This window comes from Listeria grayi DSM 20601, from assembly GCF_000148995.1.
GTDB lineage: Bacteria > Bacillota > Bacilli > Lactobacillales > Listeriaceae > Listeria > Listeria grayi.
The window spans coordinates 1,421,016-1,476,573 of record NZ_GL538352.1 but is presented as its reverse complement, the minus strand read 5'-3'; the positions used below and the strand labels follow the sequence as shown (position 1 = coordinate 1,476,573).

Annotated in this window: 69 protein-coding genes and 1 pseudogene (1 of these 70 running past the window's edge); 20 read left to right on the top strand and 50 right to left on the bottom strand. The window is 39.2% G+C overall.

The annotated features are described in order from the left end of the window. Positions 1-130: 130 nt before the first annotated feature. From HMPREF0556_RS07450 to HMPREF0556_RS07430, 5 genes are all read left to right on the top strand, one after another. Positions 131-331, top strand: coding sequence for a hypothetical protein (locus HMPREF0556_RS07450; protein ID WP_003757104.1), 201 nt, complete (start codon positions 131-133; stop codon positions 329-331). A gap of 75 nt (positions 332-406) precedes the next feature. Then, on the top strand, positions 407-1,123 hold the full coding sequence (locus HMPREF0556_RS07445; RefSeq protein WP_003757103.1) for an endonuclease/exonuclease/phosphatase family protein: 717 nt from the start codon (positions 407-409) through the stop codon (positions 1,121-1,123). 273 nt (positions 1,124-1,396) lie between these two features. Next, the gene (locus HMPREF0556_RS07440) at positions 1,397-2,725 is read left to right on the top strand and encodes an FtsK/SpoIIIE domain-containing protein (RefSeq protein ID WP_003757101.1); all 1,329 of its coding nucleotides are present in this window, start codon (positions 1,397-1,399) and stop codon (positions 2,723-2,725) included. A gap of 135 nt (positions 2,726-2,860) precedes the next feature. Then, positions 2,861-3,178, top strand: a complete 318-nt coding sequence (locus HMPREF0556_RS07435; RefSeq protein WP_003757099.1) for a hypothetical protein — start codon at positions 2,861-2,863, stop codon at positions 3,176-3,178. 171 nt (positions 3,179-3,349) lie between these two features. Further along, entirely contained in the window at positions 3,350-3,961 is a 612-nt protein-coding gene (locus tag HMPREF0556_RS07430) for a rolling circle replication-associated protein (protein ID WP_139028063.1), read from the top strand. A gap of 37 nt (positions 3,962-3,998) precedes the next feature. On the opposite strand, the gene istB is transcribed toward HMPREF0556_RS07430, so the two are convergent. After that, the gene (gene istB / locus HMPREF0556_RS07425) at positions 3,999-4,754 is read right to left on the bottom strand and encodes an IS21-like element helper ATPase IstB (protein WP_013315180.1); all 756 of its coding nucleotides are present in this window, start codon (positions 4,752-4,754) and stop codon (positions 3,999-4,001) included. 10 nt (positions 4,755-4,764) lie between these two features. Beyond that, positions 4,765-5,991 carry an IS21 family transposase gene (istA, locus tag HMPREF0556_RS07420; protein WP_003755396.1) on the bottom strand — a complete coding sequence of 409 codons (1,227 nt, stop codon included), beginning with the start codon at positions 5,989-5,991 and terminating at the stop codon, positions 4,765-4,767. A gap of 316 nt (positions 5,992-6,307) precedes the next feature. Between istA and HMPREF0556_RS07410 the strand changes: the two genes are divergently transcribed. Genes HMPREF0556_RS07410 through HMPREF0556_RS07400 form a run of 3 tightly spaced genes read left to right on the top strand, consistent with a single transcriptional unit; the run spans position 6,308 to position 7,956 of the window. Continuing rightward, positions 6,308-6,496, top strand: a complete 189-nt coding sequence (locus HMPREF0556_RS07410) for a MerR family transcriptional regulator (RefSeq protein WP_003757092.1) — start codon at positions 6,308-6,310, stop codon at positions 6,494-6,496. Between the two features lie 16 nt (positions 6,497-6,512). Next, the gene (locus tag HMPREF0556_RS07405) at positions 6,513-7,559 is read left to right on the top strand and encodes a tyrosine-type recombinase/integrase (RefSeq protein WP_003757090.1); all 1,047 of its coding nucleotides are present in this window, start codon (positions 6,513-6,515) and stop codon (positions 7,557-7,559) included. 28 nt (positions 7,560-7,587) lie between these two features. After that, positions 7,588-7,956, top strand: a complete 369-nt coding sequence (locus HMPREF0556_RS07400) for a hypothetical protein (protein ID WP_003757088.1) — start codon at positions 7,588-7,590, stop codon at positions 7,954-7,956. A gap of 201 nt (positions 7,957-8,157) precedes the next feature. Here HMPREF0556_RS07400 and HMPREF0556_RS07395 read toward each other — a convergent pair whose 3' ends face one another. From HMPREF0556_RS07395 to HMPREF0556_RS07360, 8 genes are all read right to left on the bottom strand, one after another. Further along, positions 8,158-9,846, bottom strand: a complete 1,689-nt coding sequence (locus tag HMPREF0556_RS07395) for an AIPR family protein (RefSeq protein ID WP_040486553.1) — start codon at positions 9,844-9,846, stop codon at positions 8,158-8,160. A gap of 159 nt (positions 9,847-10,005) precedes the next feature. Next, a complete protein-coding gene (rpsI, locus tag HMPREF0556_RS07390) occupies positions 10,006-10,398 on the bottom strand; it encodes a 30S ribosomal protein S9 (RefSeq protein ID WP_003757084.1) in 393 nt (130 codons plus the stop codon). Positions 10,399-10,424: 26 nt separating this feature from the next. Then, complete coding sequence (gene rplM, locus HMPREF0556_RS07385) at positions 10,425-10,862, bottom strand: 50S ribosomal protein L13 (protein ID WP_003757082.1); 438 nt, start codon at positions 10,860-10,862, stop codon at positions 10,425-10,427. 181 nt (positions 10,863-11,043) lie between these two features. Next, the gene (locus tag HMPREF0556_RS07380; protein WP_003757080.1) at positions 11,044-12,549 is read right to left on the bottom strand and encodes a polysaccharide pyruvyl transferase family protein; all 1,506 of its coding nucleotides are present in this window, start codon (positions 12,547-12,549) and stop codon (positions 11,044-11,046) included. Positions 12,550-12,566: 17 nt separating this feature from the next. Then, complete coding sequence (gene truA / locus HMPREF0556_RS07375) at positions 12,567-13,310, bottom strand: tRNA pseudouridine(38-40) synthase TruA (protein WP_003757076.1); 744 nt, start codon at positions 13,308-13,310, stop codon at positions 12,567-12,569. Positions 13,311-13,325: 15 nt separating this feature from the next. Beyond that, entirely contained in the window at positions 13,326-14,123 is a 798-nt protein-coding gene (locus HMPREF0556_RS07370) for an energy-coupling factor transporter transmembrane component T family protein (RefSeq protein WP_003757074.1), read from the bottom strand. Beyond that, positions 14,113-14,988, bottom strand: coding sequence for an energy-coupling factor ABC transporter ATP-binding protein (locus HMPREF0556_RS07365; RefSeq protein ID WP_003757072.1), 876 nt, complete (start codon positions 14,986-14,988; stop codon positions 14,113-14,115). The genes HMPREF0556_RS07370 and HMPREF0556_RS07365 overlap by 11 nt, the downstream gene beginning before the upstream one ends. Further along, positions 14,979-15,803: an energy-coupling factor ABC transporter ATP-binding protein gene (locus tag HMPREF0556_RS07360; RefSeq protein ID WP_040486552.1), complete on the bottom strand. Its 825-nt coding sequence runs from the start codon at positions 15,801-15,803 to the stop codon at positions 14,979-14,981. Before HMPREF0556_RS07360 ends, HMPREF0556_RS07365 begins: the two co-directional genes overlap by 10 nt. 154 nt (positions 15,804-15,957) lie before the next feature. Between HMPREF0556_RS07360 and HMPREF0556_RS07355 the strand changes: the two genes are divergently transcribed. Then, a complete protein-coding gene (locus tag HMPREF0556_RS07355; protein ID WP_139028087.1) occupies positions 15,958-16,620 on the top strand; it encodes an MgtC/SapB family protein in 663 nt (220 codons plus the stop codon). Positions 16,621-17,305: 685 nt separating this feature from the next. Here the strand turns inward: HMPREF0556_RS07355 and rplQ are convergent. From rplQ to rpsJ, 29 genes are all read right to left on the bottom strand, one after another. Further along, entirely contained in the window at positions 17,306-17,716 is a 411-nt protein-coding gene (gene rplQ / locus HMPREF0556_RS07350) for a 50S ribosomal protein L17 (RefSeq protein WP_003757065.1), read from the bottom strand. 20 nt (positions 17,717-17,736) lie between these two features. After that, positions 17,737-18,681 (bottom strand): DNA-directed RNA polymerase subunit alpha, encoded by a 945-nt coding sequence (locus tag HMPREF0556_RS07345; protein WP_003757063.1) that lies wholly within the window; start codon positions 18,679-18,681, stop codon positions 17,737-17,739. An 86-nt stretch (positions 18,682-18,767) separates the two neighbouring features. Continuing rightward, positions 18,768-19,157: a 30S ribosomal protein S11 gene (gene rpsK, locus HMPREF0556_RS07340; RefSeq protein WP_003757059.1), complete on the bottom strand. Its 390-nt coding sequence runs from the start codon at positions 19,155-19,157 to the stop codon at positions 18,768-18,770. Positions 19,158-19,179: 22 nt separating this feature from the next. Next, positions 19,180-19,545 (bottom strand): 30S ribosomal protein S13, encoded by a 366-nt coding sequence (rpsM, locus tag HMPREF0556_RS07335; protein WP_003757056.1) that lies wholly within the window; start codon positions 19,543-19,545, stop codon positions 19,180-19,182. Positions 19,546-19,567: 22 nt separating this feature from the next. Further along, on the bottom strand, positions 19,568-19,681 hold the full coding sequence (gene rpmJ / locus HMPREF0556_RS07330) for a 50S ribosomal protein L36 (RefSeq protein WP_003156543.1): 114 nt from the start codon (positions 19,679-19,681) through the stop codon (positions 19,568-19,570). Between the two features lie 100 nt (positions 19,682-19,781). Continuing rightward, positions 19,782-20,000 (bottom strand): translation initiation factor IF-1, encoded by a 219-nt coding sequence (infA, locus tag HMPREF0556_RS07325; RefSeq protein WP_003757054.1) that lies wholly within the window; start codon positions 19,998-20,000, stop codon positions 19,782-19,784. Between the two features lie 358 nt (positions 20,001-20,358). Beyond that, positions 20,359-21,006: an adenylate kinase gene (locus HMPREF0556_RS07320; RefSeq protein ID WP_003757052.1), complete on the bottom strand. Its 648-nt coding sequence runs from the start codon at positions 21,004-21,006 to the stop codon at positions 20,359-20,361. A gap of 58 nt (positions 21,007-21,064) precedes the next feature. Further along, entirely contained in the window at positions 21,065-22,366 is a 1,302-nt protein-coding gene (secY, locus tag HMPREF0556_RS07315; RefSeq protein ID WP_003757050.1) for a preprotein translocase subunit SecY, read from the bottom strand. Beyond that, on the bottom strand, positions 22,366-22,806 hold the full coding sequence (gene rplO / locus HMPREF0556_RS07310; RefSeq protein WP_003757049.1) for a 50S ribosomal protein L15: 441 nt from the start codon (positions 22,804-22,806) through the stop codon (positions 22,366-22,368). The genes secY and rplO overlap by 1 nt, the downstream gene beginning before the upstream one ends. Before the next feature lie 57 nt (positions 22,807-22,863). Beyond that, on the bottom strand, positions 22,864-23,043 hold the full coding sequence (gene rpmD / locus HMPREF0556_RS07305) for a 50S ribosomal protein L30 (RefSeq protein ID WP_003757047.1): 180 nt from the start codon (positions 23,041-23,043) through the stop codon (positions 22,864-22,866). Between the two features lie 13 nt (positions 23,044-23,056). Then, entirely contained in the window at positions 23,057-23,560 is a 504-nt protein-coding gene (gene rpsE / locus HMPREF0556_RS07300) for a 30S ribosomal protein S5 (protein WP_003757045.1), read from the bottom strand. Between the two features lie 21 nt (positions 23,561-23,581). Continuing rightward, on the bottom strand, positions 23,582-23,941 hold the full coding sequence (gene rplR / locus HMPREF0556_RS07295; protein WP_003757043.1) for a 50S ribosomal protein L18: 360 nt from the start codon (positions 23,939-23,941) through the stop codon (positions 23,582-23,584). 35 nt (positions 23,942-23,976) lie between these two features. Next, positions 23,977-24,513 (bottom strand): 50S ribosomal protein L6, encoded by a 537-nt coding sequence (gene rplF, locus HMPREF0556_RS07290; protein WP_003757041.1) that lies wholly within the window; start codon positions 24,511-24,513, stop codon positions 23,977-23,979. A gap of 29 nt (positions 24,514-24,542) precedes the next feature. After that, on the bottom strand, positions 24,543-24,941 hold the full coding sequence (gene rpsH, locus HMPREF0556_RS07285) for a 30S ribosomal protein S8 (RefSeq protein WP_003757039.1): 399 nt from the start codon (positions 24,939-24,941) through the stop codon (positions 24,543-24,545). A gap of 31 nt (positions 24,942-24,972) precedes the next feature. Beyond that, positions 24,973-25,158: a type Z 30S ribosomal protein S14 gene (locus HMPREF0556_RS07280; protein WP_003757036.1), complete on the bottom strand. Its 186-nt coding sequence runs from the start codon at positions 25,156-25,158 to the stop codon at positions 24,973-24,975. Between the two features lie 28 nt (positions 25,159-25,186). Further along, complete coding sequence (gene rplE, locus HMPREF0556_RS07275) at positions 25,187-25,726, bottom strand: 50S ribosomal protein L5 (RefSeq protein ID WP_003757034.1); 540 nt, start codon at positions 25,724-25,726, stop codon at positions 25,187-25,189. 29 nt (positions 25,727-25,755) lie between these two features. Continuing rightward, entirely contained in the window at positions 25,756-26,067 is a 312-nt protein-coding gene (gene rplX / locus HMPREF0556_RS07270; protein WP_003757033.1) for a 50S ribosomal protein L24, read from the bottom strand. 35 nt (positions 26,068-26,102) lie between these two features. Continuing rightward, positions 26,103-26,471, bottom strand: a complete 369-nt coding sequence (rplN, locus tag HMPREF0556_RS07265; protein WP_003757029.1) for a 50S ribosomal protein L14 — start codon at positions 26,469-26,471, stop codon at positions 26,103-26,105. Positions 26,472-26,539: 68 nt separating this feature from the next. Beyond that, a complete protein-coding gene (gene rpsQ / locus HMPREF0556_RS07260; protein WP_003757027.1) occupies positions 26,540-26,803 on the bottom strand; it encodes a 30S ribosomal protein S17 in 264 nt (87 codons plus the stop codon). A 27-nt stretch (positions 26,804-26,830) separates the two neighbouring features. Then, entirely contained in the window at positions 26,831-27,022 is a 192-nt protein-coding gene (rpmC, locus tag HMPREF0556_RS07255; RefSeq protein WP_003757025.1) for a 50S ribosomal protein L29, read from the bottom strand. Beyond that, the gene (rplP, locus tag HMPREF0556_RS07250) at positions 27,009-27,446 is read right to left on the bottom strand and encodes a 50S ribosomal protein L16 (protein ID WP_003757024.1); all 438 of its coding nucleotides are present in this window, start codon (positions 27,444-27,446) and stop codon (positions 27,009-27,011) included. The genes rpmC and rplP overlap by 14 nt, the downstream gene beginning before the upstream one ends. Before the next feature lie 2 nt (positions 27,447-27,448). Then, the gene (rpsC, locus tag HMPREF0556_RS07245) at positions 27,449-28,105 is read right to left on the bottom strand and encodes a 30S ribosomal protein S3 (protein WP_003757022.1); all 657 of its coding nucleotides are present in this window, start codon (positions 28,103-28,105) and stop codon (positions 27,449-27,451) included. A gap of 2 nt (positions 28,106-28,107) precedes the next feature. Beyond that, a complete protein-coding gene (gene rplV / locus HMPREF0556_RS07240; RefSeq protein WP_003757020.1) occupies positions 28,108-28,464 on the bottom strand; it encodes a 50S ribosomal protein L22 in 357 nt (118 codons plus the stop codon). A gap of 21 nt (positions 28,465-28,485) precedes the next feature. Beyond that, the gene (rpsS, locus tag HMPREF0556_RS07235) at positions 28,486-28,764 is read right to left on the bottom strand and encodes a 30S ribosomal protein S19 (RefSeq protein WP_003757018.1); all 279 of its coding nucleotides are present in this window, start codon (positions 28,762-28,764) and stop codon (positions 28,486-28,488) included. A gap of 87 nt (positions 28,765-28,851) precedes the next feature. Continuing rightward, entirely contained in the window at positions 28,852-29,685 is an 834-nt protein-coding gene (rplB, locus tag HMPREF0556_RS07230; RefSeq protein ID WP_003757017.1) for a 50S ribosomal protein L2, read from the bottom strand. A gap of 34 nt (positions 29,686-29,719) precedes the next feature. Beyond that, positions 29,720-30,004: a 50S ribosomal protein L23 gene (gene rplW, locus HMPREF0556_RS07225; protein WP_003757015.1), complete on the bottom strand. Its 285-nt coding sequence runs from the start codon at positions 30,002-30,004 to the stop codon at positions 29,720-29,722. Next, positions 30,004-30,627, bottom strand: coding sequence for a 50S ribosomal protein L4 (rplD, locus tag HMPREF0556_RS07220; protein WP_003757013.1), 624 nt, complete (start codon positions 30,625-30,627; stop codon positions 30,004-30,006). The genes rplW and rplD overlap by 1 nt, the downstream gene beginning before the upstream one ends. Positions 30,628-30,651: 24 nt before the next feature. Beyond that, on the bottom strand, positions 30,652-31,281 hold the full coding sequence (rplC, locus tag HMPREF0556_RS07215; protein ID WP_003757011.1) for a 50S ribosomal protein L3: 630 nt from the start codon (positions 31,279-31,281) through the stop codon (positions 30,652-30,654). 33 nt (positions 31,282-31,314) lie between these two features. Next, the gene (gene rpsJ, locus HMPREF0556_RS07210; protein WP_025729837.1) at positions 31,315-31,623 is read right to left on the bottom strand and encodes a 30S ribosomal protein S10; all 309 of its coding nucleotides are present in this window, start codon (positions 31,621-31,623) and stop codon (positions 31,315-31,317) included. A gap of 408 nt (positions 31,624-32,031) precedes the next feature. Here rpsJ and HMPREF0556_RS13805 point away from each other — a divergent pair. The 5 genes and pseudogenes from HMPREF0556_RS13805 to HMPREF0556_RS07190 all read left to right on the top strand — a co-directional run. Further along, positions 32,032-33,054, top strand: a pseudogene (locus HMPREF0556_RS13805) (HAMP domain-containing protein); the annotation flags it as partial. After that, positions 33,049-34,065 carry a methyl-accepting chemotaxis protein gene (locus HMPREF0556_RS13800; RefSeq protein WP_376701036.1) on the top strand — a complete coding sequence of 339 codons (1,017 nt, stop codon included), beginning with the start codon at positions 33,049-33,051 and terminating at the stop codon, positions 34,063-34,065. The pseudogene HMPREF0556_RS13805 and the gene HMPREF0556_RS13800, both read left to right, overlap by 6 nt. Positions 34,066-34,275: 210 nt before the next feature. After that, the gene (locus tag HMPREF0556_RS07200; protein ID WP_003757008.1) at positions 34,276-35,667 is read left to right on the top strand and encodes a PTS transporter subunit EIIC; all 1,392 of its coding nucleotides are present in this window, start codon (positions 34,276-34,278) and stop codon (positions 35,665-35,667) included. A 24-nt stretch (positions 35,668-35,691) separates the two neighbouring features. Beyond that, on the top strand, positions 35,692-36,741 hold the full coding sequence (locus tag HMPREF0556_RS07195) for an ADP-ribosylglycohydrolase family protein (RefSeq protein ID WP_040486551.1): 1,050 nt from the start codon (positions 35,692-35,694) through the stop codon (positions 36,739-36,741). Next, on the top strand, positions 36,722-37,435 hold the full coding sequence (locus HMPREF0556_RS07190) for a GntR family transcriptional regulator (protein ID WP_003757006.1): 714 nt from the start codon (positions 36,722-36,724) through the stop codon (positions 37,433-37,435). The genes HMPREF0556_RS07195 and HMPREF0556_RS07190 overlap by 20 nt, the downstream gene beginning before the upstream one ends. A gap of 50 nt (positions 37,436-37,485) precedes the next feature. Here the strand turns inward: HMPREF0556_RS07190 and fmnA are convergent, their stop codons facing one another. From fmnA to pplA, 4 genes are all read right to left on the bottom strand, one after another. After that, complete coding sequence (gene fmnA, locus HMPREF0556_RS07185; RefSeq protein WP_003757005.1) at positions 37,486-38,277, bottom strand: FAD export ECF transporter transmembrane subunit FmnA; 792 nt, start codon at positions 38,275-38,277, stop codon at positions 37,486-37,488. 18 nt (positions 38,278-38,295) lie between these two features. Next, entirely contained in the window at positions 38,296-39,255 is a 960-nt protein-coding gene (menA, locus tag HMPREF0556_RS07180) for a 1,4-dihydroxy-2-naphthoate polyprenyltransferase (protein WP_003757004.1), read from the bottom strand. Positions 39,256-39,278: 23 nt separating this feature from the next. Beyond that, on the bottom strand, positions 39,279-40,346 hold the full coding sequence (locus HMPREF0556_RS07175) for an FAD:protein FMN transferase (protein ID WP_040486550.1): 1,068 nt from the start codon (positions 40,344-40,346) through the stop codon (positions 39,279-39,281). 127 nt (positions 40,347-40,473) lie between these two features. Beyond that, complete coding sequence (pplA, locus tag HMPREF0556_RS07170) at positions 40,474-41,370, bottom strand: extracellular electron transfer flavoprotein PplA (RefSeq protein WP_036107670.1); 897 nt, start codon at positions 41,368-41,370, stop codon at positions 40,474-40,476. Between the two features lie 413 nt (positions 41,371-41,783). Between pplA and HMPREF0556_RS07165 the strand changes: the two genes are divergently transcribed. The 3 genes from HMPREF0556_RS07165 to HMPREF0556_RS07155 all read left to right on the top strand — a co-directional run bounded on the left by HMPREF0556_RS07165 (position 41,784) and on the right by HMPREF0556_RS07155 (position 45,343). Further along, positions 41,784-43,667 carry an FAD-dependent oxidoreductase gene (locus HMPREF0556_RS07165; RefSeq protein WP_003757001.1) on the top strand — a complete coding sequence of 628 codons (1,884 nt, stop codon included), beginning with the start codon at positions 41,784-41,786 and terminating at the stop codon, positions 43,665-43,667. Between the two features lie 142 nt (positions 43,668-43,809). After that, entirely contained in the window at positions 43,810-44,346 is a 537-nt protein-coding gene (gene eetB, locus HMPREF0556_RS07160) for a flavinylation system FAD exporter subunit EetB (protein ID WP_003757000.1), read from the top strand. 16 nt (positions 44,347-44,362) lie between these two features. Further along, the gene (locus HMPREF0556_RS07155) at positions 44,363-45,343 is read left to right on the top strand and encodes a polyprenyl synthetase family protein (RefSeq protein ID WP_003756999.1); all 981 of its coding nucleotides are present in this window, start codon (positions 44,363-44,365) and stop codon (positions 45,341-45,343) included. Positions 45,344-45,378: 35 nt separating this feature from the next. Here the strand turns inward: HMPREF0556_RS07155 and HMPREF0556_RS07150 are convergent, their stop codons facing one another. The 7 genes from HMPREF0556_RS07150 to HMPREF0556_RS07120 form a co-directional block, all read right to left on the bottom strand. Continuing rightward, positions 45,379-46,377 carry a DUF4003 family protein gene (locus HMPREF0556_RS07150; RefSeq protein ID WP_003756998.1) on the bottom strand — a complete coding sequence of 333 codons (999 nt, stop codon included), beginning with the start codon at positions 46,375-46,377 and terminating at the stop codon, positions 45,379-45,381. A gap of 120 nt (positions 46,378-46,497) precedes the next feature. Next, positions 46,498-47,685 (bottom strand): elongation factor Tu, encoded by a 1,188-nt coding sequence (gene tuf, locus HMPREF0556_RS07145; RefSeq protein ID WP_003756997.1) that lies wholly within the window; start codon positions 47,683-47,685, stop codon positions 46,498-46,500. 105 nt (positions 47,686-47,790) lie between these two features. Next, positions 47,791-49,878, bottom strand: coding sequence for an elongation factor G (gene fusA / locus HMPREF0556_RS07140; protein WP_003756996.1), 2,088 nt, complete (start codon positions 49,876-49,878; stop codon positions 47,791-47,793). A 61-nt stretch (positions 49,879-49,939) separates the two neighbouring features. Beyond that, complete coding sequence (gene rpsG, locus HMPREF0556_RS07135; RefSeq protein WP_003756995.1) at positions 49,940-50,410, bottom strand: 30S ribosomal protein S7; 471 nt, start codon at positions 50,408-50,410, stop codon at positions 49,940-49,942. Between the two features lie 32 nt (positions 50,411-50,442). Further along, on the bottom strand, positions 50,443-50,856 hold the full coding sequence (gene rpsL / locus HMPREF0556_RS07130) for a 30S ribosomal protein S12 (RefSeq protein WP_003756993.1): 414 nt from the start codon (positions 50,854-50,856) through the stop codon (positions 50,443-50,445). Positions 50,857-51,042: 186 nt separating this feature from the next. Next, positions 51,043-51,870 (bottom strand): glycoside hydrolase family 16 protein, encoded by an 828-nt coding sequence (locus HMPREF0556_RS07125; RefSeq protein ID WP_003756992.1) that lies wholly within the window; start codon positions 51,868-51,870, stop codon positions 51,043-51,045. Between the two features lie 24 nt (positions 51,871-51,894). Beyond that, complete coding sequence (locus HMPREF0556_RS07120) at positions 51,895-53,292, bottom strand: deoxyguanosinetriphosphate triphosphohydrolase (RefSeq protein WP_036105437.1); 1,398 nt, start codon at positions 53,290-53,292, stop codon at positions 51,895-51,897. A 246-nt stretch (positions 53,293-53,538) separates the two neighbouring features. On the opposite strand from HMPREF0556_RS07120, the gene HMPREF0556_RS07115 reads away from it, so the two are divergent. The 3 genes from HMPREF0556_RS07115 to HMPREF0556_RS07105 form a co-directional block, all read left to right on the top strand. After that, positions 53,539-53,808 (top strand): hypothetical protein, encoded by a 270-nt coding sequence (locus HMPREF0556_RS07115; RefSeq protein WP_040486549.1) that lies wholly within the window; start codon positions 53,539-53,541, stop codon positions 53,806-53,808. Positions 53,809-54,113: 305 nt separating this feature from the next. After that, a complete protein-coding gene (locus HMPREF0556_RS07110) occupies positions 54,114-55,427 on the top strand; it encodes a PTS sugar transporter subunit IIC (RefSeq protein WP_003756983.1) in 1,314 nt (437 codons plus the stop codon). Between the two features lie 32 nt (positions 55,428-55,459). Then, positions 55,460-55,558: the 5' portion of a PTS sugar transporter subunit IIA gene (locus HMPREF0556_RS07105; RefSeq protein ID WP_003756981.1), read on the top strand. It continues 210 nt past the right edge of the window; the window shows 99 of its 309 coding nt (coding positions 1-99); it begins with the start codon at positions 55,460-55,462; its stop codon lies beyond the right edge, outside the window.

The following is a 55,558-nucleotide window of genomic DNA, read 5'->3' as shown; positions in this document are numbered from 1 at the left end:
AATAAATGAGACTCATATTCATTATAATTGCACCAATTTACTATTTTTATTGACAAGATAATAAACCACTGATATATTATTCTCATAAGTATTATAAGTAATATAAAGAAGTTTGTAAGGAGGATTTTAAATGCCTAGAGGAAAACCTGTGCCAGTAAATCAACGATTTAAAGACCCTGTAAAATTTAATGGTGTAATTGATCGATCTACTCAACAAGACATTAATATAATAGCAGCATCTTTAGTAAAGGAATTTGATGGTAATATACCTACTCAAGGTCAAACATTAACTCATATTGTAGAGTTCTACAAAAAAAATAATCAGGGTTAACCTGTTATTTTTTTAAGATTATAAACTTCTTTATAATAATTAAAATACTTAAAATAATTAAAAGGAGCATTAGACATGCAAAAACACTCTTTATTAAATTTAAATTTGAACCTTTACAATCCAAATTCACAGATGGAACGAAGTACGAAAGATATTTTTGAATTCATAGTAAAACATACTCCAACAATCATAACCTTACAAGAGTTTGGTAAAAAATCCTTCACTGGTGATATAGATGGTTTGGAATTATTAAATATGTTGAGTTGTTATGGATATTCAGTAGTTGAACCCTTAAAAGATGGAATCAAGCCTATAAATACACGAATACTATATTTAAAAGAAAAAGTGCATTACAAAAAAATGATGCCACCATATTACGAACGTTCCTTTGTCAATAGGCAAACAGGTGGAATTTTTGAGTTAAATGGTAAAACCATCTGCATTTATTCTTTACACTTCCCTCTTTATCAAAGCCAAAATCAAGATAATAGAGAAGACAAAATGAACATGTGGGAATATACAATAAGAATTGGGCAAAATTTCCGAAAATATGATTATTTAATTTTAGCTGGCGATTTTAATGAATCACTAATCGGAAATCAAACAGCTCTTTCTAACAATTTAAATATTTTAGAAAAATATCTCGATTCAGCAACAAATAATATTCCTACTTGGAAGAATCAAAAGTTAGATCATATTTTTGTTTCAAAAACTTTAAAACATAAAAAATCAGATCCATTAGTAAATAACATAAGTGATCATAAAGCTCTATTATTAGAGTTTGAATTGTAGGATAGGTAATCTAATTTGATTACCATTAGAGGCTCTCCCCCATTAAATAGTCACTGCAAATAAAAAATAAAAAGGATGAAATACAATGAATATCAAAATTAAATTTTTAATCTCCTTAGCAATAACTATCCTATTTTGTTACGTATCAGTATCGGTTATTACTAATAATGTATTCATCTATACTGTCACGTCAATATCATTAATAGTAACCCTATATTACTTAATTAAAATCCAATTAATAAAACTTAAAAATCTATTTATCAGGTAATTTTTATGAACAAATTATTATATTTTTTTAAGAAAGATAAAATGCCAACAATCAGTATGTATAATCATGATCTTATATTTTTATCACTACCAAAATACACCAAATATTTCAGGTTAGTTATTTTATATCTCATACTTGGTATATTTATTTTTTCATTCATGCTGGATAACGCTATATTTACATTTATATTATGGATTACAGTGATTATCTTGTTCGTAAAACACTTTAAATTTATTAAGTTTATTAAAAATAAGTATAGAGACAGGTATTTCCTTCACCATGAATTATTAGACTTTATTATAAGTAATAAGCTATTCAATGAGGATTCTAATGGAATTATCACCTCATCAAGGTTTTCTTATTCTATAACAGATGATGAAATAGTTATTTTTGCCTTGATGTCTGGAAACTACTTTGATAGCAAAATACAAAATTTAGATATTGAATTACAGGGTTTATTGGATTTACCTATGGATGAAAAGATAATACGTCATAATACAACTGAATACCACTTTAGAATTAATAAGCCACAAAGATTAAATGTTACTTCTCAAGAGACAGCATACAATAATTCTAATGAAATTAATCTTGGTTATGGTGTGACATATAACCCAGCTAAATCACCTCATATTTTAATTTCGGGTGGCACTGGTAGTGGTAAGAGTATGTTTATGAGTTTCTTGTTAATCGAGTTCCTGAAGCAAGAAAGTATAACTTATTTATGCGATCCGAAGAACAGCGACCTGGGATCTTTATCAAATTATTTTGGCGAAAAATATGTTGCAACTACACCCCATAATATTGCTCGTGTTATACGTCTAGCAGTAGATGAAATGAAAAGTAGATATGCCTACATGAATCAAAACTTCATCTACGGTTCAAATTTTGAAACTCATGGATTTAAACCCGTATGGATATTGTTTGATGAAATCGGTGCATTCCAAGCTTATGGTACAGATAAAAAATCCAAAGAAATTATTAATGAAGTTATGGATGGAATTAAGCAAATCATCCTACTGGGTCGCCAATCTGGATGCTTTATTCTTATAGCTGGGCAACAAATCAATGCCAACAATTTAAGCACTGAATTACGTGATAATTTTTCGCTTAGAGTTTCACTTGGTTTTAACAGTTCCGAAGGTCTACGTATGATGTTCGGATCTGCTACTCCAGATGTTTCTATCCCTATTGAGGTGAAAGGTGCTGGACTCCTGTACTTACATGGCAGTGGCAAGGAACAAGCACAATATTATGAAAGCCCATATATTGATACAATGCAATATGATTTTATCAAGGAATTGAAGAAATATATTCCAGAGGTACAAAACAATTAAATCTACTCTTTTTATTCATTCAACGATTTATCGAATGAATAAAAAAGTAGATCTTCACGGAGTCTGCCGAGTGATAGGGCAGTCAGCTTGAAAAGCTGAAAAATACAAATTGACTAAGAAAAGAGGAATATTATTATGATTAAGCTAAATGACTTTTTAAATGCAGAAATATTAGGTAATAACTTTGTCGCAGTGAAAAGTTACACCGAAGCACTTCATCATGAAACTGGAGAACTTGACGCGTATAAGTTAGATATATCTATCCAAGATGATGATAGTCCGTTCTTTTTGGAAAAAATACAAGTTAAAGTAAAAAACTTAAAACCTACCCTATCTTTTAACGATTTAAAAAATAACAAGACTACACCAGTTGTATTAAAAGATCTTCAAATCGGTCAATTCAATGGAAATTTGTGGTTTAGTTGTACTGATGTATTACCTAAAACAAAATAAATACTTCTTATCATGTAACCCTATGCAAACTGCCGGCGCCAGCCGGCAAGCTGGAAGCGTGTTAGCGGAGCGTTGCATAGGTAAACATGATTTAGAAGTATGGAGGGCTTTGCCCTCCTAGTTTATTTATTATATAGGCAAACGTTTCTAGAAAATTGGAGGGTTATTTTTATGACATCTAATCAAAAAATAATCCGTACAGATTCATATATTGAAGTTTACGAGTATGAATTTCCTATTATTTCAGATTTTGAAATAACTAATCGTGAAAAGAAAGAGCGTGTTAAAGAATTTGATGATTTAGATAAAGATGAAAAAGAATTAAAGTTAAAAAGATTAGCTAGAACACGTGAACAAGCTAAATGGAATCTTATTCGCTTGGTAGACGTAAATTTTGATAATAAAACTAGCTTTTTAACACTTACAACCAGAGAAAATATAAGAGACAGATCATTATTTAATAATATGTTCGATAAATTTGTTACACGCTTAAATTATCATGTATTAGGTACCAAAAAAAGATTAATAAAGTATATTGCTGTATTAGAAAAACAAAAACGAGGTGCATGGCATGTGCATCTGTTATTATTTAGTTTTCCTTATGTTCCTCACAGTAAATTATTAAAAATATGGGGTCATGGAGCTGTTAGAATTAATAAAATTCATGAAATTGATGATGCTTCAAATGCTGGTAGATACGTAGCAAAATATATGAAAAAAGGTATGGCACAAGAGTTATTAGAAAGTATGGTGTCAAGGGCCATATTAAAATGTTGGTTTTAGGCCACTGAAAATGTAGGTGAAAATCGTTTAAACGTTTTTACGATTTCACCTCTTTGTTTTCGCTATAACTCTTCATTCTATAAGAGGGCCCCGTAATTTGGATCAATTTAGAGTGATGGACCAACCGGTCCAGTAGCGCGTTGGTAAGCTTCTTGTTTCCAAATATTTCGGACCACTGGGATAGTGGGATATTGGTTGTAACAATCGTAGATTTTCTTTCATACCGCATATTAATCAGCTGAAAAAGTAAGTTGGAACCTTCTTTGGAGAAAGGTAAATAGCCGACTTCGTCGATAATCAACACCGAATAACCCGAATATTTTTTTAGCATCGTTTCGCTAGTTCCGCGCTTGTGAGCGCGGATCAAACGATTCACTAATTCAGTGCTCGTAATGAACAAACAACTTAAACCACGATCGATACATTCTAATCCAATTGAAACGGCTAAATGGGTCTTTCCAACACCACTATTTCCAATAAAGAGAATATTGTCATATGTGTCTAAAAAGCGTAATGTTAATAAATCCTGCATTTCCTTCTTTTTTATCCTTGGTTGAAAATCAAAATTGAAATCATGGAGTCGTTTGTGGTAGGGGAACATTGCACGCTTTAATACCTTTTTTTGACTTTCTTTTTTACGATAACTAATTTCTTGTTGGGTGAGCTCGAATAAAGAGTCTACAAGCGATTTATCACTTTTGGCAACCTCATCTAAATGGGCAGGTAGATTTTCTTTCATGCAAGATAAATTCAATTCGTTTAGTTGATTTAACAATTGATGGTAATGGGACATCATTTCCTCCTTATAGATCGTCATATGCATGTAAATTATCATCGACAAATCGCTCTAATTCTTCATCTTCTAAATATTTAAATACATCGGAACGCAAAATTTCAAGCGAGTCTTCGCGTTGATAATTAAGCGCTTTTTCACTTATAGGATGGGTTCGAATACATTTATCCCCATACCAAACAAATAGATTGTCCCTACGAATATCTAACGTCACTTCTTTCCCAATATATTTAACAGGAACAGAATATTTAGCATTTTGATATTGAACCATGGACTCCATCGATACCTTTCTCAGTAGACGTTTATTTCTAGAAACATAGCTGAGCAATTCTAAACGATGGATGGGAGCTAGTATGGGAAGCTCTTCCTTTAGTAAAACCGTCGGTTTGTTGTGGATGGCTTGTGAGACGGAGCCATTCAGATCTTGCATCAATTCATATATGATCTGTTTTAACTCTTGTACATCTGTAAATTCATAATTAAAGACCATTAAACGCTCAACTGTTCGGGCTAATGCTTCCACTTTCCCTTTTGTTTGGGGTCTAAAAGGACGACAAGCAATCGGATGGAATCCAGCATCTTTCGCAAATTGCCGGAATTTTTCATTGAAAACAGTTTGTGTGAATTGACTCTTACTACGGTCGACAACGGTTTTCATATTGTCAAACCAAATTTCTTGAGGAATACCGTTTCCGCAATATTCAAAGGCATTGACTAAACACTGAAAAACCGTCGGTTGTGTTCGATCAAAAGTGAGCTCTAAGTACTTCATTCTTGAGTAACCAAGAATATAGAGAAAAATATTGAAATAAAACACTTCACCGTCTCGGCTAACCATTTTAACGTTTTCTTTCCAATCTACTTGAGCAGAAAGACCGGGTGTGGTCTCAATACGAATCGTTGCTTTTTGTACTTTTTCTTCCCGGTATTTACGACAATAACGTTTAATCGTTGTATAACTCCCTTTATAACCTTTTTTACCTAAGAAATAAAAGATAGAAGCTGCCGAACAATTTAATTCTAATTTATCACGAATAATTTCTTCAAAACCATGAAGCAAAGGAGGGACCGAAGGTTTTCTCTCTCTAAGCTTATCTAAATCCCCCGTCAATCCAGCTTCATAATAGCGTTTAACCGTTCGATAATCACAATTATATTGTTTGGCAAGGGCTGCGAAATTAGGATGAATTTCATTCATAATGTGTAGTAACACTCCTTCTAAGACATCTTTTCTCATGATTCACTCTCCTTGGATAGTTTCATGAAAAAGAATATCAGATTTGTCATGTACCTACATTTTCGATGGCCCTTTTCCTACATTTTAATATGGCCCTTTACAAGTATGGAAAAAAAATCATACTATGCTTCTAGAAATTTAAAAAAAGTTGAAGAAATCAAAGTATTATCAGATGAAAAACTTTTTAAAGATCAACAAGTTGTATATGAATCAAGTTACAATTCTAAAGTATATAAAAATGGAAAGCTAGTTAATAACAAAGTTCGATATAAAAAAATCAAATTATAGCATTGAAAAAGTTAAAGGAGTGATTTTTATGGAAGATTTAAAATTACCTTTTTTATTAACAAGAGAGCAAGCATCAAAATTTTTAGGAGTAGATCCAAAGTCATTCGATAAATATATTAGAAGTTCTGATAAACTCAAAAGATTTATGGTTGGTAAACATGAACGTTACACGATAAAAGAATTGGAGAACTTCATTCTTGAACAGTCAATAAATTAAGAATAGAGGTATTATTATGGCGACAATAACCAAACGAGGTAAATCATACAGAGTACAAATATCTAATTATAAGAATGGTGTAAATAACCGTATTTCAAAGACATTTAAAACACTCACAGAAGCTAAACGTTGGGCAATGCAGAATGAAATTGCAAAAGGAAACGGTGTAGATCTAGCTAGTAGAAATGAATCATTCGCTATATTTTTTGAAAACTGGGTTCATTTAGTTAAAAAGAATGACGTTAGACCTGCCACATTTATTAACTATACAAGAACAATACCTATCGTTAAACAGCTATTTGGAGATACAAAACTAAGCGATTTAAATGATATTGTTGTACAAATGAAGATAGATGAATATGGTAAAACTCATTCTAGAAAAACTACTACAGAAGTATTATTAAAAATTAGAACATCCCTACGTTATGCCTATGGTCGTGGATTGCTTTCCTCTGATTTTGCTGGACTTGTTAAAACTAGAGGAAAAGAATTAGATAAAAGAAATAAAGCATTATCTATAACAGATTTCAAAAAGCTAAGATCTTATTTGCTTAACAATCCGAAAAATGATTTTCATATTTTAGTACTTTTAGCATTAGAAACAGGTGCACGTCGAGGCGAATTACTAGGAATTAAGAAAGAGGATATTTACGAGTATGGTATACGTATAAAACGTTCAATAAGTCCTCATAGTGATGATATACTATTAAAAACAAAGCACTCTAAACGTGATGTAAGTATCAATAAAGAAGTCTATGATCTTTTAGTAACAGTTAAAGAGAAAAGTAATGGCTATATATTTGGAAGAGATGGTTTTAAGCAATCTGAAATATTAGCTAAAATGCTGGATGAACTTGAAATTGAACGAACTACCTTTCACGGATTACGCGATACACATGCATCATACTTATTTTCAAATGATAATTTAAGGTTAGATTATATATCAAAGCGTTTAGGTCATAGCTCGATATTAACCACGCAGAATTATTACTTGGAACTAATGCCCGAAAAAAAACACCAGCAAGATGCTGATGCTTTAGATTTACTAAATTCTTTAAAGTAATTATACTACTGGGGAGGTAACCAATGAAATGAACAATACAACATTTGCTTTCGGAATAAATGAAAATATAAATAGATTTGATGCACATACCATGAAATTTGAACAGATACCCATTTCACGAGAAAACTTCAAAATTTTAACCGATGAATATTTATCAAGCGATTTTGATTTTTACTTTCAAGATAATATTTTAATTGTTCCAGCAACTAGACTAGAACCTAATCAGTCTTGGAACAAATCTTTAATTCTTAATGATCAAGTTATTGACTTCAAGGGAAAGTATATTTTTTTCTTTAACTTTAGAGAATTAGAAAATAATATATTGTATATTACACCATTGACCTTACCACAAATTGAATTAGTACGAAACAACTATTATTTAACTAATAAATATTAAAAATCATTATATAGAATAAGTTAATACTCGAGAGGTAATATTTTATGATCCATATTTATTCAGAACTTAGAGAAAAACATTAAGCAAAGATGCATTAACAACAGGAATGCATACTACTATAAGGAATCCAACTATAATAAAATTAGAAGTTTAACCTCAAATAAAACAGTCATCATTGAATTACAGATGACTGCTTTATTTTTACTTACTATAATGTTTTTTGACTTCTGAATAGATTTTTTGATTTTTTGTAAGACCAGCAGGTAACATTTCTTTTAATTCTTCATCATTTTCAATTAATGTTTTTATTGTTTTGATTGCTTCAACTATTAAATCAATATCATTATTAATTTGGGGATTCTTTTCTTTTATGTGACGACAAGTATTCAAAATCAGTATATCGGCGGTGTTAATAAAGAGATATTTAGCTTCATCTCTTTCCATTTCTTTTTTTGATAAATTCATTAAATTAATAAATTCTTCATTTTCTTTATTTCTACGATATCTTCGATAAGCTGTGATTACTTTAGAAACCTCTTGATATAAATTATAAGAATAAATTACCTTATCCTCAGACATTCCAGATAGAATTTCTTCAACATTATCTGCACTAAACAAACTAGATTTACTTCTCTTAGCTGTTGCAGAAAATTTATCTAGATAGTAAGCACTATAGTACTGAATAACATCTTCTAGCTTTATGACTTTTTTATCTTTTTTCATTTTGCTGTCTGTATATTCTTCCTTATAAGAAGCTTCGTTTATTTGTCTTTCTAAAAAGTAACCCTTTTCTACTAATTTGTTTTGTAAGTCTCTTACTATACTATGGTTTGCAATAAAATAGCTATCCTTAATCGGATTTTGTGAATTAAGAAACTGAGTAATTCTAGATCTTTGTTCATAATCTGATATCTTTGTTATTCTAATAAGGATATCTGTATTAGTTTTTAATTTTCCCTCTTTGTAAACTTCAAAGAGAGATGTTACTGTTTGACAACCATTAACAATTGAAGCACCTTCTAATTTTGCTATACGAGAATTGGGACTGTTCTCAATACTGTCACAAATAAAAGTGATACCATTATTATAAAAATAAAACATTTCAGAAGAATTATTCGAAGCAGTTTTTTTGATATTGTCATTGACTCTTGATTTTTTTTCAGCAAGCCTAATATTTTCATCAAATATAACACCTATTTTTTCATCAATACTTTCAATTAAATCTTTACTGTTAATTAAACCAACGTATGATTCAATATCATTTGCAGTATATGCTTGTTGCAAAGTTGTATAAGTTAGATTAATAGAAACAGAATTTTTTCTTTGAAGTTTTTCATAAATATTGGAAATAGTGTGAACATTATAAGTACTAAAAGAAATATCAATTCCAGTTTCTTTTTGATTTTTATTTGTAAAATTCGTTAAAATTTCAGTGTTATCAACTATACCTTGATTGAAACTTACAAAGTTAATTTTAAATTTGAATATTTCAGAGTTCCTTAAATTCTCTTTTAAATTGATAAAATTTTGAGATGCGTTATTTAATTGTAATTCTTCTGACGGATCTAATAGATAATTAAATCCTGTTATAACTTTGTAAATATCATTTTGAGGAATTTCTTTTTTTATTGTTTCTGTTTTGCTTGGAAACTTAAATTGAAATATTTCTAACTCTTTATTATTTTCATCATGAATAAAAGCATCAATTCCATAGTCTCCGTCACCATCAATTAATGACTCCGATATTTCTTGCTCATTTAATCCGTACTGAATATCTAAAAACCAATGAGCAAATGCCAAAGATAAATTATTATAGCTTTCTTTTTCTTGAATCTTTTCTGCTTCTTCTTTTATTTTTAAATAATATGAATCAAATTTACTTATCGCCATATAAAAATCCCCTTTTATATATTTTACTAATTTTAACATAATATACAAAAAAAGTATCAGCAAAATGCTGATACTTTAAAATTTTTCATATAATCTTATGATATTTACTCCAATTAACACCAATTAATACTTTTGAGTAGCAACATATCAATAAAGATATTAACGTTTTGAGAACTGAGGTGCGCGACGAGCCGCTTTAAGACCGTATTTTTTACGTTCTTTCATACGAGGGTCACGAGTTAGCAATCCAGCAGATTTAAGTGCTGGGCGGTACTCAGGTGATACAAGTAATAGTGCACGTGCCACGCCGTGACGGATAGCACCGGCTTGACCAGTGTAGCCTCCACCATGAACGTTTACTAATACGTCATATTTTCCTAAAGCATCTGTTGCTACTAAAGGTTGTTTGATTACTTCGCGTAGTGCTGCGAATGGGATGTAATCTTCCCAGTCTCTATTATTGATAACAACTTTGCCGTCGCCTGGTACTAGACGTACACGAGCTACTGAGCTTTTACGACGACCTGTTCCGTAATATTGTACTTGAGCCACTTAGAATTCCTCCTTATTTAAATGAATTAACCGCGTAATTGATATACTTCTGGTTGTTGAGCTGCATGTTCGTGCTCGGAACCGCCGTATACGTGTAATTTTTTGAATTGTGCGCGTCCTAGTGAGTTTTTTGGAAGCATACCTTTTACAGATAGCTCGATCAATTTTTCTGGGTTGTTTGTACGCATTTCGCCTGCTGTACGGGATTTCAGACCGCCTGGATATTGAGAGTGACGGTAATAGATTTTATCTGTCGCTTTTTTACCAGTAAGACCTACCTTACCAGCATTGATTACAATTACAAAGTCTCCAGTGTCAACATTTGGAGTAAATTGTGGTTTGATTTTGCCACGAAGAATTGAAGCTACTTCGCTGGACAAACGTCCTAAAGAAACACCTTCAGCGTCGATCACGTACCATTTACGTTCTACTTCGCCGGGTTTCGCCATATAAGTTGTACGCATGAGTTACCCTCCTAATATTTTTACAAAATTAGCTCCCGGAAATGTTCCGATTCCCGAAAAAACTATTTATTTTCATTTTTATTGTTTAACACAACAACCTTCCGGGGCTTATTGTGGGGCAAACAATACCATAGTCCATAATACAATTTACAGCGTGAAAAGTCAATATCAATCCGAAAATTTATTTTCTAAATTGATCCGCGATCCGAAGCGCAAGTTTGACGGAGCGCCGGTTCAATGTCACTCGTTGGTTGCGGATTTTTTTATTTTTGGCAGTCAATTTTGCTTTAAGCCGTTGATTTACTTGTTTAGCGCGTAGCAGTTTCGCTTCTAGCTCTACTTTTTCGGATTCCCATTCTGTCTTTTGCGTCTGCAGCTCGTTCTTTGCCTTGCGAAGCTGTTTCGTTGTTTTGGCACTACGGTCCTGGATCGTTTTATTTCGAGCTTTCAAAGCTGGATAATTGGCTTCTAGGCGCTGTAAGATCTCTTGTTTCTCGCAATTCACTAGCGGTTCTACTGGCGGTAAAAGCTGAACGCTTTCCAGCTTTTTGTCTAGTGGTGCTGCTTCTGTGGAATCAAAGTCGATATGTGAAAGTTGATTTTTATCCAGAAAGGCCTCGAAGTTCGCAAAATTCGCTGCTTGTTTGCGTTCCGGGCTATGTATGTCTACTTGTTCCAAGATATCGCTCAGTGTGGTGTTTTCATCGATCGCATCGGCTTGATAAGTCGTTAGACCATGAAATTCCGAAAGTTCGCGCATTCTGGCATCAGCTGGAAAAATGATACCCGGTGTTCCGGCGATTGCTGCGGCCACATTGCCATGCAGCCTTGTTCCGATGCTGAGATCTGCCATTTTCATTGCCTTTATCCAACTCGGTGCGCTCAAAAAGAACCGAACTTTCCCTGACCTGTATTCTGGGCTTTCCAAATTGTTTGGATAATTTCGCAGTTCTTTGCCTAATGAAGGACCGTTTAAATAGGTACCTCCGCTGTACGTGAGCGTCAATTCGTCAATATCTTGTGGGATAAAAGTGACATCAGGATAATTCTGCAGACCATGTCGCATGAAATCGACGACTGGCTGCGGAGCAATCGGGGCAAGGTTGGTAAAGATCTTCGTGTGCTCGTTCAGCGTAATGTCTTTGATCGTCAGGTTTTTCCCAAAGGTATACATGGATGGGCAGCCAATGACTTGATGGTCGACTCCCGCTTGGAAACCTAATTGTGTCAAGTACGCAGAAGTGATCTCGCCGCGTAGACCGATTTGACCAGTTTTTTCTAAAACTGCTTTAACGAAGTTCTTTACGTCTGTATCGAAAGGGAATCCCGCTTTGAGGTCAGGTTCATAGGGTGCACGCAGACCCACACCGATGATGTAAACGGGGATTTTCAGCCGTTTGATTAGTTTAGTATACTGTTTCAGCTGACGGCGGAAGGTTTCCCGAAAGGCATCTGCCAACGGAATAAGATAACCGTCGTAGGTTTCATTGATATGGTCGGCGTCATCTGGATCGATCCGATAATAATCTGGAATGATCTCCGTGTCTTCCGTCCATAAATTACGGTAAATGCTGTAGGCATAAAGTAAGTTCCCTACATTGCTACCGATCGCATCTCTAGCGATGATCGTCGGTGCATCGAATAAGTCTAATGGTGATATTCCTGATCGGATCAAAAATCGTTTCATGTTAATACCCACCTTTTTTATTTATAAGCCACTTCCCATAAATACAATCCCTGCGCTGGTGCAGTCACACTTGGTAGTTTGGTTCTGTCTTTTGCCTGCAGTGCTTTTTCAAGTGTCTCAGCCGTCATGCGCCCTTGTCCGATATCCAATAGTGCGCCTGTCAAGATCCTCACCATGTTATATAAAAAGCCGTCGCCACGATAGCAGATCGTGATCGTTTCTTTTTCCTTGAGAAACTCGATCGAATAGATGGTTCGTACCTTCGAATCTTGCTCGGTGCGGGCGGAGCAGAAACTGGTGAAATCATGCTCGCCGATAAGGATCTGGCTTGCTTCCTGCATTTTCTCTATCGATAGCGGATAGGGATAATGTAGGGCAAAATTGCGTGAAAACGGGTCGTAGTCTGTACTGTTTTTAATAACATAGCGGTATTCTTTCCCCACTGTGCCGTATCTGGCATGAAAGTCATCCGGCACTTGCTCGACAGAATGGATCCCGATATCAAATGGCGTCATCCGCTGTAAGGCCCGCTGGAATTTTTCATTAGGTATCTGGAGCGGCGAATCGAAGTGAATGACTTGGCCTGCTGCATGAACGCCCGTATCCGTCCTTCCTGAGGCCGTCACACGCACAAATTCCCCTTTGTGCATCTTGAGCAGCGCTTCTTCTAATTCGCTTTGTACGGTGCGCTTGTGCGGTTGTACTTGATAGCCGGAAAAACCGCTACCATCATAAGCTAAAATCACTTTATATCTTGGCATTTCCTGCAAACTCTCCTAACTTCTAAAAACTAACAACAGGGCTAGCAATACTCCTAGCGAGATCATCAGCCAAGTATCTCCCCATTGCCAGCGCAACTGCCGATACCTGGTTCTCCCGTGACCACCATGATAACCGCGCGCTTCCATTGCGATGGCCAGGTCTTCCGCCCGTTTAAAAGCACTGATGAACAGGGGAACTAATAACGGGATGATCGCTTTGATGCGTTCTTTGATACTCCCGGAAGTAAAATCGACACCTCTTGCTTTTTGCGCTTTGCTTATTTTTTCTGTTTCATCCATCAATGTCGGAATGAAGCGTAGCGAGATACTAAGCATCAATGCCAGTTCATGGACAGGCAGACGTACGACGCGGAAAGGCGCCAATATTTTTTCCAGTCCGTCAGTAAGCTGGATCGGGTTGGTCGTAAGTGTCAAGATCGTGGTCATGAGTACGATCAAAACAAAGCGACAGAAAATCATGATCCCATTTTTAAGCCCTAATGTCGTGATATGAATAAATCCAAAGGAAACGAGCGTGTGCCCGCCTTGCGTAAAAAATAATTGCAGTAATAAGGTTAGGGTGATCAGAAAGAAAATCGGCTGAAGCCCTTTTAAAAAGAAAATAACTGGTACTTTGGAAAGCACAACTAAGCTTAGTACGAAAAGAAAAAGAAAACCATATGTCAGCCAGTTGTTGGCAAAGAAGACGATAATAATAAACGCCATTACAGATGTTAATTTGGCTCTTGGATCAGCTAAGTGAAGCCAAGAATTACTCGGGATATATCTACCGAGTATCATTTTATCCATCATGTTTCATACCGCCTTCCAGCTGATGCTGGATCGCTGCTGCTAATTCATCGATCGTTAGACAGGTTTTTTCCAGCCGGCATTTGAATTTTCTTTCAAAGTTCACTTGGAATTTGACTACGTCGGGAAGTGGAAGCGCTAATTCAGGATTCTGCATCGCTTCCGTAAACAATTCTCTGGCTGAACCAATTCTTTCTACGGTGCCGTTTTTCATCAAAACCAGGGTTTCCGCATAACGCGCTGCATCTTCCATACTGTGGGTCACTAGGATCGTAGTCAGCCCTTTTTCTTGGTGTAGCCGATAGAACATGTTCATGATCTCTTCGCGGCCCTGGGGATCAAGCCCCGCTGTCGGTTCATCTAAAACGAGTACTTCCGGTTCCATCGCAAGGACCCCGGCGATCGCCACGCGGCGCATTTGCCCGCCTGAGAGTTCAAACGGAGAGCGTTCCAAGATCGATTCTGATAATCCTACTTCTTTGATCGCCGTGCGAGCACGGACCTTTGCTTCTTCTATCGGCACACCAAAATTGACCGGGCCGAAGCAGATATCTTTCTCTACTGTTTCTTCAAAGAGCTGTGCTTCCGGAAATTGGAAAACGATCCCGACTTTTTTCCTGAGATCACGAAGCTTTTTATACTTCCCGCCGGCTTCAATAACTTGTTCCCCGATCGTGATCCGCCCTTCTGTTGGCATCAATAGCGCATTCAGATGTTGTAGCAATGTAGATTTCCCAGATCCGGTATGGCCGACTACTGCCACATAGCTGCCGGATGGAAATGTAACGTTGACGTCTTGAAGCGCTCTTGTTTCAAAAGGGCTGTTTTTTTGGTAGCAATACCCTAATTCTTCTAGTTTTATTTCCATAACTGCTCCATCAACTCTCCCTCTGACAATACGACTTCTTCTTTTTCTACTCCCAATGCCGCTAATTTTTCCTGCAGCTGGATAATAAATGGCACACCAAGCCCGATTTTTTTCATTTCCGCTGTGTCTTGGAAAACTTCTTTTGGCGTCCCGGTTTGATGAATATGTCCATCGTTCATCACGATCACTCGATCTGCAAACAAGACCTCATCCAGATCGTGTGTAATCGAAATAACGGTGATCTGATTGCGTTCTCGTAGCAGTCGGATCGTTTCCATGACTTCTTCTCGCCCTTGCGGATCTAACATCGAAGTTGCTTCATCTAAGATAATAACTGCGGGGCTAAGTGCGATCACACCTGCAATTGCGACACGCTGCTTTTGCCCGCCAGACAGACGCGCCGGTTCATGCGTTGCATACATCTGCATGCCGACTTCGTTCAAGGCACTGTTCACCCGTTCCACCATTTCATCATGAGGTACAGCCTGGTTTTCAAGCCCAAAAGCGACATCATCTTGCACCGTAGCCCCGACAAATTGGTTATCGGGATTTTGGAATACCATACCGATCAGTTTACGGATGCTCCAGATGTTATTTTCGGACAAAACGAAATTCCCGACTTTGATCAGTCCTTTTTCAGGAAAGAGCAGTCCGTTAAGTAGCTTAGCGATACTGGATTTCCCTGAACCATTATGTCCGACTAGCGCCAGCCATTCTCCTTTTTTCACAGAAAAAGAAACATCTTCTACCGCGTAGGCTTCTTCTTCATCATATTTATAATAAACGTTCTCTAAACGCAAAAATTCTTCTGACACGGAGGCGCACCTCTTTCTTTCCATACTTTCTTACATAATGCTTATTATAGTATAAAGCGCAGATTCTAGCAAAAGCTTATTATCAAAGAGCTGTTTAAGAGCAGTGGCTTGAGGGAAAAAGAAAAGGATAAGAATTTGAAAGGGAGCGAAGATGATGTGGCTTGATTTTTTACTTAGAATCACTGTTGCAGGAGTACTCGGAGCTGTTATCGGACTTGATCGGGAAATTCGAGCAAAGGAAGCTGGGTTTCGGACGCATTTCCTTGTTTCGCTCGGAAGCGCCCTGATCATGATCGTTTCCCAATATGGATTCCAACAGATCATGTCCATGGAAAAAGTGGCATTTGATCCTAGCCGGGTAGCCGCGCAAGTCGTAAGCGGAATTGGATTTATCGGCGCCGGTACGATCATTATCCAAAAGCAATTTGTTCGTGGTTTGACAACCGCGGCTGGGTTATGGGCTGCTGCAGGAATCGGACTGGCCGTTGGTTCGGGTATGTATATTTTAGGGATCGGCGCAACTGTTTTGACACTTATTGGGTTGGAAGGATTGGGATATTTATTTAAATCAATTGGTTTTCGGTCCATGCGGTTAGTTTATACGACGACGAAAAAAGATAAACTGACGGATATTATGGAGTATATTCATTTGAGCGGTTATCATTTGGGATCTTATGAGGTGACGCAGGAGAACTTCGAGAATACGGGGTTTTATCGAGCTTCAGTGACACTTAAGGCGAAGATGAATATGGATGAGCATCAATTGATCCATTATATTCAAAATGTGCAGGATGTTTTGTTGGAAAAAATCGAGTGAGAACGCGCTTGCGGGGCAGGCGTGTTTTTTTGTGGATATATGTTGGGGAGTGGTTGGATAGATTTGTTTTGTGGCTATTTCGGAGAGGGATTATATACTCATTTTGTTCGTATATATATTTGGGCTCTAACTCGCTTTGCTTTTTGTGTTCATTTATGATTTTTTCACGCTACACTAAAAAAGCTTCTTCAGCTTTTCTTGTGGGGGATCCGAAGAGCCTTTTAGGGATTATATACTCACTTTGTTCGTATATATATTTGGGCTCTAACTCGCTTTGCTTTTTGTGTTCATTTATGATTTTTTCACGCTACACTAAAAAAGTTTCTTCAGTTTTTCTTGTGGGGGAGCCGAAGAGCCTTTTAGGGATTATATACTCACTTTGTTCGTATATATATTTGGGCTCTAACTCGCTTTGCTTTTTGTGTTCATTTATGATTTTTTCACGCTACACTAAAAAAGCTTCTTCAGCTTTTCTTGTGGGGGATCCGAAGAGCCTTTTGGGGATTATATACTCACTTTGTTCGTATATATATTTGGGCTCTAACTCGCTTTGCTTCGAAGAGCCCAAACAAAAAAGCCTGCGCCCCTCACCCTCTGGAAGAGAGGGAGAGACGCACAGAGCTAGACAGTGCGTTTCGGTTGAAACACATATCATGACACTCCACTTGCTTTAACATGGTATTGCTTATTTAACTAATTCGATGATTACTACAGGTGCACCGTCGCCGCGACGAGGTCCTTTTTTCAAGATACGAGTATATCCGCCTTGACGTTCTGCATAGCGAGGAGCTACGTCATCAAATAATTTTTGTAGTGCGTAAACTGGACGGTTTTTCTTCACAGTAGAACCATCTTTACCTTTCACGTCTACTTGAACAACATCAACTACTTCGTGACGGATAAAAGCTTCAACTTGACGACGAGAATGCAAGTCACCTTTTTTACCAGAAGTAATCATTTTTTCAACAACTTTACGTACTTCTTTCGCACGAGCTTCAGTTGTTTCGATGCGTTCGTGTACGATTAAATCCGTTGCAAGATCACGTAGCAATGCTTTACGTTGTGAGCTAGTACGGCCTAATTTTCTGTAACCCATTGTCTATTTCCCTCCTTCAGTTAGTTTTCGTTTCTAAGAGATAAGCCTAAATCAGCAAGTTTCACTTTTACTTCTTCCAATGATTTACGTCCTAAGTTACGAACTTTCATCATATCATCTTCGGATTTATCAGCTAGTTCTTGAACTGTATTGATTCCAGCACGTTTCAAGCAATTGTAAGAACGAACAGAAAGATCTAATTCTTCAATTGTCATTTCCAGTACTTTTTCTTTGTGGCTTTCTTCTTTTTCAATCATGATTTCTGCTTTTTGGGCTTCATCTGTTAAGTTGACGAAGATACTCAAATGCTCAGAAAGAATTTTTGCTCCTAGAGAAACAGCTTCTTCTGGGCTGATACTTCCATCAGTCAAAACATCAAAGCTTAATTTATCATAATTTGTTGATTGTCCAACACGAGTATTTTCAACTTGATAATTCACGCGAATTACTGGGGAGAAAATGGAGTCAACTGGTAATACACCGATTGGCATGTTTTCGTGTTTATTTAAATCAGCTGGGGTATATCCACGACCACGAGTTGCATTAAGACGAACATGGAATTTTGCATTGTCGCTTAATGTTGCAATGTGTAAGTCTGGATTTAAAATTTCAACATCACTGTCGTAATTAATATCACCAGCAGTTACAACGCCAGGGCCTTGAACATCGATTTCCAATGTTTTTTCATCATCAGAATAGATTTTAAGTGCCAATTTCTTGATATTTAAAATCATCGTTGTTACATCTTCCACTACACCATCAATAACGGAGAATTCATGAAGAGCTCCATCGATTTGTATAGAGGTAACTGCAGCTCCGGGAAGTGAAGATAATAGAATACGACGTAAGGAGTTACCCAAAGTTGTACCATATCCACGCTCAAGTGGTTCTACAACAAATTTTCCGTACTTGGCATCATCGCTGATCTCAATCGTTTCAATTTTTGGTTTTTCAATTTCGATCATTCAAATTAACCTCCTTCAAAACGTCTTTTTCTTGATTCTTTTTACGAACCTTGTATAACTTTTGCAATCCAATACGACTTTGGTTTTTATACACGACGACGTTTTGGAGGGCGACAACCATTGTGAGGAACAGGAGTTACATCTTTAATAGCAGTAACTTCGATACCTGCAGCTTGAAGCGCACGGATAGCAGCCTCGCGACCTGCACCAGGACCTTTTACTGTTACTTCAAGAGTTTTAATGCCATGTTCTTGAGCTGATTTAGCTGCACTTTCAGCTGCCATTTGAGCTGCGAAAGGAGTAGATTTTTTAGAACCTTTAAATCCTAAAGCACCTGCACTAGACCATGCCAAAGCATTACCATGTACATCAGTGATCATTACGATCGTATTGTTAAATGTAGAACGGATGTGAGCAATACCTGCTTCGATATTCTTTTTCACACGACGTTTACGAGTATTCGTTTTACGAGCCATTCTTACTACCTCCTTTACTTAATTATTTCTTCTTGCCTGCAACCGTTTTGGAAGGACCTTTACGAGTACGAGCATTGTTTTTTGTATTTTGTCCACGAACGGGAAGTCCGCGACGGTGACGAATTCCGCGGTAAGAACCGATTTCCATTAGACGTTTGATGTTTAGGTTTACTTCACGACGAAGGTCACCTTCTACTTTGATAGTGTCTAAGATTTCACGAATTTTACCTAATTCCTCTTCAGTTAGATCACGAGTACGAGTTTCTGGGGAAACGCCTGCTTCTGCAAGAACTTTTTCCGCAGTAGTTTTACCGATACCGTAGATGTAAGTCAAAGAGATAACGATACGTTTTTCACGTGGAACGTCCACACCTGCAATACGTGCCATTGGTTAGAGCACCTCCTTCTTATTATCCTTGTTTTTGTTTGTGTTTAGGGTTTTCACAAATTACCATAACTTTACCTTTACGGCGAATAACTTTACATTTTTCGCAGATCGGTTTTACTGATGGTCTTACTTTCATAAAAATATACCTCCTTGTTTAGTAGAGAAAGTGTCTCTATAAACCGATAAATCAAGCTGGCGAACCAGACCGGTATATAAATTCAATTTCGGAGTGCAAATTATTTAAAACGATAGGTAATTCTTCCGCGCGTCAAATCGTATGGAGAAAGCTCGACTGTCACTTTATCCCCGGGCAAGATACGAATGTAATGCATTCTGATTTTACCAGAGACTGTAGCTAGTACTTTGTGACCATTTTCGAGTTCCACTTGAAACATCGCGTTAGGCAGAGTTTCTTGAACAACACCTTCGACTTCAATAACATCCTCTTTAGCCATATGTTTGTTACCTCCTTCGTAAGTTTACTTGGACTCGTTTCTTCAGGCCTTATTAATTCAGTGTAATAATACTCTTACATGAAAAAACGTAAAACACACCAAAAGACATACTCCTAGCGAGTATTTAATTTCGGTTTTTTATAGACAACCTGTGAAGTGAAATCCGTAAATTCGAAAACCTGCTCCTAAAAGCAGTTTAAGGTAATTACCATAGTCATTCGGATGATCATCAAATGGTTCTCTCGTTCATCATGATTTGCTTAGATGCCTTTATTCCACTGCCAATTATCCATTATACTACAAAGTTTTGAAATTTGCACGTACGGAATTTGGTAGTTTCTAACAACACCGCTTCTCCTTAGAAAGAAGTAAGAATCTTATCTACGTCTTGGAAAACAGATTGGATCTCTTGTTCCCCATTTACGCTTGCGAGTTTACCTTTTTCTGTGTAAAAATCAAGCAGCGGTTGTGTTTGTTTTAAATTAACATTCAAGCGATTTTCAACCGTTTCTTTCTTATCATCTTCACGTTGATACAACTTACTGCCGTCATCATCACAAACTCCAGCCGTTTTTGGCGGATTATAAAGTTCGTGGTATGTTCTGCCACAAGTCGGGCAGATCCAGCGGCCGGTAAGCCGTTTGATCAAAACGTCTTTTTCGACTTCAATGTTGATTACCGCATCTAATTCAGTACCTAATTCGCTTAAGATCGCTTCAAGTTCTTCAGCTTGCTCCACTGTGCGCGGAAAGCCGTCAAGCAAGAAACCATCTTTTGCGTCTGGTTCAGCTAGACGTTCACGAACGATACCATTTGTGACTTCATCAGGAACTAAATTACCTTCATCCATAAAAGATTTCGCTTTAAGTCCTAATGCTGTACCATTTTTTATTGCTGCACGGAACATATCTCCTGTAGAAATATGCGGGATATTGTATTTGCTTACGATCTGTTCCGCTTGTGTACCCTTACCTGCTCCGGGCAATCCCATCAATACTAGCTTCAACTGACTCGCCCCTTATTTACGCGCGATACTTGCTAGCAAAGACTAACAAGTATGCGAGTTATTTGATGAATCCTCGATAATTCCTTTTAACTAATTGTCCTTCTAATTGTTTCGTTGTATCTAGTGCTACACCGATAACGATCAGAAGACTTGTACCACCGATGGCAAGTGCTTGTGGAAGACCAAAAGCGACCGAACCGATCGTAGGAAGTACAGCAACAACTGCTAAGAAAATAGCTCCAATAAATGTCAATCTGTAAAGAACAGAAGTCAAGTAGGCTTGTGTTTCTCTGCCAGGACGTTTACTTGGAATGTAACCACCTTGTTTTTTAAGGTTGTCTGCTACTTTTTCCGGATTTACTTGAATAAATGCATAGAAATAAGTGAATGCCACAATAAGGACCACATAAAGAATCATACCGATTGGTTTTGTATAATCAAAAACATCTTTCAATATCTTGATCGTGTTGCTTGTATTATTAGCAGCAAAGAACGAGATGATCGTTTGCGGCGTAATAATAAAGGCACTTGCAAAGATAACTGGAATAACACCAGCAGAGTTCAACTTGAGTGGCAAGTGAGTTGCTTGTGCTCCTCCTTGTTTCGCGCCAGCTACACGTTTAGAATATTGAATCGGGATCTTACGGTTAGCTTGTTGGAAGTAGATTACGACTACAACAATCGCAATGATTGCGACCGCAATACCTGCCAATTCTAAAAGACGTAAGAATAGTTGATCATTTGCTCCTTCGATGCGTTGAACGAACAATTGACGAGCTCCATCAGGGATACGAGAAACGATACCAGCGAAGATGATAATGGAAACCCCATTACCGATACCTTTTACTGTGATCTGTTCCCCTAACCACATTAGGAACATGGTGCCCGCAGTAAGCACTACCGCGATAACAAGATAAGTAGCAAAAGTCGGGTTTTCGATCAGACCTGCTCCTGTAAATTGGTTAAAGCCGAATGCCATACCGAATGCTTCAACTAGTCCTAAAATGATCGTTAGATAGCGAGTAAGCTGATTGAGTTTTTTACGACCCATTTCACCTTGCTTTGCCCACTCTGCAAGTTTTGGAACAACATCCATCTGCAAAAGTTGCACGATGATGGATGAGGTAATGTAGGGCATTACACCCATGGCAAGCACAGAAAAGTTTTTCAGTGCCCCGCCATTAAAGGTATTTAGGAAACCTAGGATGCCGCCTTGCATTTGTTGTTGCAGTGCCGAAGCATTTATCCCAGGAACTGGGATGAATGTTCCGATTCTAAAAATCAATAGCATTGCTAAAGTGAAGAAGATTTTTTTTCTGATGTCTGCTACTCTGAAGAAATTCACTAACGTTTGAAACATTAGATCACCTCAGTTTGTCCACCAGCAGCTTCGATTGCTTCTTTAGCCGCTGCTGAGAATTTGTTAGCCTTAACAGTTAATTTCTTCTCAATTTTTCCTTCTGATAATACTTTGATACCAGATTTTGCATTGCTGATCACACCAGTTTCAATTAACAATTCTGGTGTTACTTCTGTACCATCTTCAAAACGGTTTAAAGTCCCAACATTAACAACTGCATATTCTTTGCGGTTGATATTTGTGAACCCACGTTTTGGAAGACGACGGAAAAGTGGAAGTTGTCCACCTTCAAAGCCTAAACGTACACCACCGCCGGAACGAGCTTTTTGCCCTTTATGTCCGCGACCGGAAGTTTTACCGTTACCAGAGCCTGTACCACGACCAACACGATTGCGTTCCTTACGAGATCCCTCAGAAGGTTTAAGTTCGTGTAGTTTCATGTCAAGCACCTCCTCCTATTACAAAATGAATTACCTGTTTTATCTTTATTCGATAGCTTAAACTTCTTTGACGTCCACTAAGTGACTGACTTTTGTGATCATACCGCGAATTGCAGCATTATCTTCCTTCACTACTACGGAATTAGTTTTGCCAAGACCTAGGGCCTGAACAGTTTTCCGTTGGGATTCGGGGCGTCCAATTAAGCTACGTTTTAGAGTGATTTCTAATTTCGCCATTAATATTGCCTCCTTATCCTAACAATTCTTCAACTGTTTTACCGCGAAGTTTTGCAACGTCAGCAGCATTTTTAAGTTGTTTGATTCCGTCGATTGTAGCACGTACCATGTTGATTGGTGTATTAGATCCAAGCGATTTGGAAGATACATCAGCAACACCAGCAAGTTCTAGGACCGCACGTACTGGACCACCAGCAGTTACTCCAGAACCGGCGCTTGCAGGTTTAAGAAGAATTTCTCCGCCACCAAAATTGCCGACTACAGTATGAGGAATAGTAGTGTTTACAGTAGGAACGAAAATCATGTTTTTCTTAGCATCATCAACTGCTTTACGAATAGCATCTGGAACTTCTTGTGCTTTACCAGTACCAAATCCTACATGACCGTTTTTATCGCCAACAACAACTAGTGCTGTAAAACGGAAACGACGTCCACCTTTTACTACTTTAGCAACACGATTGATTGTTACTACGCGTTCTTCTAAATCTAATTTGTTACCATCAATTTGCTCAGGCATGTAAAATGTCCCTCCTTCTTATTAAAATTCTAAACCATTTTCACGAGCAGCTTCAGCCAAAGCTTTCACTCGGCCATGATATAAATAGCCTCCACGGTCAAAAGTAACAGAAGTAATGCCTTTATCAGCAGCACGTTTCGCAACTAATGCGCCAACTTTGCTAGCTGCGTCAACTTTCGATTCGCTAGAGCCAAATTCTTTATCTAGATTAGATGCACTTGCAAGTGTCACGCCATTTACGTCGTCGATAACTTGCGCGTAAATGTTTTTGTTAGAACGGAATACGTTCAAGCGTGGACGAGATTCTGTTCCAGTAATCTTAGAACGGACACGTGCATGTCTTCTTTTACGGACTTTATTTTTGTCGATTTTGGTAATCACTTAACTCACCTCTTCTCAAGATTGCCTACGCGGCATTATTTACCAGTTTTACCTTCTTTGCGGCGTACATATTCGCCTTCGTAACGGATCCCTTTACCTTTATAAGGTTCAGGAGGACGAGTAGCACGAATATTAGCAGCTAGTTCTCCAACGTGTTCTTTGTTGTATCCTTTAACAATTACTTTCGTATTTGCAGGAACATCAATTTCAACGCCTTCTGGAGCTTCAAATTCTACTGGATGAGAGTAACCTACGTTAAGAACAAGTTTGTTTCCTTGTTTTTGAGCACGGTAACCAACACCGATCAATTCTAATGTTTTTTCGTAACCTTCGGAAACACCTACGACCATGTTATTTAAGATCGCACGAGTCGTTCCGTGAAGAGAACGATGTGTTTTATGATCACTTGGGCGAGAAACGTTGATTTCATTGCCTTCGATATCAATTTTAATGTCAGGGTTAAATTCTTTTACAAGTTGACCTTTAGGGCCTTTTACTGTAGCAGTTGAACCATCAAGTGTAACTGTTACACCTTCAGGAATGACAATTGTCTTTTTACCAATACGGGACATGTCTGCACCTCCTTATGATTTAATTCTTCTTACCAAACGTATGCTAGTACTTCGCCACCGACTTGTTTAGCGCGGGCTTCTTTGTCAGTTAAAACACCTTGGGAAGTAGATACGATCGCAATACCTAAGCCGTTAAGTACTTTAGGAATCTCGCTTGATTTAGCGTATACACGTAGTCCTGGTTTGCTGATTCTCTTTAAACCAGTGATTACACGTTCGCCAGAAGCTCCATATTTCAAGAAAACACGGATAACTCCTTGCTTGTCATCTTCTACATATTCAACATCGCGTACGAAACCTTCACGTTTCAAGATTTCTGCGATTTCTTTTTTGATTTTGGATGCAGGAAGTTCTAATCTATCATGTTTAACCATGTTCGCATTACGAATGCGAGTTAGAAAATCTGCAACTGGATCTGTCATCACCATGTATAATATCCTCCTTCCTTACTCTTATTGTTTACCAGCTTGCTTTTTTCACGCCGGGAATTTGTCCTTTATAGGCAAGTTCACGGAAACAAATACGGCATAATTTAAATTTGCGAATAACGGAATGTGGACGACCACAGCGTTCACAACGAGTGTATGCTTGAACTGCATGCTTCGGTGTGCGTTTTTGTTTCGCAACCATTGATTTTTTAGCCACGTTTTCGCCTCCCTAATTCATTATTAGATTACTTTTGAAATGGTATCCCGATATGAGTCAACAACTCACGAGATTCTTCATCACTGTTGGCAGTTGTAACGATTACTACGTCCATGCCACGTACTTTAGATACTTGATCGTAATCAATTTCAGGGAAAATTAGTTGTTCTCTAACACCTAGAGTGTAGTTACCGCGACCGTCAAATGCTTTTTTAGAAACACCACGGAAGTCACGTACACGTGGAAGTGATACAGAAATTAATTTATCTAAGAAATCATACATACGTTCACCACGAAGAGTTACTTTCGCGCCGATAGGCATTCCCTCACGTAGACGGAATCCTGCGATGGATTTCTTTGCTTTCGTTACGACTGGTTTTTGACCAGTAATAAGAGCTAATTCTTCAACTGCGCTATCAAGCACTTTCGCGTTTGCAGTTGCGTCACCAACACCAGTGTTGATCACGATTTTTTCGATTTTTGGAACCTCCATTACGGAGTTGTAGTTAAATTTGTTCATTAATTCAGGAACAATTTCCTTAAGATATTTATCTTTAAGGCGATTCATGTGATATTCCCTCCTTCCGCTAGACTATTTTATTTATCTAAAACTTCACCGGATTTTTTAGCAACTCGCACTTTCTTGTCATCCTTCACTTGGTAACTCACGCGTGTGGGTTCTCCAGATTTAGGATCGATAAGCATTACGTTAGAAACGTGAATTGGTGCTTCAACGTTTAAGATTCCACCTTGTGGATTCACGTTGGAAGGTTTCGCATGTTTTTTGATCATGTTGATTCCTTCAACAATTACACGGTCTTTCTTTGGAAATGCAGCGAGTACTGCACCGGATTTGCCTTTATCTTTACCAGTAATAACTTGAACTTTATCACCTTTTTTAATATGCATCGGTATTGGCACCTCCTTAGTTTTGGAACTTGATATTAAAGAACTTCTGGAGCTAAAGAAACAATTTTCATAAAGTTGTTTTCACGAAGCTCACGAGCAACAGGTCCAAAAATACGTGTTCCACGAGGACTTTTATCATCACGGATAATGACACAAGCATTTTCATCAAACTTGATGTAAGAACCATCTGTGCGACGCGCTCCACTTTTAGTACGAACGATAACCGCTTTTACAACATCGCCTTTTTTGACAACGCCACCTGGTGTTGCTTGTTTAACAGTACATACAACAACATCACCAATGTTAGCTGTTTTACGACCTGAACCGCCTAGTACTTTAATAGTTAGTACCTCACGCGCGCCAGAGTTGTCAGCGACTTTCATACGAGTTTCTTGTTGGATCATTAGGAATACCCTCCTTCCAGAATAACAGGTAGAAAATCTCTATATGATTTTCAATTTTTTATTTCAACTTAGATAACTACTGCTTCTTCTACTACTTCCAATAGACGGAAATGTTTTGTTGCAGATAACGGACGAGTTTCAGAAATACGAACGATATCGCCGATTTTAGCAGTGTTGTTCTCATCATGTGCTTTGAATTTTTTAGAATATTTCACACGTTTACCGTACAAACCATGCTTTTTGTATGTTTCAACGACAACAGTGATAGTTTTATCCATCTTGTCAGAAACAACACGACCTGTATACACTTTACGTTGGTTACGTTCAGCCATGTATTAAACCTCCTTACGATTTTCTATTTAAGCAAGTTCTCTTTCTCTTACAATAGTCTTCATACGGGCAATTGCTTTTCTCACTTCACGAATCCTCGCAGTGTTCTCTAATTGTCCTGTAGCCAATTGAAAGCGCAAGTTAAAAAGCTCTTCTTTCAAAGCTCTTTCTTGGTCTTGGATTTCGGTAGTGGATAATTCACGAATATCAGTTGCTTTCATTTGCTTCACCACCAATTTCTTCACGTTTAACGATCTTAGTTTTGACCGGCAGTTTATGTGCTGCTAAACGAAGTGCCTCGCGGGCTACATCTTCAGGAACACCTGCAATTTCAAACATAATCTTGCCACGTTTTACTGGGCTTACCCATCCTTCTGGGGCACCTTTACCTTTACCCATCCGAACACCAATTGGTTTAGATGTGTAAGATTTATGAGGGAAAATTTTAATCCAAACTTTACCGCCACGTTTCATGTAACGAGTCATTGCGATACGAGCAGCTTCGATTTGACGGTTAGTGATCCAAGAAGCATCTACTGCTTGAAGACCATATTCACCAAATGCTACTTCAGTACCACCTTTAGCACGTCCACGCATGTTTCCACGGAACTCACGACGGTATTTTACACGTTTAGGAACTAACATTATTATTTTCCTCCTTCCACATTATTTTTCTTCGTAGGAAGGACTTCACCACGGTAGATCCAGACTTTAACACCTAGTTTACCATAAGTTGTGTCAGCTTCTTCCCATGCGTAATCGATGTCGGCACGCAATGTATGAAGAGGAACTGTTCCTTCGCTATAATGTTCAGCACGAGCAATATCAGCTCCGCCAAGACGACCAGATACTTGCGTTTTGATACCTTTAGCACCAGCGCGCATTGTACGTTGAATAGCTTGTTTTTGTGCACGACGGAAAGATACACGACCTTCCAATTGTCTTGCAATGTTTTCTGCTACTAATTTCGCATCAAGATCAGCACGTTTGATTTCAACGATGTTGATGTGGACGCGTTTGCCAGTTAAGTCGTTAAGGTTTTTACGAAGTGCTTCGACTTCAGATCCACCTTTACCAATAACCATTCCTGGTTTAGCAGTATGAATTGTAATATTTACACGGTTAGCAGCACGTTCGATTTCAACACGAGAAACAGAAGCATCAGCTAAGCGTTTAGTAATATGATCACGAATACGTAGATCTTCATGCAGGAAATCTGCATAATCTTTTTCAGCGTACCATTTGGAATCCCAATCGCGGATAATACCAATACGCATACCTATTGGATGTACTTTTTGACCCAACGTTACCCCTCCTTCACTTCTGATACCACAACTGTGATGTGGCTCGTACGTTTGTTAATTGGACTAGCGCTACCTTTAGCACGTGGGCGGAAGCGTTTAAGTGTAGGACCTTCGTCTACAAATGCTTCGGACACGACTAAGCTGTTAACGTCTAAATCATAATTATGCTCTGCGTTAGCAATAGCGGATTTTAAAACTTTTTCAATGATTGGAGAAGCTGCTCTTGGTGTATATTTCAAGATAGCAATTGCTTCGCCGATTTGCTTGCCTCGGATCAAATCGATAACGATTCTAGCTTTACGAGGAGCAATACGTACCGTTTTTGCAACGGATTTTGCGCTTGTAACTTCACTTGCCATTAAAGATATCCTCCTCTCAAATTAGCGTCTTGTTTTCTTATCGTCACCTGCGTGACCGCGATAAGTACGAGTTGGCGCAAATTCACCTAATTTATGTCCTACCATGTCTTCTTGTACATAAACTGGTACATGCTTACGACCATCATATACAGCAATTGTTTGACCAACAAATACTGGGAAAATTGTGGAACGACGAGACCATGTTTTAATTACTTGTTTTTTATCACTTTCATTAGCTGCTTCCACTTTTTTCATCAAGTGGTCATCGACAAATGGTCCTTTTTTCAAGCTACGACCCATGAGAGAGCCTCCCTTCGCATAGTCAGGAAGACAGGAACGAATCGTTCCCACTTTCCTGCTAACATTGTTATTACTTCCAAAAACTGATTATTTATTCTTACGACGACGTACGATAAATTTGTCAGTGTTGTTGTTTTTCTTACGAGTTTTGTAACCAAGAGTTGGTTTGCCCCATGGTGACATTGGAGATTTACGTCCGATAGGAGCTTTACCTTCACCACCACCGTGTGGGTGATCGTTAGGGTTCATAACAGAACCACGTACAGTTGGGCGTTTGCCTAACCAACGGGAACGTCCAGCTTTACCAACGTTGATCAGTTCGTGTTGTTCGTTACCAACTTGACCGATTGTTGCGCGGCAAGTAGCAAGGATCATGCGAACTTCGCCAGAGTTCAAACGGATTAATACATATTTGCCTTCTTTACCAAGTACTTGAGCACTTGTTCCAGCAGAACGTACTAGTTGTCCGCCTTTACCAGGTTTTAATTCGATATTGTGGATAACAGTACCCACTGGAATATCTTTCAATTCTAAAGCATTACCAACTTTAATGTCAGCTTCAGCTCCTGAATAGATTGTTTGGCCAACTTGCAAACCTTTTGCTGCAATGATGTAGCGTTTTTCTCCATCTGCATAGTTGATCAAAGCGATATTAGCAGAACGGTTTGGATCATATTCGATCGTAGCAACGCGTCCTGGAACACCATCTTTATTACGTTTAAAATCAATCACGCGGTATTGGCGTTTATGGCCACCGCCGTGATGACGAACAGTTAACTTACCTTGGTTATTACGTCCAGCTTTCTTTGGCAGGGGACGAAGTAATGATTTTTCTGGAGTACTTGTAGTAATCTCAGCGAAATCAGAACTTGTCATGTGCCGACGTCCGTTGGAGGTAGGTTTATATTTTTTGATCGCCATTGTTTTCCCTCCTCTTTAGATTTCATTTAAGGTATTAAACTTCAAAAAATTGGATTTCTTTGCTGTCAGCTGTAACAGAAACAATTGCTTTACGGCGTTTGTTTGTGTAGCCGGCATGACGACCCATACGTTTGAATTTACCTTTATAGTTCATAATGTTTACTTTAGAAACTTTAACGTCGAAGATTTCTTCAACGGCATATTTGACTTGAGTTTTTGTTGCGCGAGTATCTACTTCAAATGTGTATTTCTTGTCATCAAGAATACTTGTAGATTCCTCAGTAACAACTGGGCGCTTAATGATGTCGCGTGCATCCATTATGCAAGCACCTCCTCTACTTTTTCGACAGCTGCTTTAGTAATGATCAATTTGTCATGACTAGCAACTTCTAGTACCGAGATACTTTCAGCCGGAATAACTGTAATGCCTTGTAAGTTACGTGCGGATAATTCAACATTATCACTTTCGCCAGCAACTACAACAAGTGCTTTTGTATCTACAGAAATGTTTTTAAGAAAAGCTGCAAAATCTTTTGTTTTTGGTGCATCGAAAGCTAAGTTTTCAAGTACCAATAGGTTTTCTTCTTTTACTTTAGAAGAAAGCGCAGATTTGATCGCTAAACGACGAACTTTTCTAGGCAATTTGTAAGCATAGCTACGTGGAGTCGGTCCGAAGACAACACCACCGCCACGCCATTGCGGGGAGCGGATAGACCCTTGACGAGCACGTCCAGTACCTTTTTGACGCCATGGTTTACGTCCACCACCGCGTACTTCTGAACGATTTTTTACTTTATGCGTCCCTTGACGAAGAGAAGCACGTTGGCTCAAAATCACATCAACAACCACTTTTTCATTTGGTTCGATACCAAATACTGCGTCATTTAATGTAATTTCGCCAGCACTTGTTCCATCTTGTTTAAGTAAACTTAATTTTGGCATTCGTTAGTCCTCCTTTCTTATAAATTATTTTGCTTTTACAGCAGTTTTAATTTGAACTAATGATTTTTTCGCACCAGGAACGTTTCCTTTTACTAAAAGGATGTTCTTGTCTACGTCTACTTTTACGATTTCAAGGTTTTGGATAGTAACTTGTTCTCCACCCATACGACCTGGAAGAAGTTTATTTTTGAAAACACGGTTAGGTGCTACAGGACCCATTGAACCAGGACGACGATGGTAACGAGAACCGTGAGCCATAGGCCCGCGGGATTGTCCGTGGCGTTTAATAACACCTTGGAACCCTTTACCTTTCGAAATTCCTGTCGCGTCAACGATGTCTCCTTCAGCGAATACATCTACTTTTACTTCTGCACCAATCTCATACTCGTCTAAGTTAACATCGCGAATTTCGCGAATGAAGCGCTTAGGAGTAGTATTGGCTTTTACTACATGACCTTTTTCGGGTTTGTTAGACAATTTTTCGCGTTTATTCTCAAAACCGATTTGAACAGCTTCATAGCCGTCTGTATCGACAGTTTTCTTTTGAAGTACTACGTTTTCCGCAGCTTCGATCACTGTTACTGGAATAAGTTCGCCGTTTTCTGTGAAAACTTGTGTCATCCCTACTTTTCTACCTAAGATTCCTTTGGTCATGTTGACACCTCCTATTAATTGAATTTTTTAAGATTATAATTTGATTTCGATATCTACACCGCTTGGTAAGTCTAAGCGCATTAGGCTATCAACTGTTTGTGGTGTTGGGTTAACAATATCGATTAAACGTTTGTGAGTACGCATTTCAAACTGCTCACGCGAATCTTTATATTTGTGGACCGCACGTAAGATCGTATAAACAGATTTCTCTGTTGGAAGCGGGATCGGACCGGATACAGAAGCACCAGAACGTTTCGCAGTTTCTACGATTTTCTCAGCAGATTGATCCAAGATACGGTGATCATATGCTTTTAAACGAATACGAATTTTTTGTTTTGCCATTATTTTCCCTCCTTTTCGCCTACTTTTAAAATAGACATTCTCCATGGAAATTACCTGAGTGCCCTTGCCATGGCAAAGCGGCCGGGCGTGTCAGCAACCTTCCACTTCATCACATCCCGTTTCCACATGATAGGGGAACGGGTTTGGCAAAATGGGCAGACTAAACCTGTCCATTTGCACTTTATCTATTATACACGCTTCCCCCTTCGATGACAACCAATTTTTTGAAATTTATTTATCACTGCCCAAATTGTTTTATATATATAGAAGAAACTGGAAATAGGTCTTTAGGATAATTTTTTAATTAAATATATTATTTTTTTAAAAAATATGGTAAAGTAATATTCGGACACCTGATGATGACAGGTTTGCATTTTTTATTTTTCTAAAAAACAGGAGGCATTTTTAATGAAAAAACGGAGAAAATCGATATTACAGATCTTATTACCCTCTTTTATTATCGTTTTAGCGGTAGCACTTGCTGTTGTAGGAGTAATCAACTTCCTAAGCGCCAAGCGAGACCTGGTAAATAACGTAAGCAATAGTGCAACATCTAATGTAAATAGTTTATCTAGTCTAATAGATGAGAGTATTAGCCAAAAAATCGATGTAGTACATTATCTAGCAAACCAAACCAGCGTTTCGGCAAATGCAAAGAAAAGCGAAACAGATGCGGTATTGAGCAATTATACATCGACTATTCCTGATATCCAAAATATCTATTATGGAAAAGAGAACGGTAAATTCATCCAACAACCGGAAACAAAGATGCCAGACGGATATGATCCAACAACAAGAGATTGGTATAAAGAAGCTATTGCAGATAACGGCGACAAACCTATTTTAACTGCGCCTTACATTGCTGCTTCTACAACCGAAATGACTCTTACGATCGCACAAAAAGCCAGCGATGAATCAGGTGTCGTAGGATTAGACATCAACTTATCCCGCCTGATCGATACTGTTAAAGAAGTTAAAATCGGCCAACATGGTTCTGCTGTTGCACTAGCAAAAGACGGCAGCGTGATTGCCAGCAAAAATTGGAAGTCCGGTTCCAAAAACAAGATCACCAAAGCGATCATGGATCAAAAAGAAGCAAATGGTGAATTCACTGTCGGGAACGGTTCGGATAAACAACGCGTCTTCTACCAAACAGACCCAGTAACTGGTTGGAAGATCGCCGGTACATTCAGCGAAAAAGAGATCCTCGATCAAACTTTACCTATTATATGGCGCACATTACTTGTTGCCGTAGTTTCTCTTATTATCGGTAGCGTGATCATCTGGTTCATTACTCGAATGATCATCCGCCGTTTAAAAACGATTGTTGATGCTGCTGAAAAGATCAGCGAAGGCGATTTGACAGAACAAGTAACCGTTCGTCGTAACGATGAGATCGGTGCTCTCGGTCAAGCTTTCAATACGATGACATCTTCCTTGAAAACACTAATCCACTCAATCAATACATCGACTCAAGCCATTTCCACATCATCTGAGGAATTAACGGCCAGCGCGGAAGAAACAAGCAATGCCACAACAGAGATCACTCAGTCATTAGAAGGATTATCTTCCCAATCCAACTCCGCCGTTGTATCCATCAAGGAAAACGCCGATCGTCTAGCCGAAGTCAGCAGCTGGCTGAAAATGGCTTCTGACAGTTCTACGATGCTCCTAGCCACTTCACAGACATCTAATGAAAAAGCACGTGAAGGAAATGTATTAGTAGAACGTACTGTTTCGCAAATGAATAATATCGATGTTTCCGTAAAAGAAGCAGATGCCGTCGTTCACGGGCTGGCTACGAAATCCGAAGAGATCCAAACCATCTTACAGACGATCAACCAAATTTCCGATCAAACGAATTTACTTGCTTTAAACGCAGCGATCGAAGCCGCTAGAGCTGGTGAATCTGGTAAAGGATTCAGCGTTGTTGCTGAAGAAGTACGTAAATTAGCAGAACAATCAAGTGCCTCTTCTAAAAATATCGAAGTGCTGATCAAAGAAATCGTAAAAGAGATCGAGCAATCACTGAAAACTTTCCAAAATATCCAAGTTTCCGTATCTGACGGTTACAGCGCTGTAAATAAAACAGCCGAAAACTTCAAAGAATTGCAGCAGTCCTCTGATTTGATCGCTACTGACCTTACCGGTATGAACAACTTGATCACAGAAGTAAGCGATAATGCTTCTGATGTATCCAGCATTATGCAGCAAATAACAGCTGCAGCTGAAGAATCACAAAAACATAATAAGCAGATCGCTGAATCTGCTGAAGAGCAAGTCGCTTCCACAGAAGAAGTTGCACAAGCGGCTGAAAGCCTTTCTGCCTTAGCAGAAAATCTGCTACAAGAAATCGAACATTTCAAGACAACTAGCACAGAAGAAGAGCCAACCTTAATAGAAGAAAGTGATAAAAATCTGCACGTATCTTTAGAACATTAAAAAACGAAAACCCCTATCTTGTCTCGACAGATAGGGGTTTTTTTCACGTTTGGATCACTCTTGTTTTTGCTTCATACATGTATCCTTTTCCCTAAGAAACAAAATTTTTAAATGTTACCGTTTACATTTTTGAATATGTCCGTTATAATGAACTCATCAAGACGTTATGACGTCTTGATGTCATACCCAATTAAGAAAGGAGAATGTTAGATGCCTTCATTAGAAAATCTATCTCGACAATTACTCGTTTTGATGGGAGGACCCGATAATATTATCTCTGTTACCCATTGCGCTACCAGATTGCGACCGGTTTTAAAAGACCGAGCGTTAGTCAAGACAGCTGAAATCGATGCTTTAGATGGCGTTACAGGTGTCGTGAATAAAGAAGCAGGTCTGCAAATCATTATTGGTACTAATGTGGGAGAAGTGTATGATGCTTTTATGAAAGTGTGGCAAGCAGATGATGCTACTTCTCAAAAAGCAGAAACAGAAACATCGGAAGTCCCGAGTGAAAAGCGCAGCTGGTTTAACGGTTTTGTCGCATTAGTAGTAAGTATATTTTCACCTTTACTCCCTTTACTTGCTGGAGCCGGTCTACTACGAGGTTTTACAATTTTAGCCAATGAGATCGGATGGCTACCTACTGAAAGCTCAACAAATGTGCTATTGACGCTAGCCGCAACATCGGTCTTTTATTTCTTGCCTTTATTGATCGCAGTTACTTCTGCTAAGCGCTTTGCAACCAGTCCTTATATTGCAATGGCCATAATGGGGGCTTTGATCATGCCTGATTTTATTGGATTAGTAAAAGGCGACGGCGGCAATACCATTACGTTTTTAGGTATCGCGATCCCAGTTTTTAATTATACAAGTCAAATAATCCCTGCGATTCTAACTACATGGCTACAGTCTAAAATGGAATTATTTATGAAGAAAAAAATACCAAACAGCTTGCATATGATCGTCATTCCAACCGTCCTGCTCTTTGTCCTTGTACCGGTCGCAGCCGGCATTTTTGGACCTTTAGGCAACTATCTAAGCATCGGTATCGCGAATGGCGTGGGTTGGCTTTCCAATATCAATCAAGTTATCACAGGAGCAGTAGTTGGCGGGATCTGGAATATCCTGATTCTATTCGGCGTCCATTGGGCACCAAATACCATGGTCGTTATTCCCGAAGTTGCTAAAACCGGACACTCTGCCTTCATCGCGTATGCAGCTAATGCTAACTTTGGCATGGCCGGCGCCGCATTTGCGATTTTCCTTAAATCACGTAATCGGAAATTAAAAAACTTTTCTCTAACAGCCATCACATCCGTGTTTCTTTCGGGAATCGTGGAGCCAGCCATTTATGGTTTAGGCGTTAAATTTAAAAGCCCGCTTGTGGCGGGATGTTTAGGTGCAGCTATCGGTGGAGCATTTATGGGTATTTTCCATGTAATTGGAAACGCTTTCGTATTTGGCGGACTTACCACCATCCCTGCTTTTGCCGGTCCGACTCTTTGGGCATATATCGTCGGCCTCGTTATCTCGTTTGCCGGCGGGCTAGCTTTCACTCTCCTTTTCGGAGTCAAAGATCCAGAAGCAGAAATGAATCAATAAATGAATTACGAAAGGATGAAGAAAATGAATTTAGAGACAAAAATAAAAGGAACACTAGGACTAGCTGCCATTGGGGATGCAATGGGAGCCACCACGGAGAACTTATCTTTCGACCAGATCCGCGCACATTTTGGAGGACCATTGACAGAATTAAAAAAACCAGGAAAAACAGCTTTTGCTTTAGGCAACGAAGCCGGACAAGTGACTGATGATTTTTCTCAAATCTATTTCCTTTCGCACGCGATTTTAAAAAATGATGGGAAGATCGATACAGAGACAGTAATCCAAGCGATTTTGGATTGGTCAAATGTTTCTTGGTATTTTGATCGGTTTGCCGGTCCAACCACGAGAAGCGCTGTGGCGATGTATAAAGATCCAGAATCCAAAATGAAGCCGCTACCTGGAGCTGTGACCATTGATTATGCTTCCAAAGCTACGAATGGCGCCGCGATGAAAATTGCTCCCGCCGGAATTTTGCATCCAAACGATATAGAAGCTGCCATCAACGATGCTATTCTCATCACACAAGTCACCCATGATAACTCACTCGCTATTTCAGGAGCATGTGCAGTTGCAGCAGCTACAAGCGCTTCACTAGCAGAAAATTCTACAGTCGATCAGGCGCTGAGTGCTGGACTTTATGGCGCGATCCGCGGTGAGGAAAAAGCGAAAAAGCTCTCTCGAGAAGTTGCCGGTCCCAGTGTTGTGAAACGCATACAATTAGCGTATACTATCATTACAGGTGTTGGCACAAAAGAAGAAAAGCTGAAAAACTTAGCCGAGATCGTCGGTAGCGGTCTGCATATTTCTGAAGCCGTTCCGTGCGCCTTCGGTATTATCGCACTCAATAAAGAAAACCCACTCCAAGCCGTTATCGATGCTGTAAACATCGGGTATGACACAGATACTATCGCAACGATCGTGGGCTCGATGGTTGGCGCATTTACAAATGTAAACGATTCAGCGTTTATTGCTTTATTTGATACGATTCAGCATGCCAACGATTTTCAAATAGAAAAATTAGCAAATTCATTAGCAAATGTGGTGAAAAAACATGAAGGGCAACAACATTAAATACGTAACTGTTTATAATCATCTCAAGCAAGATATCATTTCCGGCAAATATCCCGTCGGATCGTTATTCCCTGCTGAACCTGATCTGCAAAAGCACTACAACGTCAGTCGGATCACGATCCGCCATTCTCTCCAGCTATTAGTCGATGAAGGCTATATCAAGCGTATCCATGGGGTTGGAACCATTGTGCTTAGCCAAAAAGAATCTCTGCAACTGCAGACGCTGCTTAGTTTTTCCGAAGAGAACAACAACCGCTCGCTCCATTCTGCACTGCTCTCCTTCGACAACGATCTGCCTGCAGACACAATGGTTTGTTCAAAGCTCGACCTGCCGAAAGGTGCATTAGTAAGCCGCCATGAGCGTCTGCGGTGGATCGATGATGTTCCCATCAGCTTCCAGCGTGTCTACTGTCCTTCTTTTCTGTCTTTAGCGGCAGAAGAGTTAGCTGCTCCAGATGCTTCTTTGTATAAACTTTTTCAAGAAAAAGGCTATATCGTAACAAAAGCACAAGAAACGATCGAATCAATGGTCGCTGACAAAACACTGGCAGCACATCTACATGTAGATGAGAACAGCCCCTTGTTGCATGTACAGCGTGTTACACGAGATCAAGAAGACCGCCTTATAGAATATACCGAATTTTTCTATCCTGGCAATCGCTACCAGTATAACATCCAACTGCAAGTCCCTTAATAGTCAAAAAAACAGCTGTCCTCCATAAAGGAGCAGCTGTTTTTTGATTGTCACAATAGCCATAAACATACGGTGACCGCAATAAATACCAAGAATGCGATCGCATCAATGCCATGCCAATGGAGCAATCTAAACCGCGTCCGCTTGGCATCGCCCTCATAACCTCTTACTTCCATCGCATTGGCAAGATCCTCGGCTCGGTTGAATGAACTAACGAATAGCGGGATAAAGACCGGCACGATCTTTTTCATCTGCTCAAAGATATTTCCTTCCCCGAAATCCACCCCACGGGCACGCTGAGCTTTCATGATCTTATCTGTTTCCTCCATCAATGTCGGGATAAAACGCATCGAAACCGTAAGCATAAGCGCAATATCCTGCACCGGCATACGCAAATAGGAGAATGGTTTCAACAAGTAAGAGATCGCATCCGCTAAGTCCATCGGTTTCGTTGTCAGCGTCACTACCGTCGACATGACGATCAGCAGTGTGAAACGCAGAAACACTAGCGCTCCGTTCGCGATCCCGAACGAGGAGATCGTAATGGCTCCCCATTGGAAATAGACTTCACCGCCACCGGTAAACAGTAGCTGCATCACAACCGTGAAGAGGATCAGCCAAATCAGCGGACGTATCCCTTTAATAAACACGTTGACTTTTATTCGTGTCAACACAACTACCAAGAAAGTGAAAAAGATAATCAAAAAAGTCGTGATCCAATTATCTACCAAAAACAAGATCCCAATATAAAGCAGTCCCATTACCAGCTTGGCACGCGGGTCGAGTCGATGAAGAAAAGAATCCCCCGGTACATATCTTCCTAAAATCAGCTTATCGATCATGAGACCACTTCCTTTCCATCAATTAAAACTTTGAATAATGACACTCGCAAGCATCAGCACTGTAATCGTTATGTTGACCACCAAAAAATTCTTGATACAAATGGCAAATGTTTTTGCTTTCACTTGCTCCTTATTAAACAATTTTAAGTTTCGATACACAGGATACGCCGCCAATATACTTAGCAACATGATTGGGTGTAAATAGTTTAACAATACTCCTACTATAATAGCAGCAAATGAAGCATAATATAACGTATTAAATAAAATCACGCCTGCTTTTCTTCCTATATAATACGGCAGTGTAAAGCGATTGTTGCGGATATCTTCTTCTAAATCACATAGATTATTCGCCAACATGATATTTGCGATCGTAAATATCAACGGCAACGATACAACGCCGATCCGGATGATTTCCAGCAGATTGACCTCCAGCGTCACCCAAGCACCTTGCCACACTAAACTTGCGATTCCAGCATCGCTCGCATTGACATAAATCGCTAAGAAAAAGATACCGAACCCCATCGTTACTCCGGAGAAAATTTCCCCAAGCGGCATTCTGGAAAGCGGTACAGGACCAAATGTGTATAAGATCCCGATACAAAAACAAATAAAACCAATCAGTAATACCAGTAGATCTGTTTGAAATACAAGCCAAACTCCCAACAATGTTGCAGTTAGAAACAGGCCAAAAATGGTAATAATAACCGTTTTTTCCGGAATTTCCCTTTGGCCGATCACATTTTTCGACTTCCGATAGTCAAACTCATGCTTGTCGGTAGCCTTTCGATAGTCCATATAATTATTGATCGCGGTCGTTGTTAAATCAAAAATGAACATCGACGCAAAAAAAGTGATCGTTTGCAGCGGTTCAAAGACGTGATAATGGAAGATAACATATAATATCCCAATCATAAAAGGAAACACACTGGCAATTTTTGTTCTGATCTCGACTAGATCAAGGAACGTTAGTAACGACATACGCCCTTTCCTCCCCTACATTCTTAATTTCCCATTTTAAAATCGTCTGTATTGACCAATTCAAACTTGCCTTTCAATCCTGGAGTGATGTATACCTTCTTGTCGCGGCTGACAAAGACTGCTTCCACTCCTTTGAATTGTTTCAAATATGCCAGTCCGCCTTGGATCCCTTTAGAAAAAGTCGCGGTGGACAAGCCGTCTCCATCGATCGATTTTTTCGAGATGATCGAAACACCGGCAATATTGTTGTCAAACGGATAACCCGTTTTCGGATCTAATAAATGATGGTAGTCTTTTCCATCCACTTCTAAATGACGTTCATAGATGCCAGAAGTAACGATCGACATTTCTTCCGTCTCCAGCTTGCCGATAATACTTCCACGCGGCGAAAATGGATCTTGGATACCGACGTTCCATTTTTTTTCGTCAGGATTGTGACCGATAACGAAAATATTACCACCGAGGTCTACGATCGCTGAATTGACGCCGTGAGCTTTCATCACTTTCGCTACTTCATCCGCGATATACCCCTTAGCGATGGCTCCCAGATCAAGCGCCATACCTTTTCGCTTCAAATAAACGGTTTGGTTCGCTTCATTCAGCTGCACATCTTTATAATTTACCAATGGCAAACGATTATCGATCTCTGCTTGGCTTGGTTTGCGTGCATCTGGAAAGCCGATCCGCCACAAATTAGTAAGTGGTCCGATCGCCAAATCAAAGCCGCCATCAGAATTTTTGCTGTAGAAAATAGCTCTTTCAATCAAGAAGAACATATTTTTTGTTACTTTGACAGGTTTTTTCCCGGAATTAGCATTGATTTTATCGATCTCAGTATTTTTACCGTCATCATTTGTAGTGATCTCCGCCGCTAATTCTCGAATTTTCTTGTAAGACGCATCCATCGCATCTTGTTTTCCAGCATTATAGATCTTCAGAGAAACTACTGTGCCCATAAGAAAATCTTTTTTGCTAAGCGGCAATGTTTCCTTTTGATCCTGTTTTTTAGAAACTTCTTTTTTTGGTCCGCCGCATGCAGCTAAACTGCCGATCAGCAGAATAAAAACAAGCAGCCATGTCCATTTTTTCATTATCATTGCACCTTTCAATATGACCTCACTAGAAATACTATACCATATAACCCTATAATTGCTCATAAAAATAGCGACTAATCTTGCAATGCAGGATTAGTCGCTTACTTGCTAATAATGGTAATTCTTATTCTGCTTCTACGAAATTATAAACTTCGATTTTCTTTGTGTCGCCTTTTTGAGCTGCATTGATCAATTGATCTGCATATAATTGGAAAGCTTTAGAAGATTCTGTTGCACCAGATACAGTATCTACGTCAGCAGATTGTTTCTTTTCAAGTTCTTTGTTTAAAGTAGGGATGTATTCTTTCGGACCCACACCTGTTTTAGATTTCATTGCTTTTTCATAGTCAGCATCTTCGGATTTTTTCTTGCCGTCTTTTGTTACATAATTATAATCAGAAGTTGCGATTTTGCCATCTTTTACTTCGATGTTGAAGACTACGCGATAGTTATGTGCGTAATTTTTTTCTTCCAAGCTGTATTTACCGTCTTTCAATTTAGCACCATTGTCGATTTCGATTGTTGAAGTATCGCCACGTTGTGCTGCTTGGATCAATTGGTTTGCATAATTAGCGAAAGCGTCAGAAGAATGAGTTGCTCCACTTACTGCTTCTACTTTGCTTGCTGCTTGTTCTTTTACTAAAGAGTCATTTAATTGTTTGATATATTCTTTTGGACCAACACCGGATTTAGCTTTCATTGCTTTTTCATAACCAGCATCTTCGGATTTTTTCTTGCCATCTTTATTTAAGTAATCGTAGTTGGATTCTGTGATCTTACCATCTTTTACTTTAATATCGAAGGAAACACGATAATCATGATCATAATTTTTTTCTTCTAATTTATAAGTGCCGTCTGTAAGTGTACCGTCTTTCTTAGCATCTTTGCTAACTGTTGCAGTTTGTTTTGAATCTGATTTGCTTTTATCTTTGCTACCGCTATCATTGTTTCCACAAGCTACTAATAACATACTGGAAGCTAACACAGCAGTTACACCCATTGCAATTTTTTTCACTTTCATAAAAGTTCCCACCTTTAATTTTTTATTATGTGACGTTATGCACATTAATTTTTAGAACCCAACACTCTTTCACAACCAAATAATAGCACCCTTTAGGCGGTTTGTCTATACTAAATCAAAAAACGGAATTGAATAAATTTTCTAAAAAATGAATAGTATTTCGGGAAATATGTAGTTAAATGTTAAAAATGATACAAAAACAGCTTTATAACTTGGTAAAAACTGATACTTTTGGTCTATGAATTTTGCCACTTTTCATACAAAGAACTATTTTTTTATAAAATGCACTATTTGCCCTCAAATTGACTAGACATAAGCGCTCTCAATCTGTTACACTATGGTAGATTAATAGTCTTATTTATATTTTTCATAATAGCTTTTGTGAAAAAAAATACAAGGAGTTGAGAGAGCATATGCCTGAAAAGAATATCGTTTTAATAGGGGCGGGATATGCAGGTGTTCATGCAGCTAAGAAATTAGCAAAGAAATACAAAAAAGATAAAGATGTAACGATTACATTGATCGATAGACATTCTTATCACACCATGATGACCGAATTACATGAAGTAGCGGCTGCACGGGTGGAACCAACTGCAGTTCAATACGACCTGCGCCGATTATTCAATCGTACAAAAGTAAATTTAGTTACTGATAATGTAACTAATGTCGATCACGACAAAAAAATCGTCACTACCGAACACGGCACTTATCCATTTGATTATCTTATTTTAGGTATGGGTGGCGAGCCAAATGACTTTGGTACTCCCGGCGTTGCAGAACACGGCTTTACATTATGGTCTTGGGAAGACGCTGTTAAACTACGCAAACATATAGAAGATACTGTTACTGCAGCTTCTCGCATCCAAGATGTTGCTAAGCGAAAAGCAATGCTTAGCTTTGTAGTCTGTGGTTCCGGCTTTACTGGAATCGAAATGGTCGGCGAATTGCTGGAATGGAAAACTCGTTTAGCAAAAGATAACAAGATCGATCCAAACGAAATCGAATTGTCTGTTGTCGAAGCTGTACCAACGATCCTAAACATGCTAGACCGTCGTGATGCTGATAAAGCAGAACGCTACATGGTCAAAAAAGGAATCAAAATTCTTAAAAGCGCTCCGATCGTTGAAGTTAAATCGGACCGCATCATCTTGAAATCCGGACAAGAGCTTCCAACTCATACATTGATTTGGACTGCCGGCGTAAAAGCTAACTCCGATACAGAAGAATACGGCATGGAATCTGCTCGTGCTGGTCGTTTGAAAGTAAACGAATTTATGGAAGCAGATGGTTTGAAAGACGTTTATGTAGTTGGTGACTTAGCTTACTTTGAAGAAAATGAAGGCAAACCAACTCCACAAATCGTTGAAGCTGCTGAACAAACTGGGATGACTGCTGCGAAAAGCATCATTTCCGAAATCAGCGGAACAGAAAAAGAACCTTACAATGGTAAATATCATGGTGTTATGGTCTCGATCGGTGCTAAATATGGTGTTGCCCACTTAGGCAGCATGCATTTATCTGGCTGGTTCGCGATTTTCATGAAACACATGGTCAATCTATATTACTTCTTTGGCATTCGCAGTGGCTACTACATGTGGCAATATATCATGCACGAATTCTTCCACATCAAAGATGGCCGCAATATTTTCCGCGGTTGGACTTCTCGCTATGGAAACGTTATCTGGGTATTACCACTACGTGTTTACCTTGGCTGGTTCTGGATCGATGAAGCATTGTCGAAAATTTATGGTGAAAGTACTTGGGATAAAGTCAACTTCTCTCACTTAGGACGTCTTTTCAACGGTATTGGTAAGGATTCTTGGCTGACAGCAACAACTTCTAAGATGCCATTTGACTGGTTGCAAACTGCAGCTACTTCTGGTGCAAGTCAAGCAGCTGGTGATAAAGCCGGAGAAGCTGCTCAAAATGTTACTGTTCCGATCTTACAACATATGCCTGGCTGGTTTAAATGGATCATGCAATTATTGATGCCAAACCTTGACGTTGCATTGTTCATGCAAAAAGTAGTTCCATTCATCGAACTTGCGATCGGTCTTGCGATCTTAGCTGGTCTATTCACTTGGTTAGCAAGTATCGGAAGTGCTGGCTTCCTAGTAATGTTTACTTTCAGCGCAATGCTTGGCTGGGATAAATTCTGGGCATTACCTGCTTCCATCGCAATGTTGAACGGTGCCGGACGTACATTCGGCTTTGACTTCTGGGTTGTTCCTTGGATCCAAAAAGGTCTCGGCAAATGGTGGTACGGTAAACCTAAATCGATTTATCGAGATAAATAACCTATCAAATAAAGCTGGAGCAGTCCATTTGTCTATTCATAAACGAATGGGACTGCTCCCTTTTTTTACTTAAATACTGTCTATTTAGCGAAATATCATTTACAATAAAGGAAATGAACGAATAAGATGGGTTGGATCACAGATGACGAAGAATAAACGACTCGTTTACATTGCCTTGCTAGCTGCTCAAGCGGTGGTTATCGGCCTCTTAGAACGAGCAATTCCTTTCCCCTTTGCCTTTGCTCCTGGAGCGAAGTTGGGGTTATCGAATATTATCACCTGCATTTCTTTATATACATTATCCTTCAAAGATACATTTATCATAGTGGCGATCCGATTAGTACTGGCAACCCTGCTTGGCGGCACGATCTCCACATTCTTATACAGTGCCAGTGGAGCAATCATCAGTCTGCTCGGAATGTTTCTCGTGAAACAATTGGGGCCAAAACGCATCAGTATTATTGGTGTCAGCACAACCGGGGGCATACTTCATAACGTCGGGCAGCTTTTAGTAGCTAGCTTTTTAGCTAAATCTTGGAATGTGATGCTTTATTTACCAGTTTTGTCTTTCATCGGCATTCTTTCTGGGATCGCTGTTGGGATCGCTGCTAATTATTTATTAAAAAACGTAAAAACATTGCAAGTTTTTTTCCTTGCGAAAGAAAATAGAGAACACTAATCAAAGGAGTTTCGCTATGCAAATCAATGCCATGTGGAATAACTATCCTGAACTTCAGAAAGATTTAAAAGAAGTTTTAGTTACGATCGAAAAAAATATCAAGATCCGCGATAAAAATGTCGCTGAAAATATCAATGCTATGATCCACTCCGGCGGAAAACTTTTACGCCCTGCCTTTGTATTGCTGACTGCTCAAGCCGGGCCAGAATATAATGTGGATCGATCGATTGCCGTTGCAAGCGCCCTCGAGGTTCTGCACATGGCGACGCTTATCCACGATGATGTGATTGATGATGCAGACATGCGCCGCGGTGTGCCGACGATCCATTCCAAATTCGGACGGAAATACGCTGTTTATACCGGTGACTATCTATTCTGCGTCTGTTTCAAGATTCTCTCCGCACATGCCGATTCTGTTGAAAATATTGATTTTAACAGCAAGAATATCGAAAAAATATTAATGGGCGAACTGAATCAGATGAAAGATCTTTATCATATGAATGTGACGGTCAAAGATTATCTCACACGCATTTCCGGTAAAACCGCGCAATTATTCGCTCTAAGCTGTTATTCCGGTGCTGTTTCCAGCAAAGCTCCGCGAAAAACACTTTATACAGCGAAAAATGCCGGCCATTTTATTGGCATGGCTTTCCAGATTATCGATGATATCTTGGATTACACCAGCACAGATGATGGTCTCGGCAAACCTGTATTGAATGATGTAAAACAAGGAAATTATTCACTACCGTTGATTTATGCGATGCAGAAACATCAGGATGAGTTTTTACCGCTGCTTGAGAAGAGAGAAGAGATGACTGATACAGACTTACAAGCATTAGCTGTGTTGGTCAAAAAACACAATGGTGTAGAACAAGCTTTTGAACTTGCAGATAAATATACCAAAAAGGCAATCAAAGAAATTCATAAACTTCCATCTGGGAAATATCGTGATCACATGTTGTCGATCACTTTGAGTGTTTTAAATAGAAAGAATTAGTAAAAGGTAGCAGCTCTTAGAGCCGCTACCTTTTACTAATTCCCACCACTCGAAGCTGCGACTGTGCTCGCCGCCGCTACGCTTGCTAGAGCAGCTTGTTCGATCGCGATCAGCAGATTCATGCTGATCATTAGTCCCTCGACTTGTTGCTGATCCATATGGCCAATCTCATTTTCTATATAAAGGCTGATTGCGATTGCTGTTTGAAACTTTCGATCGAATCTCAGCACAGGCAGTCTTTTTAATTCTTCGATCAATTTGGCAAGAAACTTGCCATCAAGTTTTTGTTCTCCTAATGCAAAAGCCATGATGCCAACACCAGAATAATGCAGTTCTGTGATCTTGATGCGTTCTTTATCTAATATTGCCAATACTTTTTTGACTTGTTCGATATATGCTTTCTGCTTCTCGCCATAGAGCAATGTCCCCGTCGCCGCTAGAAACTGAAGGCCGTTACTCTTTCGAAGCTTTAGGTCTGCGAAAGCTTGATAGTAATATTCCGTTATTTCAGCAATTTCATGTACTGTCATGTCGGTACCCATTTGGGCCAGCATGACGCTGGAAGTGATATCTTCAGCACCAGTCAGAAATGGATGATCTGCTTTTAATTCTAGGTATATCTCACGCGCTTTACTAATAACAGCTCTGGTTCCTTCCTTGTTTTCCAACAATAAGTATGCCGCAAAATAGGTATATTCTGTGCGTTGAAACTTAGCATCGATGAGCTGTTTGTAAAAGCTTACTAAGCGTTGAGCAGCTATCGGACTTTCTTCTCCACTTGCAACCAACAACCCAGCTAAAGATGCTCTTATATTCGTTGTCAAGGTCGTAAACACACCGGTCTCTTCTTTTAAGTATTGGCTCATCGCCATGAATTTCTCTATATCCAATTCGGCTTCTTCCTTCATAAATAAACGCGCGATCAGATATCTGATACGCTTATCTACAAATGTTACTTTCGCCTTATTCAAGGTTTCGTAATTATCACGCAATCTTTCTACGAGCTGTATTTCTTGCAAATTAAAATCTGTCATTTCCACTGCTCCTTTTGCGAATATGTTTTCTTTATTATAAAGGAAATAGGTATCCGAATGCTAATGATAATAAAAAAAGACCGATGAGGGAATGCCTCATCGGTCTTTATATTTAAGAGATTATTTGTTGATTGTAGTTACAACGCCTGAACCTACAGTACGTCCACCTTCACGGATGGAGAAACGAGTACCGTCTTCGATAGCGATTGGAGCGATCAATTCAACAGCTAATTCAATGTTATCACCAGGCATAACCATTTCAGTACCTTCTGGCAAAGTAACAATACCTGTTACGTCAGTTGTACGGAAATAGAATTGTGGACGATAGTTGTTGAAGAATGGAGTGTGACGTCCACCTTCTTCTTTAGTTAAAACATAAGTTTCAGCTTTGAAAGTAGTGTGTGGAGTGATCGAACCTGGTTTAGCAAGTACTTGTCCACGTTGGATGTCTTCACGTGCAACACCACGTAAAAGTGCACCGATGTTATCGCCTGCTTCAGCATAGTCAAGTAACTTACGGAACATTTCTACTCCAGTTACAACAACTTTTTTGCTTTCTTCAGAGATACCGATAACGTCTACTTCGTCACCAACTTTGATTGTTCCACGTTCAACACGACCAGTTGCAACTGTTCCACGACCAGTGATTGAGAATACATCCTCAACTGGCATCATGAATGGTTTGTCGTGGTCACGTTCTGGAGTTGGGATGTAAGAATCAACAGCGTCCATCAATTCGTTGATTTTTTCTTCCCATTCTGCTTCGCCTTCAAGAGCTTTAAGTGCAGAACCTTTAACTACAGGAATGTCATCACCAGGGAATTCGTATTCAGAAAGTAAGTCACGAACTTCCATTTCAACTAATTCAAGTAATTCTTCGTCATCCACCATGTCGCATTTGTTTAAGAATACAACGATGTATGGAACACCTACGTTACGAGAAAGCAAGATGTGTTCACGAGTTTGTGGCATTGGGCCATCAGCAGCAGATACTACTAAGATAGCTCCGTCCATTTGTGCAGCACCAGTGATCATGTTTTTAACATAGTCAGCGTGTCCTGGGCAGTCTACGTGTGCGTAGTGACGGTTTTCAGTTTCGTACTCAACGTGAGCTGTAGAGATTGTAATACCACGTTCACGTTCTTCTGGAGCACCATCGATTTGGTCATATGCAGAAGCTTCTGCAAAACCTTTCTTAGATAGTACAGTTGTGATTGCAGCTGTTAAAGTAGTTTTACCATGGTCAACGTGTCCGATTGTACCAACGTTAACATGGGGTTTAGAACGGTCATATTTTGCTTTTGCCATTTTAAATGAATCCTCCTTAAGGGTTTATAATTATATTTCAAACAAGTAATCTTGTCCGAAAGACCTTTATATTGTAGTTATACTGCATCTGGGGAAAAAAAGCAATTAATCTTCTTTATTTCCGCCGCCATTTGCTTTGATAATTTCTTCTGAGATAGACTTAGGTGTTTCTTCATAGTGGTCAAATTGCATTGTATAAGTGCCTCGACCTTGTGTAGAAGAACGTAAGTCTGTTGCATAACCGAACATGTTTGCAAGTGGAACAAAAGCGTGAACAACTTGAGCGTTGCCGCGAGCTTCCATACCTTCTACGCGTCCACGACGGCTAGTGATGTTACCCATGATATCTCCTAGATATTCTTCTGGGATAACGACTTCAACAGTCATGATCGGTTCTAATAGAACTGGATCACATTTTTTAGCAGCATTACGCAAGGCCATGCTCGCAGCAACTTTAAATGCCATTTCGTTGGAGTCGACATCATGGTAAGAACCATCATAAAGTTTTGCTTTGATGTCAATAAGTGGGAATCCTGCAAGCACACCGTTATCCAATGCACCTTCAAGGCCCGCTTGAACTGCTGGGATGTATTCACGTGGAACAACACCACCGACAATCGCGTTTTCAAATTCAAAACCTTTACCTTCTTCGTTAGGGCTGAATTCAATCCAAACGTGACCGTATTGTCCACGACCACCAGATTGACGTACAAATTTACCTTCTACTTGAGCAGATTTACGGAACGTTTCACGGTAAGAAACTTGTGGGTTACCAACATTAGCTTCTACGCGGAATTCACGTTTCATACGGTCTACCAAGATATCAAGGTGAAGTTCACCCATACCAGAAATGATAGTTTGTCCAGTTTCTGTGTTTGTTTCGGTACGGAACGTTGGATCTTCTTCTGCAAGTTTAGCAAGCGCTTGGCTCATCTTATCTTGGTCAGCTTTAGATTTTGGTTCGATCGCAACAGAGATAACTGGTTCTGGGAATTCCATGGATTCTAAGATGATTTGATCTTTTTCATCACAAAGCGTGTCCCCAGTAGTTGTGTCTTTCAAGCCAACAGCTGCAGCGATATCACCGGAATAAACAATATCGATTTCCTCACGGTGGTTAGCATGCATTTGTAGGATACGTCCGACACGTTCGCGTTTACCTTTTGTAGAGTTTTGTACGTAAGAACCGGAGTTCAAAGTACCGGAATAAACGCGGAAGAAAGTTAGACGGCCAACATAAGGGTCAGTCATAACTTTAAATGCTAACGAAGAGAATGGTTCGCTATCGTCAGCGTGACGTGCTGCTTCTTCACCATCAGGTAAAACACCTTTAATCGAAGGTACGTCAGTTGGAGCTGGAAGATAATCTAGAACAGCATCAAGCATTGGTTGTACACCTTTGTTTTTGAATGCTGTACCACATACTACTGGATAGAATTCAACTGCAAGTGTTCCTTTACGGATCGCTGCTTTGAGCTCATCTTTCGTAATTTCTTCGCCTTCCAGATATTTCATCATTAGTTCTTCATCAAGTTCTGCAACAGCCTCGATTAGTTTACCATGATATTCATCTGCAAGATCTTTAAGATCCTCAGGAATCTCTTTGATATGCGGATCATTACCTAGATCATCTTCATAATATAATGCGTTCATTTCGATTAAGTCGATGATACCTTGAAAATCATCTTCGGCACCGATCGGCAATTGAATTGGATGCGCATTAGCATCAAGACGGTCATGCAATGTTTTAACAGAGTACAAGAAATCTGCACCGATTTTGTCCATTTTGTTGACAAATACTACGCGGGGAACCCCGTAAGTAGTAGCTTGGCGCCAAACTGTTTCTGTTTGTGGTTCCACGCCCGATTGTGCATCAAGTACTGCGACTGCACCATCAAGTACACGAAGGGAACGTTCTACTTCAACTGTGAAGTCTACGTGTCCTGGAGTATCGATGATATTTACGCGGTACCCTTTCCATTGGGCTGTTGTCGCAGCAGAAGTGATTGTGATACCACGTTCTTGCTCTTGCTCCATCCAGTCCATTTGAGAAGCACCTTCATGGGTTTCACCAATTTTGTGAATACGCCCTGTATAGAAAAGGATACGTTCCGTAGTAGTAGTTTTACCCGCATCGATGTGCGCCATAATACCAATATTACGAGTCTTTTCTAAGGAGAACTCTCTAGCCATGTTGTCTTTCTCCTTCCATCAAACTTATTAGGCAACGAATTGCCCTTGTTTACGAATAATCTTACCAGCGGTAGTGAGCGAATGCTTTGTTCGCTTCTGCCATTTTGTGTGTATCTTCGCGTTTCTTCACAGAAGCACCAGTATTGTTAGCTGCATCCATGATCTCACGAGCTAGGCGAAGTTCCATTGTTTTTTCACCACGAAGACGAGAGTAGTTAACTAACCAACGCAATCCAAGTGTAGTACGACGATCCGCACGAACTTCGATCGGAACTTGATAGTTTGCACCACCAACACGACGAGCTTTTACTTCAAGAACTGGCATGATGTTTTTAAGTGCTTGTTCATACACTTCCATAGGATCATTTCCAGTTTCTTCTTTAATGATATCAAACGCAGCATACAAGATAGCTTGTGATTTTCCACGTTTTCCATCTACCATCATTTTATTGATCAAACGAGTTACCAATTTGGAATTATAAATCGGATCTGGTAACACGTCACGTTTAGCAACAGGACCTTTACGAGGCATTAGATATCCTCCTTTCTTTAATTAGATAATTATTATTTTTTTGGTTTTTTAGTACCGTATTTAGAACGGCCTTGTCCTCTATTTTCAACACCAGCTGTATCAAGAGCACCACGAACGATGTGATAACGTACCCCTGGTAAATCTTTTACACGTCCGCCACGAATAAGAACAACACTGTGTTCTTGCAAGTTGTGTCCGATCCCAGGAATGTAAGCTGTTACTTCGATACCATTACTCAAACGAACACGAGCATACTTACGTAATGCGGAGTTCGGTTTTTTAGGAGTCATAGTACCTACACGAGTACATACACCACGTTTTTGTGGAGAATTAACAGTAGTCAATTCTTTTTTGAAGCTGTTAAAGCCTCTGTTCAATGCAGGTGATGTAGATTTTTTTCCTTTAGATTGACGCGGTTTGCGAACTAATTGGTTAATTGTAGGCATTAGTCAGTTTCCTCCTCTCTTCATTTAGTAGTCCCACACATCCAGGTGGTTCATTTTTTAGAAAAAGAAAATTGCTGTAAGAAATAGCGTCCTTACAACATGTTTTGTTTTTCGTCCTCTTTTAGTAGAGGCACCTTGAATATCGTAACACCACTGCATTAAAATGTCAAGGCGCCTTCTGAAATTTTATTGTTTATATGTGCTAGTTACTTTTACATAGTCGATCAGCATTTGTCCTGATTTTTTCGTGGGCAGTTGATCATCGACGTAATCCCCACCGACTGTGAGATTCATGATCACATAGAATTTTTGATCGAATGGTGCCGGTGATGGATATTTTTTGCCATTTGGTTTTGCACTGTACCACTTGGTTTGTGTGTGGTAGACCTTACCATCTACTAACCATTTGATTGCTTTTGGCGACCATTCAACGCTATAAGTGTGCCATTTCCCAAATGTCGTCTTCAATCTTTTGTTAGCCTCTACAAATGTGGAAGCATTCTCACTCTCCAAATCTGGTTTGCCAAAATGCAGCGTTCCTGTGATGAGGTTATTATCTTGCCCTCTTGCTTCCATGATATCTATCTCACCAGATGCTGGCCAAGTGCCGTACGTATCTTTTTTCGGCAACAACCAAAATGCTGGCCAGTAACCTTGTCCTACCGGAAGTTTCATTCTTGCCACGACCCTACCATATCGAAAAGCTTTTTTACTTTGAACAGCGCCACTGATAAATGGTTTTTTATCGGGATTGTTTTTATTTCGTTCTGCTGTAAAAATCAAGTGACCCTCTTTCTCTTTCACATTTTTAGGTGAATAATAAGCTTTTTCATGATTGTAATAGGTCGACTCTAGATAACTCCAATTCTTCTTATCCAATTTCCCGTCATTAAAACGATCTTTGAAAACTACTTTTGGCTGGTTACTTTTGGAATAAACGGCTTCTGTATGAAATGTCATGCTGATTATTACTAAAGAAAGCACGATTATTCCCCACTTACTACTTTTCCCCATTTTTCGCTCCCTCTTTCACTTCTTTTAATCAAGTCCATTAATCGATTGATAGACCGCCTTTGCGTAACTATCGGTCATCCCGCAAATAAAATCGGTCACTAGCAATAAGCGAAGATACAGTTTCATTCTTTCATCTTGCCCTTTCGCATGTTTTCGATAACAGCCTTTGTAATTATCGGATATCAATGATAATAATCGGTTATTCTTCACCGATTGAAGATGGGCCACAGGACTATCATAATATAAAACAGCAGGAACGAAATTATCTAATAATGACGTAATGATCGCATTTCCGGCTAATTCAGATTCGACCACGCCTTGGTCGCGGTAAATATAATTGATCGATAATGCTTGAAGGACCTGCACTAATTGCTGCGCCTCTGAACTGTCGAGCAGTGAATCATTAAAATCGCCAGCCATGATTGCTTTGTAATTTTCATAAAAGACTTCTAATGAGCGATTGATCAACTGGCCACGAACATTAGACGCCAGCCATTGTCCGACGATAAAGCTTTCTTCTTGTCCTTGATAGCGATCATTTTTCTTTTTCAACTCACTGTAGCACGCTGCTGTGACTTTATTATGTTCCGGGAACGCCTCAAACGAGCGCAAGATCTGATTGATCGATACAATCCCTTTTTTGACACCGTCTTCCAGATCTGCATTCAAATAGGCGATATCGTCGGCTACTTCTAATAGGAAAGTAAGCGGATGGCGGTTATCTCCTGCACCAGTCGCCTTAGATACTTCTTGGAAAATATTTTCGTCCGCATAGAAATAACCCAACTTTTTGCTCTTTGTCCGGCGCTTGTCGATATTTAAAGAAGAAACCGGGTATTTGATGATCGCATTTAAAGTTGCATGCGTCAGATTCAAACCATATTCGTCAAATAGATAATGTAGTTTCGAGATCACGCGTAAAACTTGGGCATTCCCTTCGAAATGATAAAAATCCTGTTGCATTTGTTGCGTCAGCATCTCGCTTAGCGGTTTGCCGTTATATTCCAAATTAGCTAGATTGTCTTTAAACCATTCGCGGATACTTTCTTCACCGAAATGACCGAATGGCGGATTCCCCATGTCATGGAGCAAACCGGCACACGCTAATACATCAGCAATTTTTTCCCCTTGTTCTTTCGTGAAATCCGGATCTAGTTCGTCTTCTTTTATTTTATGCGCCACCATGTTCCCCATCGATTTCGCAATTGTCGCCACTTCCATGGAGTGTGTCAGTCTTGTCCGTACGAAATCGCTTTTTTCCAGTGGGAAAATTTGCGCTTTATCTTGTAGCCTCCGAAACGAAGCACTCATTACGATCCTTTGGTAATCATTTTCAAAGGCATTACGGATATCCGTTGTTTTTGAGCGTGTTACGGTAGACTCTCTTCTTCGTTTATCATTTAGTAATTCTTGCCATTCCATCATGGACACATCCTTTCTCTCTATCTTTGACGCACTCTCTTTCTATTATACTAGATGCAGCTGGGAATACAAATTTGCCTATATTTTTAACAATTTACAATGTTAAATTGTATACTATTTTATCTTGAAACACCGTTTAAGACAAAAAAACCACCTTTCACGATATTTCTCTTTTTTCCGATTTTTGATATGCTATACTTTTTTCTACAAGATAAAGCTATCATCACTCTACAAAGGGGGAGAACAATGTTATCGAAAAATGAATGGTTCCAGTTATTGATCTGCTTCAATAATGATGACTTGCTTCATATTTCTACTAACGTATCATCTTTAGGTTCCCAACTACACTATCCGGAAGAGATCTTGAACGAAACACTAATATTATTGAAGAAATACGGTTATATCTGGGAAATCTATGAAGAAAACAGCCATTATTATTTACTTACTACTAAAGGGAAGTCTTTGATCTACCGGGTAAAAGAAAAATATCATACGCAAATACCATATACTGTCTAAAAAATCGTAACTGCCACTCCTTAATTGGGGTGGCAGTTTTTATTTTATTACACCTGTTCCCCTATCAGTGTAATAAAATACACAGTAAAGGCGCCGATTTGTGTAAATATAAAGCGCTTTAAACAGCCGTTTAGAGTTGGCACGGTACTTGCATATATTAATAATGAAAGCGCAATATCGCTTTGATGTTGGGCGATCACCAATCCAGCAGCAGTTGCTGTATAAATAATAACTAGAGGCAAATGAAATCATTTTAAAAAGGGAATGTCGTTCATTTCACCTCTTGGGAAAAAGGAGTTTTATAAATGAATGGTTTTATCGCATTTATGGAAAAATATTTTATTCCGTATGCATCCAAAATCGGTGGTCAACGCCACTTAGTAGCAGTTCGTGATGGTTTCATCGCAACAATGCCGCTAATGATTTTAGGGTCTTTCGCTACACTTATCAATAACCTGCCAATCACTTTCTATCAAAATTTCATGAACAACTTATTTGGGGAAGCGAATTGGAAATCTTTCGGCGGGAATCTTTGGAACGGAACTTTTGCTATCTTAGCATTATTCGTTGCTTTCACAGTAGCGTATAACTTAGCAAAATCGTATGACAAAGATCCATTGTCTGCTGCTGTCGTTTCTGTTTCTTCATTCTTTGCGATCGGTGCTCTTGTACCAAACAAAGATGGTTTCATGAACTCAGCTGGACTAGGTTCAAGCGGTCTATTCTTAGCACTTATTATCGCTCTTATTTCTACAGAAATCTTTACTCGTTTAAGTGGCAATCCTAAATTGATCATTAAAATGCCTGACGGTGTTCCACCAGCAGTTGCTCGTTCATTCGCAGCATTATTCCCTGCAATGATCACTGTTTCGATTTTCGCATTGATCACAACATTCTTCTTCGCAGCTGGTATTACTGACCTTGTTGGCGAATTCTACAAATTAGTTCAAGAACCATTCATGGGACTTGCAAACACATATCCAGCAGCTTTACTATTAGCATTTATCTCTGCATTCTTATGGTTCTTCGGTCTTCACGGAGCAAACATCATCGATCCATTCATGCAAACGATCAATGCTCCTGCGATCACTGCCAATGCAGCAGCAATCGCAGCTGGTAAAGAAGCACCTTATATCGTAAACAAACCTTTCTTCGATGCTTTCGTAAACATCGGCGGAACTGGGGCTACTCTTGGATTGATCTTAGCTATCTTCATCGTAGCTCGTCGTCACAAAGCTTACCGTACTGTATCCAACTTGAGTGCAGCACCTGGTATTTTCAACATTAACGAACCAATGATGTTCGGTCTGCCGATCGTATTGAACCCGATCATGTTCATTCCTTACATCTTAGCTCCACTTGTGATCGTTTCGATCGCATATGTTGCCACTGCGATCCACTTAGTTCCAGTAGCAACGATCCTTGTTCCATGGACAACTCCGCCAATCATCGGTGGCGTACTTGCTACACAAAGCTGGGCAGGCGGTATCTTAGCTGCAGTCAACCTAGTAGTCGCAACACTGATTTATATTCCATTTGCAAAAGTAGCAGAACTTCAAGAAATTCGTCGCGAAAAAGAAGCTGTTTTAGCAGAAGCACAAGCGGAAACTGTGGAATAAATTTGATTTAACTTTGTAAGGAAGTGTCTGGAATGAATACAGAATTAGAACAAACGATCATGAGTCTGATTGTTTTTGGCGGAAATGCAAAAAGCGATGCCATGCTTGCTATCGAAGCAGCTAAAAAAGGC

Bases quoted from the DNA above. Each gene is read 5' to 3' on its own strand.
- HMPREF0556_RS07450 (WP_003757104.1), top strand. From the start codon at position 131: ATGCCTAGAGGAAAACCTGTGCCAGTAAATCAACGATTTAAAGACCCT.
- HMPREF0556_RS07445 (WP_003757103.1), top strand. From the start codon at position 407: ATGCAAAAACACTCTTTATTAAATTTAAATTTGAACCTTTACAATCCA.
- HMPREF0556_RS07440 (WP_003757101.1), top strand. From the start codon at position 1,397: ATGAACAAATTATTATATTTTTTTAAGAAAGATAAAATGCCAACAATC.
- HMPREF0556_RS07435 (WP_003757099.1), top strand. From the start codon at position 2,861: ATGATTAAGCTAAATGACTTTTTAAATGCAGAAATATTAGGTAATAAC.
- HMPREF0556_RS07430 (WP_139028063.1), top strand. From the start codon at position 3,350: ATGACATCTAATCAAAAAATAATCCGTACAGATTCATATATTGAAGTT.
- istB (WP_013315180.1), bottom strand. From the start codon at position 4,754: ATGTCCCATTACCATCAATTGTTAAATCAACTAAACGAATTGAATTTA.
- istA (WP_003755396.1), bottom strand. From the start codon at position 5,991: ATGAGAAAAGATGTCTTAGAAGGAGTGTTACTACACATTATGAATGAA.
- HMPREF0556_RS07410 (WP_003757092.1), top strand. From the start codon at position 6,308: ATGGAAGATTTAAAATTACCTTTTTTATTAACAAGAGAGCAAGCATCA.
- HMPREF0556_RS07405 (WP_003757090.1), top strand. From the start codon at position 6,513: ATGGCGACAATAACCAAACGAGGTAAATCATACAGAGTACAAATATCT.
- HMPREF0556_RS07400 (WP_003757088.1), top strand. From the start codon at position 7,588: ATGAACAATACAACATTTGCTTTCGGAATAAATGAAAATATAAATAGA.
- HMPREF0556_RS07395 (WP_040486553.1), bottom strand. From the start codon at position 9,846: ATGGCGATAAGTAAATTTGATTCATATTATTTAAAAATAAAAGAAGAA.
- rplM (WP_003757082.1), bottom strand. From the start codon at position 10,862: ATGCGTACAACTTATATGGCGAAACCCGGCGAAGTAGAACGTAAATGG.
- HMPREF0556_RS07380 (WP_003757080.1), bottom strand. From the start codon at position 12,549: ATGAAACGATTTTTGATCCGATCAGGAATATCACCATTAGACTTATTC.
- truA (WP_003757076.1), bottom strand. From the start codon at position 13,310: ATGCCAAGATATAAAGTGATTTTAGCTTATGATGGTAGCGGTTTTTCC.
- HMPREF0556_RS07370 (WP_003757074.1), bottom strand. From the start codon at position 14,123: ATGATGGATAAAATGATACTCGGTAGATATATCCCGAGTAATTCTTGG.
- HMPREF0556_RS07365 (WP_003757072.1), bottom strand. From the start codon at position 14,988: ATGGAAATAAAACTAGAAGAATTAGGGTATTGCTACCAAAAAAACAGC.
- HMPREF0556_RS07355 (WP_139028087.1), top strand. From the start codon at position 15,958: ATGTGGCTTGATTTTTTACTTAGAATCACTGTTGCAGGAGTACTCGGA.
- rplQ (WP_003757065.1), bottom strand. From the start codon at position 17,716: ATGGGTTACAGAAAATTAGGCCGTACTAGCTCACAACGTAAAGCATTG.
- HMPREF0556_RS07345 (WP_003757063.1), bottom strand. From the start codon at position 18,681: ATGATCGAAATTGAAAAACCAAAAATTGAAACGATTGAGATCAGCGAT.
- rpsK (WP_003757059.1), bottom strand. From the start codon at position 19,157: ATGGCTCGTAAAACGAATACTCGTAAACGTCGTGTGAAAAAGAATATC.
- rpsM (WP_003757056.1), bottom strand. From the start codon at position 19,545: ATGGCACGTATTGCAGGTGTGGACGTTCCACGTGAAAAACGTATCGTT.
- rpmJ (WP_003156543.1), bottom strand. From the start codon at position 19,681: ATGAAAGTAAGACCATCAGTAAAACCGATCTGCGAAAAATGTAAAGTT.
- infA (WP_003757054.1), bottom strand. From the start codon at position 20,000: ATGGCTAAAGAGGATGTTATTGAAGTCGAAGGTGTTGTTCAAGAAACT.
- secY (WP_003757050.1), bottom strand. From the start codon at position 22,366: ATGTTTCAAACGTTAGTGAATTTCTTCAGAGTAGCAGACATCAGAAAA.
- rplO (WP_003757049.1), bottom strand. From the start codon at position 22,806: ATGAAACTACACGAACTTAAACCTTCTGAGGGATCTCGTAAGGAACGC.
- rpmD (WP_003757047.1), bottom strand. From the start codon at position 23,043: ATGGCGAAATTAGAAATCACTCTAAAACGTAGCTTAATTGGACGCCCC.
- rpsE (WP_003757045.1), bottom strand. From the start codon at position 23,560: ATGCCTGAGCAAATTGATGGTAACAAATTAGATTTAGAAGAACGCGTA.
- rplF (WP_003757041.1), bottom strand. From the start codon at position 24,513: ATGTCCCGTATTGGTAAAAAGACAATTGTCATTCCTGAAGGTGTAACA.
- rpsH (WP_003757039.1), bottom strand. From the start codon at position 24,941: ATGGTGATGACAGATCCAGTTGCAGATTTTCTAACTCGCATTCGTAAT.
- rplE (WP_003757034.1), bottom strand. From the start codon at position 25,726: ATGAATCGCCTTAAAGATAAATATCTTAAGGAAATTGTTCCTGAATTA.
- rplX (WP_003757033.1), bottom strand. From the start codon at position 26,067: ATGCATATTAAAAAAGGTGATAAAGTTCAAGTTATTACTGGTAAAGAT.
- rplN (WP_003757029.1), bottom strand. From the start codon at position 26,471: ATGATCCAACAAGAAACTCGTATGAAAGTCGCTGACAACTCTGGCGCG.
- rpsQ (WP_003757027.1), bottom strand. From the start codon at position 26,803: ATGGCTGAACGTAACCAACGTAAAGTGTATACAGGTCGTGTTGTTTCT.
- rpmC (WP_003757025.1), bottom strand. From the start codon at position 27,022: ATGAAAGCAACTGATATTCGTGAATTATCCACTACCGAAATCCAAGAC.
- rplP (WP_003757024.1), bottom strand. From the start codon at position 27,446: ATGTTAGTTCCTAAACGTGTAAAATACCGTCGTGAGTTCCGTGGAAAC.
- rplV (WP_003757020.1), bottom strand. From the start codon at position 28,464: ATGGCAAGTGAAGTTACAAGCGCAAAATCCGTTGCAAAAACGGTACGT.
- rpsS (WP_003757018.1), bottom strand. From the start codon at position 28,764: ATGGGTCGTAGCTTGAAAAAAGGACCATTTGTCGATGACCACTTGATG.
- rplB (WP_003757017.1), bottom strand. From the start codon at position 29,685: ATGGCGATCAAAAAATATAAACCTACCTCCAACGGACGTCGGCACATG.
- rplW (WP_003757015.1), bottom strand. From the start codon at position 30,004: ATGGATGCACGCGACATCATTAAGCGCCCAGTTGTTACTGAGGAATCT.
- rplD (WP_003757013.1), bottom strand. From the start codon at position 30,627: ATGCCAAAATTAAGTTTACTTAAACAAGATGGAACAAGTGCTGGCGAA.
- rplC (WP_003757011.1), bottom strand. From the start codon at position 31,281: ATGACCAAAGGAATCTTAGGTAGAAAAGTAGGGATGACACAAGTTTTC.
- rpsJ (WP_025729837.1), bottom strand. From the start codon at position 31,623: ATGGCAAAACAAAAAATTCGTATTCGTTTAAAAGCATATGATCACCGT.
- HMPREF0556_RS13800 (WP_376701036.1), top strand. From the start codon at position 33,049: ATGACATCTTCCTTGAAAACACTAATCCACTCAATCAATACATCGACT.
- HMPREF0556_RS07200 (WP_003757008.1), top strand. From the start codon at position 34,276: ATGCCTTCATTAGAAAATCTATCTCGACAATTACTCGTTTTGATGGGA.
- HMPREF0556_RS07195 (WP_040486551.1), top strand. From the start codon at position 35,692: ATGAATTTAGAGACAAAAATAAAAGGAACACTAGGACTAGCTGCCATT.
- HMPREF0556_RS07190 (WP_003757006.1), top strand. From the start codon at position 36,722: ATGAAGGGCAACAACATTAAATACGTAACTGTTTATAATCATCTCAAG.
- fmnA (WP_003757005.1), bottom strand. From the start codon at position 38,277: ATGATCGATAAGCTGATTTTAGGAAGATATGTACCGGGGGATTCTTTT.
- menA (WP_003757004.1), bottom strand. From the start codon at position 39,255: ATGTCGTTACTAACGTTCCTTGATCTAGTCGAGATCAGAACAAAAATT.
- HMPREF0556_RS07175 (WP_040486550.1), bottom strand. From the start codon at position 40,346: ATGAAAAAATGGACATGGCTGCTTGTTTTTATTCTGCTGATCGGCAGT.
- pplA (WP_036107670.1), bottom strand. From the start codon at position 41,370: ATGAAAGTGAAAAAAATTGCAATGGGTGTAACTGCTGTGTTAGCTTCC.
- HMPREF0556_RS07165 (WP_003757001.1), top strand. From the start codon at position 41,784: ATGCCTGAAAAGAATATCGTTTTAATAGGGGCGGGATATGCAGGTGTT.
- eetB (WP_003757000.1), top strand. From the start codon at position 43,810: ATGACGAAGAATAAACGACTCGTTTACATTGCCTTGCTAGCTGCTCAA.
- HMPREF0556_RS07155 (WP_003756999.1), top strand. From the start codon at position 44,363: ATGCAAATCAATGCCATGTGGAATAACTATCCTGAACTTCAGAAAGAT.
- HMPREF0556_RS07150 (WP_003756998.1), bottom strand. From the start codon at position 46,377: ATGACAGATTTTAATTTGCAAGAAATACAGCTCGTAGAAAGATTGCGT.
- tuf (WP_003756997.1), bottom strand. From the start codon at position 47,685: ATGGCAAAAGCAAAATATGACCGTTCTAAACCCCATGTTAACGTTGGT.
- fusA (WP_003756996.1), bottom strand. From the start codon at position 49,878: ATGGCTAGAGAGTTCTCCTTAGAAAAGACTCGTAATATTGGTATTATG.
- rpsG (WP_003756995.1), bottom strand. From the start codon at position 50,410: ATGCCTCGTAAAGGTCCTGTTGCTAAACGTGACGTGTTACCAGATCCG.
- rpsL (WP_003756993.1), bottom strand. From the start codon at position 50,856: ATGCCTACAATTAACCAATTAGTTCGCAAACCGCGTCAATCTAAAGGA.
- HMPREF0556_RS07125 (WP_003756992.1), bottom strand. From the start codon at position 51,870: ATGGGGAAAAGTAGTAAGTGGGGAATAATCGTGCTTTCTTTAGTAATA.
- HMPREF0556_RS07120 (WP_036105437.1), bottom strand. From the start codon at position 53,292: ATGGAATGGCAAGAATTACTAAATGATAAACGAAGAAGAGAGTCTACC.
- HMPREF0556_RS07115 (WP_040486549.1), top strand. From the start codon at position 53,539: ATGTTATCGAAAAATGAATGGTTCCAGTTATTGATCTGCTTCAATAAT.
- HMPREF0556_RS07110 (WP_003756983.1), top strand. From the start codon at position 54,114: ATGAATGGTTTTATCGCATTTATGGAAAAATATTTTATTCCGTATGCA.